Below are 56,380 nucleotides of genomic sequence, written 5' to 3'. Positions count from 1 at the left end.
GAGGAACTGGTCGGCAACCTCCTCGACAATGCGATGAAATGGGCAAGGAGCACTGTTGCCGTATCCGTCACGCCGGCCGCAGCCGGCCTGTTCGAGCTATCGATCGAGGATGACGGTCCCGGCATCCCCGAGGACAAGGCCCGCGATGTCTTGAAACGCGGCCGGCGCCTCGACGAGACAAAGCCGGGAACCGGGCTCGGACTTGCCATCGTTGCCGACCTCGTCAACGAGTATGGCGGGGCGCTGGCGCTGGAACGCTCCACGATGGGCGGGCTGAAGGCGGTTGTGCGCTTGCGGAGCTTGCAATGATGTACTGCCCAGGGCCAATCGACACGGCCGAATGCCTGTGTTATGGCGGCCCCTCGATTGCGCAAAAGCCGTTAAGAACGGCCAAATTTCCGACAAATATCAATAGTATGACGTCCTGACGCCCCCGATGACGCGGCCCCCAGCGCATCCCGTTCAAGAAAACCGGTTGTTGGCATGAAGATTCGCGTTGCGCTCGTTTCCGCACTGCTCGCTCTTTCCGGCTGCGGAACGCTGGGCAAGGGCAGTGGCCCGGATATCTCCATCACCAACCCGCCCGCGTCGCCTCCTTCAGGGGCCAAAGTCGCGACGACGATCATCTCGGCCATGGCCGGCGGGCTCGTCGGCGGATCGATCGGCAGCGGCCTGAACAGCACCGAGAAGCGCAAGGCGCTCGAGGCGGAATACAAGGCGCTCGAATATACGGCGAGCGGCCAGAAGGTGACCTGGAAGAGCGACAGTTCGGCTCATTCCGGCGAAGTCGTCGCGGCCCAGCCCTACCGCGTCGGCTCGCAGGATTGCCGCCAGTACACCCATACGGTGTTTACCGGCACGGCCGGCCAGACCGCGCGGGGCACCGCATGCCGCAACGCCGACGGCAGCTGGACGCCGCTGACCTGAACATTGAGCCGGGGTCGGAATCCCGTCAAAGCGTCGCAGCACCCTCATGTTGTGAGAGCAGGGCTCTCGCTCTATTGGAAGAACCATGCTGTTCTGGGTCATAGCCGCAATCCTCACGCTAGGCGCAAGCCTGACGGTGCTGCTGCCGCTGACCAGTGGCGGCAAGGACGCTCCGACCAGCAGCGACCACGACCTCGAAGTTTATCGCGACCAACTGGCCGAGCTTGAGCGTGACGCCGCGCGCGGGCTGATCCAGCCGGCGGAAGCCGAGGAGGCGCGCGCCGAAATCGCCCGCCGCATCCTTCGCCTGGGAGATGTTGGTCAAGCCAATGTCGGTCAAGCCGATGCGCCTGGCACGCGGCAGCCGTCAAAGGCGGCAAGGCTGGTGGCAACGGCTGCGGTACTGGCGGTCCCTCTGCTCAGCTGGGGCCTTTACAGCCAGCTCGGCTCGCCGGATCTGCCGTCGCAGCCGCTTGCCGAACGGCTGGCCAAGAATCCGGCCGATAGTTCGGTCGACGAGTTGGTGGCGCGCGCCGAGGCCCATCTTGCCGCCAACCCTGGCGATGGACGCGGCTGGGACGTGCTCGCCCCGATCTATCTGCGCCTGCAGCGCTTTCCCGATGCCGTGACCGCCTATCGCAATGCCATCCGCCTCGATGGCGACACGGCTGCCCGCGAGGCCGGTCTCGGCGAAGCGCTCGCCAATGCGGCCGGCGGCATCGTTTCGGCCGATGCGCAATCCGCTTTCGAACAGGCGCTAAAACTCGACCCGGGAAACGCGAAAGCCTCGTTCTATTTGGCGATGGCGCTGGCCCAGGAAAGCCGCATACCCGAGGCAACCACGGCTTGGCAGAAAATGCTCGATACCCTGCCGCAGGATTCGCCATGGCGCGGAGCTGTCCAACGGGCACTGGCCGAGGCCGCCAACCGCAGCGTCGCGTCAGGAGAGCCCGCCAAAGGCCCCGACGCCGCAGCCGTCGATGCCGCCTCGTCGATGGCGCCGCAGGACAGGCAGGCCATGATCGAAACCATGGTCGCCGGCCTCGACGAAAAATTGCGGCAAAATCCGCGCGACGAGGAAGGATGGATGCGGCTCATTCGTTCCTATGTTGTGCTGGGCAAGGCTGACCAGGCGCGCGACGCGCTGCATCGCGGTATTGCCGTGTTTGGCGCCGACAGTGAGGAAGCGAAGAAATTCGCCGCCTTCGCCGCCTCGCTCGGCCTGACGGCGACGGAGTAGGACATGACGCGCAAGCAGAAGCGATTGTCGGTGATTGTCGGAGGTCTGGCCTTCCTCGGCGCCGCCACCGGGCTGACCTTCTATGCGTTGGGCCAGAAAGCGTCCTATTTCTATATGCCCGCCGATCTGACCACCGCCAGCTTGCAGCCGGGACAGCGCATCAGGCTCGGCGGCCTCGTCGAAAAGGGCACGGTCGTGCGCGGGCAGGGCGCGACGGTTGCGTTCTCGGTCACCGACACGCACAAATCGGTCAAGGTCAGCTATACCGGCATCCTGCCCGATCTGTTCCGCGAGGAGCAGGGCGTCATCACCGAAGGCAGCTTTGGCGCCGACGGCGTTTTCGTCGCCGACAGCGTGCTGGCCAAGCATGACGAGCGCTACATGCCCAAGGAAGTCGCTGACGGGCTGAAGGCCAAGGGCGTGTGGCAAGAGAGCAAGAGCCAGTAATGGTTGAGACCGGACACTTCGCGCTCGTCCTCGCCTTTGTGCTGTCGCTGGTGCAGACGCTGGTGCCGATCATCGGCGCTCGTACCGGCAACCAGAGGCTGATGGCTGTCGGCGGTCCCGTCACGGTCACCGGCTTCGCGCTCACGGCGCTATCGTTCGCAGCACTCGCCGGCGCCTATGCAAGTTCCGATTTCTCGGTGGCGAGTGTGTGGGAAAACTCGCATTCGCTGCAGCCGCTCATCTACAAGATCACCGGAACCTGGGGCAATCACGAAGGCTCGATGCTGCTCTGGGTGCTGATCCTGACCTTCTTCGGTGCGCTGGTCGCCGTCTTCGGCTCCAATTTGCCGGCGACGCTGCGCGCCAATGTGCTGGCCGTGCAGGGGGCTATCGGCGCCACCTTCTTCCTGTTCATCCTGGCGACATCCAATCCGTTCACCCGGCTCAATCCGGCGCCGATCGAGGGCCGCGATCTCAACCCGGTCCTGCAGGATCTTGGCCTCGCCATCCATCCGCCGCTGCTCTATCTCGGCTATGTCGGTTTCTCCATCTGCTTTTCCTTCTCGGTCGCCGCCCTCATCGAAGGCCGCATCGATGCCTCCTGGGCGCGCTGGGTGCGGCCGTGGACGCTGGTCGCCTGGATGTTCCTCACCGGCGGCATCGCGATGGGCTCCTACTGGGCCTACTACGAGCTCGGCTGGGGCGGCTTCTGGTTCTGGGATCCGGTCGAAAACGCCTCCTTTATGCCGTGGCTGGCCGGCACGGCTCTTCTGCATTCGGCGATCGTCATGGAGAAGCGTTCGGCGCTCAAGATCTGGACGCTGCTGCTTGCCATCCTCACCTTCTCGCTGTCGCTGCTCGGCACCTTCCTGGTGCGCTCCGGCGTGCTGACCTCGGTGCATGCTTTCGCCACCGATCCGACCCGCGGCATCTTCATCCTGTGCATTTTGACGCTGTTCATCGGCGGCTCGCTGGCCCTGTTTGCGCTGCGCGCCTCGCGGCTGACGGCCGGCGGCCTGTTCCACCCGATCTCGCGCGAAGGCGCGCTTGTCCTCAACAATCTGTTCCTGACCACGGCCACCGCCACCGTGCTGGTCGGCACGCTCTATCCGCTCGCGGTCGAGGCGCTTTCGGCCGGCAAGATCTCGGTCGGCGCGCCGTTCTTCAACCTGACATTCGGCCCGCTGATGGTGCCGCTGCTGGTCGTGGTTCCGTTCGGGCCGCTGCTAGCCTGGAAGCGCGGCGACCTCTATGCCGTCGCTCAGCGCCTGATGGCGGCTTTCGGCGCCGCTCTCCTGGCGATGCTGGTCACGGGGCTGTTCATCGACGGCGCGTCGGTGTTCGCCGCCCTTGGTGTCGGCCTCGCCTGCTGGCTGGTCTGCGGCGCGCTCACCGACCTCGCCGTCAAGTCCGGCTTTGGCAATGCGTCGCCCGCCATCATGCTGCGCCGTTTCGCCGGCCTGCCGCGTTCGGTGTTCGGCACTGCACTTGCCCATCTCGGCCTCGGGCTGACGACGCTCGGCATTGTCGGCACGCTGTGCTTCGGCACCGAAAGGATACTGTCGATGCATGCCGGCGAGAGCGTCGAACTCTCCGGCCACGCGCTGCGTTTCGACGGCCTCTTCCCGGCGCAGGGTCCGAACTACAGCGAGCAGCGCGGCCGCTTTTCCCTAATCGGCGCCGATGGCGGCGTTTCAGCCGAAATCACCTCGGCCAAGCGCTTCTTTCCGGTGCGGCAGACGACGACGACCGAATCCGGCATCGAGACGATCGGCTTCAGCCAGCTCTATCTGTCGCTGGGCGATGATGGCACCGATGGATCCGTCGTGGTGCGCCTGTGGTGGAAGCCGCTGGTGACGCTGATCTGGGGCGGAGCTCTGGTGATGATGGCGGGAGCCGCAATGTCGCTGCTCGACCGTCGCCTGCGGGTTGGCGCACCCTCGCGCCGCCGCAAGCAGGCAGCCTCCATGCCGTCGGCAGGCGCGCCGTGAGCACCAGGTTCTCGTTGGCCTCGCTCACCCTGCTTCTGGCGCTGCTGTTTGCCGGCGCGGCGCAAGCGGTGAAACCGGACGAGGTTCTCACCGATCCGGCGCTCGAGGCGAGGGCGCGGCTACTGTCGGAAGGCCTGCGCTGCATGGTCTGCCAGAACCAGTCCATCGACGAATCCGATGCAGACCTCGCCCGCGACCTGCGCATCCTGGTGCGCCAGCGCCTGGTTGCCGGCGATACCGACCAGCAGGTGATGGACTATATCGTGTCGCGCTACGGCGAGTTCGTGCTGTTGAAGCCGCGCTTCAGCCCGCGCAACGCCTTGCTTTGGGGCACGCCGGTGCTTCTGCTTCTAGTCGGCGGCATTTTCATTGTGCTGACCACACGCTCCCGCCGCTCGTTGGCAACCAAGGCGCTGAGCGCCGAGGAACAGGCGGCGCTGGACAAGATGCTGAGCGACTAGCTCGGCCATTCCTCCAAAGGCCAGTCCCGCGACGTGTGGATGGCGCGCAGGATAACAATGCTCTGACGGCCGGCGATCAGGCGCAATTCATAGGCAATGATGTAGGGCAGGCGGCCGATGGGCTTCTCATAAGTGCCTGTTACCCGGCCAGGTCGGCCCGTCGCCATATCACCAAGGCCCCGGCCCATTTCACGGATACGGTCCGCGAGGCGTCGGGCGGCGGCAGGATTGTCCTGAGCGATAAAGGCAACTTGCTGCGTGAGATCGTCCAGCGCTTCTCGCGACCAGGTGACGAACCGCTTCACGCCTTGCCTGCGCGCCTAGCTTTCGCTGCTTCGATCACCGCGTCGACCTCCGCCATGGCGTCGTCGTGGGGCACGACGCGGCCAGCCTCTGCGTCGGCCATGCCACGTTTTATGCCTTCGATGATATCCAGCTCGCGATCGACATAGGCTGAGACCGCCTCGGCGGCGAGGAACGATTTACTACGCCTGGTATCGGTAGCGATCTGCTCCAGCTTCAGCTTGGTCTCGGACGAGACTCGAATGGTCATGGTGGTGCTTGCTGTCATTGTGAAAGCCTTGTGCTGAGTTGTGTACAACATAGGGCAGCAGGCGAGCGCAACCAAGCGATTTGTGCGTCCGCCCAACATTACAAAACTTTCATGCTTCGGAAATGGCGCGGTAATGTGCGCCTCTCTATTTCTCTTGTCCGAGGATGCTCTGCCTGAGCCGCATCCAGTGAAAAGAGGATATGAGACCCATGACTATCGCCCCCAACCCATATTCCCGCACCCGCAAGCGCCTGTTGGCGGCCGCCGCTTCGCTGGCCATTGCCGGCGGCATCGGTTTCGGCGCCGTTGCCACTGGTACAGCTCCCGTTCTGGCCGATGCCGTGCGGGTCGAAGCGCCCCAGGTGCCGGGCTTTGCCGATGTCGTCGAGCGCGTTTCGCCGGCCGTGGTCAGCGTCAAGGTCAAGGCCAAGATCGAGCCTGCCGCTGATGACGGCTCCGACCAGTCCGACGATCCGGACGGCATGAACAACCTGCCCGACAATCCTCAGCTGCGCCAGTTCTTCAAGCAATTCCGGGGCTTTGGCGATCAGAACGGCCAGGGCGGCGGCAATCGTCGCTTCAGCCACCGCGACCATAACAACGACCAGCCGCGTCCGGTAGCGCAGGGTTCGGGCTTCTTCATCTCCGATGATGGTTATCTCGTCACCAACAACCATGTCGTCGAGGAAGGCTCCGCCTTCACAGTGGTAATGAATGACGGCAAGGAGCTTGACGCCAAGCTGATCGGCACCGATCCGCGCACCGATCTGGCGGTGCTCAAGGTCGATGGCGTCGGCAAGTTCACCTATGTCGATTTCGCCGACGATTCCAAGGTTCGCGTCGGCGACTGGGTGGTGGCCGTCGGCAATCCGTTCGGCCTCGGCGGCACCGTCACCGCCGGCATCGTCTCGGCCCGTGGCCGTGATATCGGCGCCGGTCCCTACGACGACTTCATCCAGATCGACGCTTCGGTCAACCGCGGCAATTCGGGCGGCCCGACCTTCAACCTTAACGGCCAGGTCGTCGGCATCAACACCGCGATCTTCTCGCCGTCGGGCGGAAGCGTCGGCATCGCCTTCGACATTCCGGCCTCGACCGCCAAGCAGGTGGTGCAGGATCTGATGAAGAGCGGCTCGGTGCAGCGTGGCTGGCTCGGCGTCGAAATCCAGCCGGTTACATCGGACATCGCCGAATCGCTGGGCCTGAAGTCGCAGAACGGGGCTCTGGTTTCGGGCGCCCAGGACGGTGGCCCCGGCAAGAAGGCCGGCATCACCGCCGGTGACGTGATCACCCAGGTCGAAGGCAAGGACGTCGCATCGCCGAAGGAACTGGCTCGTCTGATCGGCGCCTACCCACCCGGCAAGTCGGTCGACGTCACGGTGTGGCGCGACGGCAAGAGCCAGACCATCAAGGTCGATCTCGGCACGCTGCCGTCCACCGACAAGCAGGCCTCGGCCGACCCGCAGCAGCCCGCGGCACCGGCAAAGCCCGCCGCGCTGGCCGATCTCGGCCTCACCGTCACCAAGTCGGAAAACGGCAAGGGCCTGGTGGTGACCGATGTCGATCCAGACAGCGATGCCGCCGACCGCGGCATCCAGCCCGGCGATGTCATCACCTCGGTCAATTCGACGGAGGTGAACGGCACCGAAGACGTCGCCAAGGCGATGGCCGATGCGGTCAAGTCCGGCCGCAAGGCGGTGCTGATGCAGATCACCCGCGACGATTCAAACCGCTTCGTCGCGCTGCCAGTCGCCAAAGGCTGACATCACACAGTTTCCAGTGCGGCGGTTTCAACACCCCCGAGCCGCCGCACGGGAAGCAAGGGGCCGAACGCGTTAGTCAGTCATCGTGTTCTGCCCCCGGCGGCAGCGGGCCCCCATCGCCCGCTGCCGCTCTAACATCGAAGCATGTCGCCCAAAAGTGCACGGCGGTTTTGGCAAAACGACATGCTTGAACGAAAGCTTTTGCGCTCATGGCGGCCCCTCAATCTTCCGGCGAAATCGCGTATAACGGCTCTATGAAGATTCTCGTCATAGAAGACGATCGCGAGGCGGCCGACTATATGCAGAAGGCCTTTGCCGAGGCTGGGCACACCGCCCATGTCGCCGGCGACGGCGAAACCGGCTTTGCGCTGGCCGATGCCGGCGACTATGACGTGATGGTCGTCGACCGCATGATGCCACGCCGCGACGGGCTCTCCGTCATTGCCGGCCTGCGCTCGCGCGGCAACACCACGCCGGTGCTGATCCTGTCGGCGCTGGGCGAAGTCGATGACCGCGTCACCGGTCTGCGCGCCGGCGGGGACGACTATCTGACCAAGCCCTATGCCTTTTCCGAATTGCTCGCCCGCGTCGAGGTGCTGAACCGCCGCGCCAGCGCCAGGGAGGCCGAAACCGTCTACCGGGTCGGCGATCTCGAGCTTGACCGGCTGTCCCATTCGGTCAAGCGCGCGGCGCGCGAGATCACGCTGCAGCCGCGCGAATTCCGCCTGCTCGAATATCTGATGCGCCATGCCGGCCAGGTGGTGACGCGCACCATGCTGCTCGAAAATGTCTGGGACTATCATTTCGATCCGCAGACCAACGTGATCGACGTTCACGTCTCGCGCCTGCGTGGCAAGATCGAGAAGGGTTTCGACAAGCCGATCCTGCATACGGTTCGCGGCGCCGGCTATATGCTGAAGAGCGGCTAGAGCATGATCCCAAAAAGTAGGTACCGGTTTTTGGAGAAGATCATGCTCCGACAAAGGGGTAGTTCATGATGAGATTTCAGCCAAATCTCATCATGAGCTAGAACTCGATGGCCCTTTCCCTGCCGGCCATCATGAGGACGACGGCGGCGCGGCTTTCAGCGCTTTATTTCCTGCTTTTCGCGCTATGTGCCGTGTTGCTGGTCTTCTACATGACGTCGTTGTCGGCCCGCATGCTGACCGGCCAGACCCAGCAGACCATCAATGACGAGGTGCTCGGCCTCGCCCGTGCCTATCAGAGCGGCGGCCTGCCGCGGCTGGTGCGCGTCGTCGAGCAGCGCTCGCGCCAGCCCGGCGCCAACCTCTATCTCATTGCCGACGTCAACGGCCAGATCCTCACCGGCAACGTGCAGAGCCTGGCACCGGGGGTGCTCGAGACCGATGGCTGGACGACCGAACCCTTCTCCTATCGCCGTTTCGGCGAAGGTGAGCTCGAACGGCAGCGCAACCAGGCTTCTGACCCGAATGGCGCGCAGCCCGGCGAGACCGAAATTCAGCCCGAGGGCGAGAAGGGCCACAACGCCATCGCGCTGGTGCTGCGGCTGCCCAACCAGATGATCATGCTGGTCGGCCGCGATCTCGGCGAGCCCGAGCGCTTCCGCGCCGTCGTCCGCCGCGCCCTGATGCTGGCGCTGGGCATGATGGGCCTGGGCGGGCTGCTGATCTGGTTCCTTGTCGGCCGCGCCGCGCTGAAGCGCATCGACAGCGTCTCGGAGGCAAGCCGCCGCATCATGGGCGGCGATCTCACGGGACGGCTGCCGGTGACCGGCGCCGGCGATGAGTTCGACCGCCTGTCGGAAAACCTCAACACCATGCTGGCCAGGATAGCGACGCTCAACGAAGGGCTGAAGCAGGTCTCCGACAACATCGCCCATGATTTGAAGACGCCGCTGACCAGACTGCGCAACCGCGCTGAGGCGACACTTTCGGGCAAGCACAAGACCACCGACTACCGGCAGGCGCTGGAAGGCACCATCGCCGAATCCGACCAGCTGATAAAAACCTTCAACGCCATCCTGATGATCTCCAGGCTGGAGGCCGGCTATTCCTCGGAGAGCACCAGCAAGGTCGATCTCGCCGCCGCGGTGCATGACGTTGTCGAGCTTTATGAGCCGGTGGCGGAGGAGGCTGGCGTGGTGCTCGAAACTGCCGCGGACGGGAATTTTTCCGTCAATGGCAACCGCGAGCTGATCGGCCAGGCGCTGTCGAACATCGTCGACAACGCCATCAAATACTCGACCGATGCGACGGAAAAGCCTGCTGTGCGCGTAGCCCTGCAGCGCGTCGGTCACGAAATCCGCCTTTCTGTTGCCGACAACGGCCATGGCATCCGTGATGACGCCGACCGCGCCAGGGCGACCGAGCGCTTCGTGCGGCTGGAAAAGAGCCGCTCGCAGCCGGGATCCGGTCTTGGCCTCAGCCTCGCCAAGGCGATCATGACTTTTCACAATGGCCGGCTTGAACTTCTGCCTGCCAATCCCGGATTGTCCGTTATCATGAGCTTCCCGGCGCGGGAGGACCATTGATGGCGGTGAGGATGGCTGCGAAACGGATCGAGACCGAATGGCGCCTGCAACTGGCGGCGCAGCTCGCGCCGCTGGATGAGACCCGCGCCCGGCGTGAACTGTCGGAGATCGCTGGCGATGCCAAGGACGAGAACCTGCCGCGGCTGGCGAAATTCCTAGGAGGCAAGGGCGCGGCCCAGGAGTTTCTCGCTGCCGTCTTCGATCTCTCGCCTTTCCTCCGCGATGTCGCGCGCCGCCGGCCGCAAATCCTCGACGCGCTGTTCGATGGCAGTGTCGAGGCTCGGCTGCTCGCCATCGCCGAAGCGATCGGCAAGGCCGCCTTTTCCGAGACCGTTTCCGAATCCAGCCTGATGATGGAACTCAGGCAGTGGAAGGGTGAAGCTCACTTCCTGATCGCACTTGCAGACCTCTCTGGCGAGGCCGATGCCGCGCTGACGGTAAGGCGCCTCAGCAATCTCGCCGATGCCTGCACCTGCGCGGCGGTCGACTTCCTGCTGCGCGAGGCGCACAGCCAAGGCAAGGTCAAATTGCCCGATCCCGAAAATCCGTCACGGCAATCCGGCTGGATCGTGCTCGGCATGGGCAAGCTTGGCGCGCATGAACTGAATTTCTCCTCCGACATCGACCTCGTCGTCTTCTTCGATCCGGATGCGCCGGCGATCGTCGATCCGCTCGACGCCACAGAGCTGTTTGCGCGCCTGACCCGCAGGCTGGTCCGCATCCTGCAGGACCGCACCGGGCACGGCTATGTCTTCCGCACCGATTTGAGGCTTCGTCCCGATCCAGGCTCGACGCCGCTGGCGATCCCGGTCGAGGCAGCACTTCGCTACTATGAGGCGCGCGGCCAGAACTGGGAGCGCGCCGCCATGATCAAGGCGCGTCCCGTGGCCGGCGATCTCGATGCCGGGGACGCGTTCCTGCGAGAATTGCAGCCCTATGTCTGGCGCAAATACATGGACTATGCGGCGATCGCCGACGTTCATTCGATCAAGCGCCAGATCCATGCCCACAAGGGTCATGGCGAGATCGCGGTCAAAGGACACAACGTCAAGCTCGGCCGCGGCGGCATTCGCGAAATCGAGTTCTTCGTCCAGACCCAGCAACTGATCGCCGGCGGCCGTTTTCCGGAGCTGCGCGGCCGCGAGACGGTGCCGATGCTGGGTGCGCTGGCGGCGCGCAACTGGATCACCGCCGATGCACGCGACGCGCTCACGCAGCAATATTGGTTTCTGCGCCGCGTCGAACACGCCATCCAGATGGTCGCCGACGAGCAGACGCATATTCTGCCGGACGATTACGAGGGGCTCGACCGCATCGCCCATATGCTGGGCTTTGCCGATGCCGCCAGATTTGCCGAAACCTTTCGCGCGGCTTTGCATGAGGTCGAGCGCCATTACGCCGCGCTGTTCGAGACCGCGCCTGAATTGTCGGCCGGCGTCGGCAATCTGGTCTTCACAGGCGATGTCGACGATCCCGACACGCTGCAGACCTTGCACGGCCTTGGCTTCCAGCGGCCAAGCGACATCTGCCGCGTGATTCGAGGCTGGCATTTCGGCCGCTACCGCGCCACCCAGTCGGCGGAAGCGCGCGAGCGGCTGACCGAACTGACGCCGGCGCTGCTCAAAGCCTTCGGCCAGACGCGCCGGGCCGACGAGGCGCTGGTTCGCTTCGACGAATTCCTCGCCGGCCTGCCCGCCGGCATCCAGCTGTTTTCGCTGCTGCAGTCGAATCCCGCCCTGCTGAAGCTTATGGCGACGATCATGGGCGCCGCGCCTCGGCTGGCGGCAATCATCACAAGGCGCCCGCATGTCTTCGACGGTCTGCTCGACCCGGCGCTGCTCGCCGAACTGCCCAACCGAGCCTATCTCTCAGCGCGGTTGGCCGCTTTCATCGAAGGCGACCGGGCTTATGAGGACGTGCTCGACCGTTTGCGCATCTTTGCCTCCGAGCAGAAATTCCTGATCGGTGTCAGGCTGCTCGCCGGCTCGATCGACCCGGCGCGCGCCGGCCGCGCCTTTTCCGATCTCGCCGACCTCACCATCGACGCCGCATTGCAGGCGGTGACCACCGAATTCGCGCTGCGTCATGGCCGCATCGCCGGCGGCACCGTGTCGCTGCTCGGCATGGGCAAACTCGGCAGCCGCGAGCTCACCGCCGGCTCCGATGTCGACCTCATTCTGCTCTACGACCACGACGCGAATGCCGACGAGTCCGACGGCGACAAGCCGCTCGCACCATCGCACTACTATACCAGGATGACGCAGCGGCTGATCGCGGCTGTCTCGGCGCCGACCGCCGAAGGCGTTCTCTACGAGCTCGATTTGCGCTTGCGGCCATCCGGCAACAAGGGGCCGGTGGCCACCCACATCGATGCCTTCAAGAAATACCAGCGCCAGGAGGCCTGGACCTGGGAGCACATGGCGCTGGCCCGGGGGCGCGCCATCGGCGGCGACGCGGCCCTTTGCGCCGAGGTCGAGGCCGAGGTGGCGGCACTTCTGGCCTTGCCGCGCGACGCCGCCAAGGTGAGGGCGGAGGCATCCGAGATGCGCGCGCTGATCGAGAAGGAAAAATCGCCGCGCGATCTCTGGGACATCAAGCTCATCTCCGGCGGCCTCATCGACCTCGAATTCATCGCGCAGGTGGCGGTTATAACCGGGCAGGTCGAAGCCGGCCGCAGGGTGACCGCGACCGGCGAAATCCTGGCGCATCTGTCGCCGGATTTAGCCGAGGCCGACGTCAGGCAGCAGCTTTGCGAAGCCTACCAGCTCTATCTGGCGCTGACCCAGATGACGCGGGTTTGCCTCACCGGCGCATTCGAACGCGATGACGTTCCGCCGGGACTGTCGGATCTGCTTCTGGCGGTGACTGACCTGCCGGATTTCGGTGTGCTGGAAGCACACCTCAAGGAGACGTCGCAAAAGGTCAGAAAGGATTTCGACCTTTTGCTTCGTACGAAACGGTTGTGAGGGCGTGAAGCGCTGGCGGCTGTTTCGGATCGCATCGGGGGTGACGATGCAACAGGAGAATACCCATGAGAAAGACAACCGGACTTGCCCTTGCCTTCGTCGCGCTTGCCGGCGCCGTTGGCACCACCGCCTATGCCGAGAACAATGCCAGCGCCAGAATGCGCGAGGGCGCGATGATGCGCCTCGACAAGGCGATGAAGGATTCCAACGGCACCATCAGCTTCGACCAGTTTTCCGACGCCATGAACGCGCGGCTGAAGAAGCTGGTCGCCGACAATGGCGGCAAGCTGACCGTTGCCCAGCTCGCCGACGCGCTGGAAAAGGCGCGGTTCGAGGAAATGGCAAAGCGTATCGTCGCCCGCTACGACACCAAGGGCGACGGCACGCTGACCACGGACGACATCACCGGGCGTGAGAAGAAGGTGTTCGCCATGCTCGACCGCAACAATGACGGCAAGATCGAGCGCAACGAACTACCAAAGAACGGCCGCATGGGCCGCCACCACCAATGGGACGGCGGCGACGACAGCATGGAGTGAGTGGTGATTGTGGCTCCGGCGGCGAAGCCGCCGGAGTCCTTACATGACCGCGCCTACTCAGTCCTTGAACGCAGCGGAGAGCACCGCTGGCATTGGCGGGCCGTCAGGCCGCCGCCTTCACCGCCGGTTGCGCCTTCTTCACCGGGATGCGCACCGACACGATCGTGCCGACGCCTTCGGTCGAGCGGATTTTCAGCGCTCCTCCTTGCAACTCGGCCAGCGAGCGCGAGATGGCAAGGCCGAGGCCGGAACCGGCGTGGTTCTTCGAAAACTGGTTCTGCACCTGTTCGAAGGGGCGGCCAAGCTTGCTCAGTGCCTCCTTCGGAATGCCGCAGCCATTGTCCTCGATGGTCAGCACCAGCGCGCCTGACGTGTTGCGGGCGCGCACCGAGATATGGCCGCCCTGGCCGGTGAACTTCACCGCATTCGACAGCAGATTGATGGCGATCTGCTTGATCGCCCGGCGGTCGGCGAACAGCGTCATCGTATCAGCGATGCGGGTTTCGACCGTGATCGATTTCTCCGCCGCCTGCAGCGAGATCACCCGCACCGTCTCGCGGATCAGCGGGCAGAGATCGATTTCCTCGCGGTCCACCGAGAATTGGCCGGCTTCGATCTTCGACATATCGAGTATGTCGTTGATGACGCCGAGCAGATATTTGCCGCTGCCGTTGATGTCGTTGGCATATTCCTCGTAGCGCGGCGAACCGAGCGGCCCGAACAGGCCTTGTTCCATCAGTTCGGAGAACCCGATGATGGCGTTGAGCGGCGTGCGCAGCTCGTGCGACATGTTGGCTAGGAATTCGGATTTGGCCCGATTGGCGGCCTCGGCGCGCTCGGTTTCCTTCATATATTCGCGGTTGAGCTCGACCAGTTCCTTGGCGCGCTCTTCCTCGGCCCGGCGGGCGAGGCTGAGGTCGTGGATGGTCGCCATCAGCCGGCGCTCGCTGTCGACCAGCTTTTCCTGGTGCAGCTTGATCTGGGTGATGTCGGAGCCGACGGAGACCGTGCCGCCGTCCCGGGTCCTCAGTTCGTTGACCTGCAGCCAGCGGCCGTCGGAGAGCTGCCGCTCGAAGGTTGCGCCCCCTTGCGGCCCGTTGGTGTTGGCCAGCCGCCGTTCAGAGGCGAAGGCCAGCATGCGCTCTTCAAGCACGGCGCGCGCAGCGCCCGGCATGACGTCGCGGTCCGACAGGCCGTTGTCCTTCTGGTATTTGGAATTGCACATGATCAGGCGCTGGGCGGCATCCCACAGCACGAAGGATTCGTTGATGTTTTCGATCGCGGTCCGCAGGCGCAGGTCGGCCGCCTCCGAGCGCAGCGCCAGATGCCGCTGCTCGGTGACGTCGACGGCAATGCCGATCAGCTGGATCTCAGGCGCTTCCGGGTCGATCACCTGGGCCCTGGCGCGCATCCACACCCACTGGCCGTCGGCGTGACGCATCCGGAACACCTGGTCGATATGGTCGATCTCGCGCTCGACGATTTTGTTGGCCAGCTCGAACAGGTCGCCGTCCTCGGGGTGGATGATGTCGTCGACCTCGCCGAACGACAGCATCGAGTTGCAGGGCTCGTAGCCCAGCATGTCGTACATCGAGCGCGACCAGTACATCTTGCCGCGCACCATGTCCCAGTCCCACAGGCCGCAGCGACCGCGAACCAGCGCCATGTCGATGCGCTGATGGGCTTCGAGATAGATGCGGTCGGCTGTCTGGGCGCGCGATGCCTGGCCGAAATAGGCGTAGAGGATGATGATCAGCACGCCGGCTGTCAGCACAAACAGCGTGACGTTGAGCGAGACGGTCTTGCGCCAGTTGTCGAACGCCGCTTCCTGCGGCACCAGCACGGCCGCGGCGTTCTTGCGGTCCCGGGTCAGGCTCACCGCCGCGTACCAGTCCTGGCCGCCGATGCTGACATCCATGACCCCGGCGCGGTCGCCGAACATGAACAGCGGCTGGCCGTCCAGCACCAGGCTGTCCAGCGATCGCCCTTGCCAGCCGGTCGACAGCGGCGACACGGCAATGATCTTGAAGGCGCTGTCGGTGATCACAAGCACATGGCTTCTGCCCATGGCGCCCTGGCGGCTCGTGCTTTCCAGAAGATCAATTGCACCGCTGGATGCCGCGGTCGGGTCGGCCGAGATTGCGTTCGCCATCTGGCCGGCGGCGAGACCTAGCACCGCCTTGCCGTCGCGCTCGGCCTCGTCGCGCTCGTTCATCAGCGACAGCACGCGCAGTGCGGCGATGACGATCAGGAAGATGATGATGAGAGCCGGTATCGAACGGCGCAGAAGGGGTTCGGCAGCCAGGAGCCGCCGGTAGGCTGGTTCAGCGATGAGCCGCGTATTGCCGGCGAGGCCGTCGCCTCGCGCCTTGCGCCGCTCAAAAGCCGTCCCTTCGGGCGCGCCCCACGCGTCCGCCTTGGCCATAAATGGCACTCCCCGAATTTCCGTACGCTTGACGATCCGGCAACACCGCACATCCGAATCGTCTGTAAAGAATCAAAGGTGATTCGCCTTGTCCAGAGGCGCGGCCGAAAAACATTAAAAATTGATTGAAATAACGCAGGATCTTCCCTTCTCCCCCTGTGGGAGAAGGTGTCGCCGAAGGCGACGGATGAGGGGTGTTCCAGGGAACGCCGACGTTTCACTCCGCTGGAACACCCCTCATCCGTCTCGGCTTTAAAGCGCCGATCCACCTTCTCCCACAGGGGGAGAAGGGAAGAGGCGCTCAAGCCAGCGTTCGCTCCACAATGTCCCGCAAATCCGCCGACAGGTTCTCGGCACCGGCGATGGCCAGCAGCGCTTCCCTGGCCTTGGCTTGCCTGCCCGGCTCCAGCGAGCGCCACGAGCGCAGCGCTGTCGCCAGCCTGGCCGCCACTTGCGGATTGCGTTTTTCAACCTCGAGTACGGTCTGGGTAAAAAACCGGTACCCTTCGCCATCGGCGCGGTGGAAGCCGGTCTGGTTGGCGCTGGCGAATGTGCCGACCAGCGAGCGCACCCGGTTCGGATTGGCCATCGAGAAAGCTGCGTGACCAGTCAGCTCGCGTACCGTGTCGACTGTCCGGCGTCCCGGCACGCTGGCCTGGATCTGGAACCATTTGTCCATGACCAGCGGATCGGCGCCATAACGCGCCTCGAAATCGGCCAGCGCCTTGATCGCCTCCGGCGAACCGTCATGGCGGTGCGCAAGGACGGTCAGCGCTGCGGCGCGGTCGGTCATGTTGGTCGCGGTTTCGAAATGCCGGGCGGCGAGCGCAGCACCTTTCGGCAGCAGCGAGAGGTAGTCGAGCAGGATGTTGCGCAGCGCGCGGCGTCCCGCACTTGCCGCGTCGGGGCTGAACGGCCCGTCGCCGGCGAGGCGGCCGTATAGGTCGGTGAACGTTTGCTGATTGGCGCGCGCGATTGCCAGCGCCAACGCCTCGCGAGCGGCAAAGATGGCGTCGGGATCGATGTTCGTGCCGATGTCGCGGGCAATGTCGGCCTCGCCCGGAAGTGACAGCGCCAGCGCCCGGTAGGCAGGTTCCAGGGTCTCGTCGCCGGCGATCTTGCCGGCAAGTCCGGTCAGCCTGGCGGTGAAAGCCGGCTTCGCGCCGCCGAGGATCTGGCGGAAGGCCGCTATCAGCGCATCGGTGAGCAGCGTGTTGAACGCCTGCCAGCGCGCGAAGGCATCGCTGTCATGGCCGGCGAGGAAGAACTGGTCGTCGGCCTTCTGCTCGACCGAAAGTGTGATCGGCGCCGAAAAGCCGCGATTGAGCGACACCGCCGGCCGCTCGGCGACGCCTGAGAAGCGCACCATATGTCGGCGCTTGCGGATATGGATGACACCGTCTTCGACGGTGGCGCCTTCGACGCCGCCATAGGCGACCGGTTCGCCGCCGGCGCCGACCAAGCCGAAGGCGAGCGGAATGTGCATCAGGCGCTTGCGGCTCTCCGACGGTGTCGGCGGCACCGACTGCTCGATCTCGAGGGTAAACTCGCGCGTCGCCGGATTGTGCGTCGAACTGACGGTCAGGTTCGGGGTGCCCGCCTGGTGATACCAGAGCGCGAACTGAGACAGGTCGCGCCCGGAGGCGTCCTCGAACACCTTCAGGAAGTCCTCGATCGTCGCGGCCTCGCCATCATGGCGCTCGAAATAGAGGTCCATGCCGGCGCGGAAAGCCTCGGCCCCGAGAATCGTGCGGATCATGCGCACGACTTCCGAGCCTTTTTCGTAGACCGTCGCCGTGTAGAAATTGTTGATCTCGCGGTAGCGGCGCGGCCGTACCGGATGCGCCAGCGGTCCCTGGTCCTCGGGGAACTGGTGCGCCCTGAGCGTGCGCACTTCGGCGATGCGCTTGACCGCACGCGAGCGCTGGTCGGCGGAGAATTCATGGTCGCGAAAGACCGTCAGCCCTTCCTTAAGGCAGAGCTGGAACCAGTCGCGGCAGGTGATCCTGTTGCCGGTCCAGTTGTGGAAATACTCATGCGCGATGATCGCCTCGATATTGGCGAAATCGGCATCGGTGGCGGTTTCCCGGTCGGCCAGCACATACTTGTCGTTGAACATATTGAGGCCCTTGTTCTCCATGGCCCCCATGTTGAAGTCGGAAACGGCGACGATGTTGAAGACGTCGAGGTCGTATTCGCGGCCGAAGGCCTGCTCGTCCCATTGCATCGAGCGCTTCAGCGCGTCCATGGCGTAGCCGGCAAGCCCCTCCTTGCCTGGCTCGACATAGATGCCGAGTTCGACCTCGCGCCCGGACATGGTGACGAAACTGTCCGCAACCTTGCCGAGATTGCCGGCCACGAGCGCAAACAGATAGGACGGCTTGGGGAAGGGGTCGTCCCAGACTGCAAAGTGCCAGCCGTCGGCAAGCGCGCCGCTTTCGACCGGATTGCCGTTGGAAAGCAACAGCGGCGCTTCGTCCAACCTTGCCTCGATACGCACGGTATAGACCGACAGGATGTCGGGGCGGTCGAGGAAATAGGTGATGCGGCGAAAGCCCTCGGCCTCGCATTGCGTGCAATAGACATTGCTGGAGCGGTAGAGGCCCATCAGCGCCTCATTGCTGGCCGGCGCGATCTCGGTCTCGAGCAGCAGCTGGAAACGGGGCGGCGGCCTCAAAATGGTCAGCTGGTCCGGCGTGGCGAGATACTCGGCCGGGGCAAGCTCGCGACCGTCGATGGCAATGCGCTTGAGCACCAGGCCGTCGCCGTCCAGCACCAGCGACGTCCAGGCGGCGGCGCCATCGCGGCGTTCGATCGTCAGCACTGCGGTGACACGCGTTGCGTCTGGCGAAAGGCGGAAGGTGAGGCCGGTTTGCAGGATGGAAAAGTCGTTGGGGCGGTAGTCTTCGAGCTTGAAGACCTGGCCGGTATCGGTTCGCATTCCCTTGGGTTTCCCTGTCGCTATCGGAGCCGCTGACGTGTCCTGGCCCATTAATCTAAAGTTGCGCGCTCTTTACACGAAACGGCCACTCGACAAAACTGCGCCAATGCCTATTTCGGGGCGTTCCCCTTCCGCCATCATCGTGAGGCCTTGATGACCGTCGTCACACCGAAATTCGGCATGGGTGCCTCTGTGCTGCGTCCTACGATACATATCTGGGCAACGATTCGGGAAGCGGCGGAGGCGTGACTTTAGGGCCGAGAGACGAGGCGGCAGGGAAACTGTCCGATCATCCAGGGCGTGTTCTCACCGGGATCATGCTCAAGGTCATGTCGGTGGCGGTCTTTGTCGGCATGCAAACCTGCATCAAGGCCGCCGGCACTTTGCCGGCCGGCCAGATCGTCTTCTTCCGCTCCTTCTTCGCCATCTTCCCGATCATCGCCTTCCTGGCCTTCAAGAGAAAACTGGGCACGGCGTTCGCCACCAAACGCCCGCTGAACCACATTGCGCGCGGTGTCGTCGGCGTTTGCGCCATGGGGCTCGGCTTCTTTGCGCTGACCCGGCTGCCGCTGCCTGAGGCGATCACGCTGAACTATGCCCAGCCTTTGCTGGTGGTGGTGTTCTCCTCGCTATTCCTCGGCGAAGCCATTCGCGTCTATCGCTGGAGCGCGGTTGCGGTCGGTCTGGTCGGCGTGCTGATCATCTCCTGGCCGGAGCTGACGCTGCTCACGTCGGGCGTCGCGCTCGGCGACCAGGAGGTGCTGGGCGTCATCGCTGCTCTTGTTTCTGCAGCAATCTCCGCCAATGCCATCCTGCTCGTGCGCAATCTTGTCCAGACTGAACGAACAGCGACCATCGTGTTGTGGTTCTCGGCGACGGCGAGTGTCATGGCGCTGCTTACGCTGCCCTTCGGCTGGCAGGCGCTGACACCGCCGCAGGCCGGTCTGCTGGTCGCAGCGGGCTTCTGTGGCGGGCTGGCGCAGATTTTGATGACGGCGGCGTACCGCCATGCCGAAGCTTCGGTGGTGGCGCCGTTCGAATACACCTCGATGATCCTCGGCGTCGTCGTCGGCTATTTCGCCTTTGGCGATATCGCCACCATCAACACGCTCGCCGGCGGTGTGATCGTCGTTGCCGCCGGCATCTTCATCATCTGGCGCGAGCGCCAACTCGGCCTGGAACGCACCCGAACGCGCAAGGCAGCGCCACCACAGGGGTGAGGAGGTCCGCGGGGTTGGCTCAGTTAGCTTCCGCACGTTCCTTCGCCAGCCGCACCAGCACCGCTCGCGTCTGCTCGTCGGCCGGGAAGAAAGACTCGATCGCCAGTTCCGACAGCGTCACGTCAAGCGGCGTGCCGAAGACGGTGATGGTGCTGATGAAGGACAGCACCTGGTCGCCATGCGCCAGCCGCAGCGGATGGACGATGCCGTTGGGCTCGACCGGCACCGGCCGCGCACCCTTGAGCCCGGACGGATAGGTTCGCAATTCGCGCTCCAGCTCGACCAGGACGGGATCGCCGGCGGCATCGTTCTGGTGTTTCAGCCGCTCCAGCAGATGCGCCCGCCATTCCGCGAGATTGACGATGCGCGGTGCGATGCCGTTCGGGTGCAGGCTGAGGCGCAGCACATTGACCGGCGGCTGGAGCAGCGACGGCTCGGCAACATCGGCCAGAAACGGGCCGATGGCGGCATTGGCGGAAATCAGGTTCCAGTACCGGTCGACGGCGAGGGCGGGGAACGGCTCATGCCCTTTGAGCACGCTCTCGACCGCGGCAAGCGCCGGCGCCAGCGTCGTATCTGTGAGTGGCCGCTCGCTGAAGCTCGGGGCAAAGCCGGCAGCCAGCAACAGCTGATTACGCTGCCGCAGCGGAATCTCAAGCTGCTCGGCCAGATGCAGCACCATCTCGCGCGATGGCGCGGCGCGGCCGCTTTCGACGAAGGAGAGATGACGCTGGGAAATCTCAGCCTCCATTGCGAGATCAAGCTGGCTCATGCGCCGGCGCGTGCGCCATTCGCGGATCAGGCTGCCGGCGGAGGTTTGGACTGTTGTCATGGGAGGATGAGTAGGCCGGGGCGGGCGGTATTTCAATTACCTGGGAGGTCATTGGCGCGGTTCTCCCTTCTCCCCCTGTGGGAGAAGGTGGCCGAGCGAAGCTCGGTCGGATGAGGGGTGTTCCAGGGAACGCCAACGTCTCACTCCGCTGGAACACCCCTCATCCGTCTCGGCGCTGCGCGCCGATCCACCTTCCCCCACAAGGGTGGAAGGAAGAGGCGCGCCTCACCCCACCTCCCGCAACTTCGCCTTGACCTCGAGAAAATCCCGCCACGCCAGTTTCTTGTGCGCCGGCGTCCGCAAAAGATAGGCCGGGTGGAGCGTCGGCATGGCCGGAATGGCAGTGCCCGACACCGTCGTGTGCACCTGCCAATTGCCGCGCAGGCGCAGAATGCCCTCGGTCGTGTTGAGCAGGGTTTTGGCCGAAGGGCCGCCGAGATTGACCAGCACCTTCGGATTGACCAGCTCGATCTGCCGCTCGATGAAGGGGCGGCAGATTTCGGTCTCGTGCGGCGTCGGCGTTCGGTTGCCGGGTGGCCGCCAGGGAATGACGTTGGCGATATAGACCGAAGTCCGGTCAAGCCCGATCGCAGCCAGCATGCGGTCGAGCAGCCGGCCCGAGCGGCCGACGAAGGGCAGGCCCTCAATATCCTCGTCGCGGCCGGGCGCCTCGCCGACCAACATCACCAAACCTTCCGGATTGCCGTCGGCAAAGACCAGGTTCTTGGCGGTGAATTTGAGGTTGCAGCCATCGAACGACGCCATGTGCTGGCGCAGTTCGTCGAGCGTCGAGGCACTTGCCGCCATTTGCCGGGCCAGGGCCGCCTGTGCCTCGTCGGGCACCGTCGCCATGGCCGGAACGGAACGCGCCGGCGCGTCCGGCACCCGGCTTGCGTCCAGCCCGGGGCTGGCGGCGGCTTGTTCCGGAAACTTGTTTTCGCGAGGCGGCGCGGCAGGCGCCGTTGTGCGCTCGGGGCGCTTCGGTGCTGCCCCGGCAAACCGGTTCACCGGCGCGTCCTCCAACGCTTCGTCGACACCGGCAGAGGCGTAGAAGGCGAGCAACTCGGCCAGGTCGGATCGGTTGTTGGGGGAGGCGGCAGTCATGCCGGGCACATTCGTCCGCCGAGAGACGATTTGCAAGGTTGGGCGGTTAGTAATCTCCCCCTCAAGGAGGGAGATTACGCGCTCGTCGGCTTTCGCCAATCACGAAGGGCATTTTGTGGCGATTTTCACGGCGTCTGCCGCTTACCCCGTCGGTATCCGCGGATCCTGCACCAGATAGAACGTCCAGCGCGGCGTGTAGTCGGTGATCAGAAACTCGAAGCGTCCCCTCTTCAGCGGGTCGATCTGTCCACTCTTGAACAAGAGCCGGTCATAGGGTTCGAAATCGCGGTCGAAATCGGCGTACGCGCTCGACAGGATGTTGTCGGGCGTCTTGTTGCGCTGGTCGAAGGACAGGCCGTCGCCGAACACGCTCGGCTGGTTGAGTATCTCCTGCAGCTCGAACTGGAATTCAACCCAGGCCTGGCCGCTGTTGTTGAGCACCTCGACACGCATGTACAGGATGCCGTTGGCGAATTCGCCGTTGGTGCTGAACGGCTGGATCGGTTTGGTGGTGCGGATGGTGAGCGTCACCGGCGTCGACGAATTCAGCTCCTCGGAGATGACCAACGGATCTTCCTTGGTGCCGGTGCCCGAGGCGCCGGTGATGTGGAAACCGCCAAGCTCGTCGGAAAAGGAATAGGCGCCGGTCGCCCACACCTTTACCGGCTCGGCCTGAGCGCGAACCGGCGTAAGCATTGAAAGGGCGAGAAGGATCGCTCGGCAGGTCCGGCCGGGCGGAAGGGGGAAGCGCGTCAATGAATAGCCGGACGGCGTGCGCATGGAAATAAGTATGGCCGATAAGAGAGCCGTCGAACAATTAAAATATGGGACGCTGAGCGCGGTCGCGCGCAAAACGCTTGCGGCAGAGTTGTCATCCGCGACTTTTTGTCGAAATCGGCATTGTCACGTCAGCGCCGGTTTCCTGTCGCGGATTGATGCGCTATGCAGCGCAGGAGCCAGCAAAATGCCCGGAAACGGTCGGCCAGTGCGGAGGGGTTGATGAGCGAGATCGAGCGCGAGAGCATGGAATTCGACGTGGTCATCGTCGGGGCCGGCCCGGCGGGCCTTGCCGCAGCGATCCGTCTCAAGCAGGTCAATCCCGAGCTTTCCGTCGTGGTGTTGGAAAAGGGCGGCGAGGTTGGTGCCCACATTCTGTCAGGCGCCGTCGTCGATCCCATAGGCATCGACCGCCTGTTGCCGGGCTGGCGCGAGGAAGATGGCCACCCCTTCAAGACGCCGGTTACGGTCGACGATTTCCTGGTGCTCGGCCCCGCCGGCTCGTTCCGTCTGCCCAATATCCTGATGCCGCCGCTGATGAACAATCACGGCAACTACATCGTCTCGCTCGGCAATGTCTGCCGCTGGCTGGCAACCAAGGCTGAAGCGCTAGGCGTCGAAATCTATCCGGGCTTTGCTGCCGCCAGCCTCGTCTACAACGATGCCGGCGCGGTCACGGGCGTCATCACCGGCGACATGGGCGTCGAAAAAGACGGCACACATGGCCCGGGCTTTGCGCCGGGCATGGCGCTGATGGGCAAATACGTGCTGATCGGCGAGGGCGCGCGCGGTTCGCTGTCCAAGCAGCTGATCGCAAAATACAAACTGTCCGACGGCCGTGAGCCCGGCAAGTACGGCATCGGCCTCAAGGAGCTGTGGCAGGTCAAGCCCGAGAACCACCGGCCGGGCCTGGTGCAGCACTCCTTCGGCTGGCCGCTCGACCTGAAGACAGGCGGCGGCTCCTTCCTCTACCACCTCGAGGACAACCAGGTCGCGGTCGGCTTCGTCCTGCACCTCAACTACAAGAACCCCTGGCTGTCGCCCTTCGAGGAATTCCAACGGTTCAAGACGCATCCGGCGATATCGCGCACCTTCGAGGGCGCCAAGCGCATCGGCTATGGCGCGCGCGCCATTACCGAAGGCGGCTGGCAGTCGGTGCCGAAACTCTCCTTCCCCGGCGGCGTGCTGATGGGGTGTGCGGCGGGCTTCGTCAACGTGCCGCGCATTAAGGGTTCGCACAATGCGGTGCTGTCCGGCATGCTGGCGGCCGAGCATGTCGCGCAAGCGATCGGCGCCGGCCGTGCCAATGACGAGCTGTCTTCTTATGAGGACGCCTGGCGCGCGACCGATATCGGCAAGGATTTGAAGAAGGTCCGCAACGTCAAGCCGCTCTGGTCGCGCTTCGGCACCATCATCGGCGTCGGCCTCGGCGGTCTCGACATGTGGCTGAACACGCTGTTCGGCTTCTCGCCCTTCGGCACGCTGAAACATGGCAAGGCCGACTATGCCACGCTTGAGCCTGCGGCCAAGCACAAGAAGATCGCCTATCCCAAAGCGGACGGCGTGCTGACCTTCGACCGCCTGTCCTCGGTGTTCCTGTCCAACACCAATCACGAGGAAAACGAGCCGGTGCATCTCATCGTCGGCGACATGGAGTTGCAGAAGCGTTCCGAGCATGATGTCTTTGCCGGGCCTTCGACCCGCTATTGCCCGGCCGGTGTTTACGAATGGGTCGACAAGGACGGCAACGCCGCCGCCGATCCGTCTGACAAGGATGTGCGTTTCGTCATCAACGCGCAGAACTGCGTGCACTGCAAGACCTGCGACATCAAGGATCCCAACCAGAACATCAACTGGGTGCCGCCACAAGGCGGCGAAGGCCCGGTCTATCAGGGCATGTGAGCCTCACCGACCGGGGCCGTCTCAACCAGCAAAAATGGCGGCGATGGCCGGGTTTACCAAGGCATGTAAGGCGCTCGGCGCCAAAGATTGTTGAAACCGTCGTCTGCTTGTGGTCTCATTGCCGCGTCCATGGGGAAAATGGCATGCGCGTGTTGGTCTTGTTTTGCGTCGCCGTCATAAGCGCGGCCTGCGGCGTCGTCGGGACGGCGTCGGCGGGGGTGAAAACCGTCGTCAAGACGCGAACCTATGACATCACCGGCACGACAGGTGCCGGTCTGGTTATCGCCATGAACCGCAGGGGCCCCAAGCACGGTTTCATGACCCACGCCATCGCGCAGACAAGCTACACCGCCGACTGGAGCCTGGACGTGGGTCAGGTCAACGGCGTCTGCCGCCTGCGCCAGGCCAATGGAACGCTCAACATCGCCTACACCTACCCGCGCGTCGCCTCGGCCGTCACGCCGGCGCTGCGCAAACGCTGGAACCGGTTTTTCACAGGCGTTCTCGCTCATGAAGGAACCCATGGCCGTATCGCCGGGCAGATGATGCAGGCTGCCGAGCGGTCGGTTCGCGGCCTGAAATTTGCCAACGATCCGCAATGCAACAAAACGCGCGTCGAAGCCACGCGGCGCTTGCAAGCCACTTCCAAGCTCTATGAGGCAAAACAGATCGCGTTCGACGCGCGCGAGCACAGTGAAGGCGGCCATGTCGAGCGCATCATCGAGGCCTTGGTAGGCTTGTGAAACCGTAAGCCCCGTGGCGTACGATCTAGCCGCCCATGCTGGGCTGGATCAGCGACACAGTCGCGGTAGAATCCTCGTCGACCGGCTTGGTCTCGTCGCGCATCAATGAAAATTCCACCATCACCGGCAGATGGTCGGAGCCGGTCTCTTCCATCTGCGTCGACGACAGGATGGTCACCCCGCCCTTCGAAAACACCTGGTCGATCGGCAGGCCCGCATAGCGCCGCAGGAAATCGGGCAGGGTCCGGTGGATCCAGGTCGGTCCGGCCGACGGCATCACGGTCAGTCCGCCGAGCGAGGCAACGCGCCGTACCGCGGCGCTCCACGGCACGGCGTTGCAGTCGCCGGCCATGATCGCCGTCTCGCCGAGCGAGGTGAGCGTCTCGGTCAACTCGCCGATCTGCCAGTATTGTTCCTTCGGCCACGGCCAGCTCAAATGGATCGCCGCGACATCGACCGGAGTGCCGCCGAAATCGACGGTGGCGGCCGCCATCGCGCCGCGCGGTTCGCAATGCGGCTCGGTGCCGGCCGCAAAAGGTCGCCGGGACAAAAGCGCCACGCCCCACACGCCGTCGGGATGGGCGCACAGGATGCGATAGGGATAGGCGTTCTGGATATAGCCGAGTTCGGTCGCCCACATGGCCGATACTTCGTCGAGCGTGATCACGTCTGGGTTGGTCCTGGCGATCAGCGAAAGAACCTTCTTGGGTGTCGGATTGTTGAAACGCAGGTTCAGCTGCAGCAGCCGGTAGACCGGTTCGTTGCCGGGCGCGGCGTCATTGGCGGCCTGCACCGGCCACAGGCGCGGCAAGGTGCTCAACGTGCTGGCGAAGGCGGCCACGGCCAGCAGCAGGCCCACGCCCGCCTGCAGGCGAAACGAGGTGGCGAGCAGCGGCAGCGCAATCAGCCCCATCAGCACGGCAAAATGGATGCGGAAATGGGCGAAGGAATCGAAGGCCGGATGCAGTGCGCCAAAGAACCCGGCTACAAGCACGGCCGAGAGGCCGAGCATTGCCAGGAACGCCATTGAAGCCATCATCTTTCGCACGCGTGCCATCAGACCGGGTTTTGCCCATAGACCGGGTAATACATTGCCGAGGTATCAGGCCTTTATCGGCTGAAATGCGGCCCAATCAAGATGACGAAACGCCTCGCGGCAAACATTTACGGCAAGCCGGTCTACTGAAAGGCCGTCTCCGAAAAGCTTCTCAGCTTGCGCGAATGCAACCGTTCCATCGGCATTTCCGCCAGCTTCTCCATCGCCTTGATGCCGATGGTCAGATGCTGCGCCACTTGCCGCTTGTAGAATTCGGTCGCCATGCCGGGCAGCTTCAACTCGCCATGCAGCGGCTTGTCGGAGACGCAAAGCAGCGTGCCGTAGGGCACGCGGAAGCGGAAGCCATTGGCGGCGATCGTGGCCGATTCCATATCGAGCGCGATGGCGCGCGACTGCGACAGCCGCTGCACCGGTCCGCGCTGGTCGCGCAGTTCCCAGTTGCGGTTGTCGATGGTGGCGACGGTGCCGGTGCGCATGATGCGCTTGAGATCGTAGCCGGAAAGTCCGGTGACTTCGGCGACCGCCTCCTGCAGCGCCACTTGGATCTCGGCCAGCGGCGGTATCGGCACCCACACCGGCAGGTCATCGTCCAGCACATGGTCTTCCCGGACATAGGCATGCGCCAGCACATAGTCGCCCAGCGCCTGAGTGTTGCGCAGGCCGGCGCAATGGCCGAGCATCAGCCATGCATGTGGCCGCAGCACCGCGACATGGTCGGTGATCGTCTTGGCGTTGGACGGGCCGACGCCGATGTTGACCATGGTGATGCCGCCATGGTTCGGCTTCTTCAGATGATAGGCTGGCATCTGAGGCAGGCGCGGCGCCGCCACGCCTTCGCTGGGTGCGTTTTGCCCTGCCTTGGTGATGACATTGCCCGGTTCGACGAATTCGGTATAGCCGTGGCCGCCTTCAGCCATCTGGGCCCGCGCGCGGGCGACGAACTCGTCGATGTAGAACTGGTAGTTGGTGAACAGCACGAAGTTCTGGAAATGCTGCGGGCTGGTCGCCGTGTAGTGCGTCATGCGGTGCAGCGAATAGTCGATGCGCTGCGCCGTGAACGGCGCCAGCGGCCTTGGTTCGCCGAACGCGACCTCGAAGGTGCCGTTGGCGATCTGGTCGTCGGTGCCGTCAAGATCCGGCACGTCGAACAGGTCGCGGATCGGCCGTTTGATGCGGTCGGCGGCGGCGCCATCGACATGGGTTCCTTCAAGGAACGCGAAATGCAGCGGGATCGGCGTGGTCGATTCCGAAACCGTTACCGGCACGCCGTGATTGCGCATGATCAGGCGAAGCTGCTCTACGAGATAGCGTTCGAACAGCACCGGCTGGGTGATGGTGGTCGAGAAATGCCCGGGGGTCGGCATGTGGCCGTAGGCCTGGCGCGAGTCGATCTGGGTGAACGAATTGGTGGTGACGCCGATCTCCGGGTAGAAGGCGCGGTAGCGCTTGCTTTCGTCGCCGCCGGCGGCAAGCGTGGCAAAGGAGTCGCGCAGAAACTTGGTGTTGCGGTCGTAGAGCACCTGCAAGGCGGCCACGGCCTTTTTGGCGTCGTCGAAGCTCTGCTTGCCGAAAGGCTCCGGCATGACGACCGATTCGATAGCTTGTGGGTAGATTCGCTTTTCCATGGCTCAATATAGAGACTTGAGGCCGCACTTGGGAGGGGAGGGTGGCCGCCAAGTGGTCGATTTATTCGTCCACGCCCAAGGTGTGCTGAGATTCAGGTAAGGCTGAGCCGGAGTCGAGGACGGGCGCGAAGCGACCAAACTGGTTGGCTTCGAGAACCGGAGCGGAGCGTACTCGAAGCATGTGAGCACCAAGGCCGCCACTTGCAGGCCGGCATCACCTTAATACCGGCACACCTTACCCGCGCTGCAGACTGACCAGCAAGACAAAGCCGACGCCATGCTTCTTCGTCGCCGGCGCGTCGATCGTCGTGTCGGCATTGGCCCGCATCATTGGCATGGCCAGGACCGGCGCCGACAGCACGACCAGGACGAGCGCCGCCCGCGGCAGGAGCCGAAGGGTCTGGAGGGCGTTGATGGCGATGCGGTTCATGGCTTTTGCTTTTCTGTTTGGATCTATGTCTTTGTCGTCTCAGGGGCGAAAATGGTTCATGCAATCGAATTGGCAGGAACTGGCTGCATCCCAGGAACGGGCCGGACGGCCGGATTCGGCCACGAGGATGGCGAAGAGCATCCCGAACAGGCTCATCAACAGGCAGACGATGGTGAAGCGGCGAGCGAGCATTTGCGGAGTGTCTCCTTGAACACGCCATCAAAATGCCCTGATGCGACTGAACCGGCGCTGATGCCGACGTTCATCTGCGGTTCAAAGTGATTGACGATGTTTTAGGGAGAGCATCGGTTCGGGTTTGCGCCGCCGCAAACGGCACGGTCGTCGCTATGGCGCGGACCGTCCTGCAAAAGAAAACGGGGCCTGTGAAGGCCCCGTTGGTCAACTCAAAGCAGCAAGATCAGAGCTTGTGCCAGACTTAGCTTTTATTTTACGGAATGTGTTGGACGCATAGCTAGAACGCGGGTTCGGGCCAGTGATTTGGTGCGGATTAAAGGCATCGTCGTATAGGTGGACATTAGGTACTAAGTGAACCCCACGGGGGGGCCGGGGCTACTCCTCTCTAACATTAGCGGATACGAATTTTTCTGAGAAATGGTCGCAGCCTGGGGAACCCCTGAGGTCCCTTCGGAGAACAGACAGATGGCCGAGCATTGGTTCAGCCCCAAGGTCCCCGTGAGGACCCTTGAGGGGCATCGCTACAACGTCGGGAGCGTGGAGGCTGCAGCCGAGGTTCTCATGACGTGGACCAAGCGTGGCCCTCGGTGGACCGAAGCTGTCTCGGCGTGTGTCGCGGCACTGGCCGACGAGGCACCTCCGGATAGCGTCAGGGTACCCTTTGAGGCTGCTGCTCGTGAGGAAGGGAAACTCCTGCCGGTCATCACGGAATGAAACGCTTCGTCGGTCTCGTCGGCATAGTCGCCATAATGTTCGGCTGGGCCTACATAGGGCTTACATGGCGAGGGCCGAAGCCAGCGGCGGTCTTCTATGTCTACGTTCCCGCCGTTGTCTGCTTCATTGTAGGCACGGCTCTTTGGGAACTCTGGCGGAAGAAATGAAACCGAAGGAGAGAGTGATGGTCGTATGGGAAACGCTGGTGATGGCAGCGATAGGGGCAGTCCTGGGCTACATGGCCTTCGGAACCTACTGGCACGGGGCACTGTTCGGGTTCTTGGCGTTCGCCATCATGGCCACGGGGAACCGTGTGGTCCACGAAATGGAGCAGGAGCGGCTTAAGCGCAGGTGATCGCAGGTTGGGGAAAACTCGAAATAACTGTGATGGTGTCACTTGCGACTCTTGTCATCGAGTCACTTGTGGCCCTACACCAGAGCTAGAGCAGTAGAAACCGAGCCAATGAAACTCGATTCCATACCGAGTAGAGGCATCGATCACTGCGCTAGTCGGAGGGGGACGCCGGGCGTCCAAACCTCAGCGTCTCCCACCGGCACCCTTATCCGTAACGGAAATTCCCGCACCGGATTGGTTACCTCTGCCTACAAACGTATTGCTCGTCAATGCACCATACGCATGTTGTCAACAGGCAGATGTGCATCACGCACGCTCTCAGAAACAAACAGGCCGCAGGAAACCGATGGATAAGGAAAGCGCGTTTTATCTCATAGAGCGTTTGCGAGAGAGTGGCGGGTACGAAGCGGCAGCGGCGGCGGTTATCGCAGCGTTTCTCGCCTACATGACTTTCGGATCGCTATGGGGTGCGGGGCTCTTTGGGTTCCTCGCTTTTATGATCAGCGCCGTCGGTTCCAATGTTGTCATAGAAATACGCAAGGCTTGGATCGACATCGGGAACAACCAATAGGAAACGCAGGCTGACACGAGGCCCTGAAATCTAGTGCTGATCAGTCAGGGTTTCTCACGCGCAGCCTTCTCGGCGTTCCTCTGCCTAGCTGCATCGTTTTTTGCGAACCGCTCAGGGCCGATCTCCGCAACTAATTCTTGAAGCTGTTTCTTTTCAATAATCGCCCATTGAACAATGGAGTTGGCGAGACGGAACAAAATTGCCACCGTCGTCGCGTCGTCCGTCCCGTACAGACGGGATGCATGTAAGGCCTCGTTGCCGGTCATCCTGACCACGTCCATGGCAACAGCAATCTGTTTGGGAACGCCCTGCTTTTCCAGTTCATAAACCGCATCGTTGAAGGTGTCTTTCTGGGCGACAAACTTGCAAAGGCCTTCGATGCACATGCGAAGCAAAGCCGCCGCCGCCCTGGGACTAGCACCAGCAACCGCTGCGGCCTCCTCAAAATCCTTCTGAAGCTGTGGAGGGAGGTCTTGGGGGATTGGGTGATCGCCCGATTGGCTCGGGTATACCAGAGTTCCTTCGAACCAGAGCGCACGACCTCCACATGCCACGCATTGCGAAATTCCTAAATCTGCGATCTGCTCTTCGAGAGACGTAAATTTTCCCCCGAGTTGCTTGAAGGACTTCCCGTACGGGATCGTCCACATCTGTGCGGCGACCACTGGACACCGTGGGCACTTGAACTGAGTCTTCCTGAACTCCGGTTTGTGATCTCTCTGTGTGACAGTGTCTCTAAGTCCGCTCGTGATTTCGATGGTCTCGGTGCCGGGTAACGTAGCCATTGAGTCCTCACTTTGTGATTACTCTGCCCTTTTGCAGATGTGCAGGCAAATCCGCGCATAGTAGGCAGCGTTAGAACCTGCGGTGGTCCCTTGACGGGAGCGCGTCGACTGCCCAACTGTATCGGTGACGGCAGACAGCCGAGGCGTGTGGGGGTCACCGGGTGGCTGTTTAAAAACCCAAAAACCCCGCTTGCTGGTCTTTATGCGCGATGTTCGGCTCATCAAGAGACACGCGCAGGATAGAGGAGAACCCCGGATGACGGTGTTCCTCACTATTGAAGCCAGCCAGCCGAATGGGGCGACCTATCGCTTGGCCTTCGGGTGCAAATGCACCTTGGCTTCGTGGATGGCTTTTCTCGGACGGTTGTTCTGATGAAGGAGGGGTGCCCTGGAAACGGGGTGCCCCTTTTCAGCGACTCGATGCCTTCGAAGTTGCGACTGATGCCCTTTCACAGTTAGTGGTGAAAGGCTGAGACTTGCTATAATGCTGTTTTCTAAGGAACCTAAGGGGAGTAAATGTGTCTTACAGGGCGAACGCGGTTAAGGTGTTTATAGCTTCACCTAGTGATGTTGCAGCAGAGCGCCAAATAATTCGCAGTGTTATAGACGAATGGAATGCGACACATTCTGAAGACCGGGGGATCGTTCTGATGCCCATCGGATGGGAAAGCCATTCTTCCCCAGCTATGGGCGATAGGCCACAGGCAATAATTAGCAAGCAAATCCTGAAGGGTTGCGACCTGCTAATTGCCGTGTTCTGGACAAAGTTTGGAACGCCAACGGGGAAAGCGGAGAGCGGAACAGCCGAAGAGATCGAAGAGCATCTAGCAGATGGGAAGCCAGCGCTACTATACTTCTCCTCGGAGCCCGTTGTTCCTAACAGCATCGATCTTGACCAATACAAAGCGTTGAAGGCCTTTGAGAAGGAGAAAATGGGTCGGGGCTTGATCCAGAGGTACGACAGCAAAACTGAATTTCGGGAGACGCTGGTTAGACAGCTAGCCCAGACTATTATTCGCGATTTCGGCAAAGCCGATAAATCAGAAGAAGGAGATTTACTCGCGTTAGGTATGGTGCCACCTCGGCCCCTTATAGAGATCAGCGAAGCGGGGAGTGAACTGCTTCTTGAGGCAGCCAAGGATAAGAGCGGCATAATTATGCGGCTCCAGACGCTTGGTGGCAGTCACGTTCAGACTAACGGGCGGGATTTCGTTCAATCAAATGACACTAGGGCGACTGCTAAGTGGCGAGGAGCAGTGGATGAGCTTGCACGTCTCGCCCTCATTGAAGATCGCGGAGGAAAAGGAGAAGTGTTCTTTGTGACTGACGCCGGGTATCGGGCGGCGGATAGATTTGTCCAAGGAACATAAATTCCCTCCTGCAAATTCCCAGTACGTGAAATTCTCTGGGAGACGAGGAATAGAAAATCGAAATACCGTTGGAAGGGGCACCTTGGAAAAATGGCTGACACCGGCGGCAATAATCCTCGCGGCCCGTCATACTGGTCGTGGGAACCAGCAAGCAGTTCACGGTCCTAGGAGGGCAGCGTCGTTACCTATAACCGGCTGACCGGCACACCGCCTATAAGTGTCAAATCATGTGAGTGGCGCAGCTTCAATGTCCCTGATGAGCCGAACACAAGAGAACATCAGTTAACAAAAGTTGCCTGGGATAACACGAGGTTCACACCAAACCGGGAGTTCTAGGTGACCTCTCAGATGCGGCTTGGCACGGGCGACTGCGGCAGACATGGTCATGGTCAGTTGGGTAAATCCATCGCACATTTCCTCCATGTGAAGCCTTTCAACATGCCGGGATCGCAAGAAGCCTCCCCCGTGCGTCGGGTGCGTTAAGATTGGACGAAGACACGTTTGTGCCCGGCATTTCGAATACTCTAGAGTGGTGTCCGTTGGGCAAATGATTCGAAATAAGTGGCGGGCGAGCGATGCACATTGAACGAGTGGTGGTTCAGAATTACCGCTGTTTACGCAGCGCGGATGTCGCGCTCAATGCTAGTCTTAACATTCTCGTCGGCGACAATGAGTGCGGAAAATCTACATTGTTGGAGGCAATCCACCTTGCCCTGACCGGTCAATTGGGCGGGCGGCCGATCGCGACAGAGGTACACCCCTATCTGTTCAACGCTGAGGCAGTGACCGAATTCATCGAGGCTTATCGCAATAAACAACGCGTACCGCCTCCAGCAATTCTTATTGAGATTTATCTCGCCTATGAGCCGCAACTGTCGGCTCTTAAGGGCACCAACAACAGCCGCAGGGAGGACACCTCAGGTGTTAAGATAGGTATCGAACTCAACCAAGATTTTTCAGAGGAGTTCGAAGCCTATGTGGCCGATCCGAAAGCCATGCGAACATTGCCCATCGAATACTACATTGTTCGCTGGCGACATTTTGGAGATACGGATGTCATAGCCCGAACGATCCCATTCAAGTCGAGCTTCGTTGACGCCAGCACAATACGCAATAACACTTCTGCCAATCGATACGTTATCGACATCCTGAAGGAAGGGCTCAGCGCCCGCGACCAAGTCGACTTGGCACTATCCTATCGTATGATGAAGGACAGGTTTCTCAGCGAGGAGCGCGTTGCAAAGATAAATGCCGAGCTTGCCAAGATGACGGGCCGCATCACCGACAAGACGCTTACCGTGTCCTTGGACACTTCGGCACGTGCAAGCTGGGAAGTGGGGGTCACACCGCACTTGGACGACATTCCTATCACTCTGGTCGGCAAGGGCGAGCAGAATTCCGTCAAGGTCAAGCTAGCGTTGGAGTCGTCGGGGGAATCCCATTTGGTGCTGATCGAAGAGGCCGAGAACCATCTCTCGTTCTCTCGACTCAATGAGCTAATCGGCCACATCAGTGCAAACCGCAACGACCGCCAGCTAATCATCACAACACACAGCAGCTTCGTCCTCAATAAACTTGGGTTAGAGGCCGTCCTACTCTTCAACCGGGGTCTGTCAATAACGCTCAGGGACCTGAGCCCTGAAACCCAAGGCTACTTCCTGAAGTTACCGGGCTACGACACCCTCCGCCTGATCTTGGCCCGACGAGCGATCCTAGTGGAAGGCCCCTCAGACGAGTTGATTGTGCAGCGGGCGTTCCAAATGCTGCACGGACGTTTGCCCTTGGAAGCGGGCGTCGACGTTATCTCCGTCAACTCTCTGGCCTTTAAACGGTTCTTGGAGATTGCCGACCTACTCGACCGCGAAGTTGACGTCGTTACCGACAACGACGGGGATGTAATCCGGCTGGAGCAGAAGTACGCAGACTATGTTGCCAACCCGCGCGTCCGAGTCCGTTTCGACCGTGACATCAACTATCCGACCCTAGAACCGCAACTCCTGAAAGCTAACGGTCGCATGGTGGTGAACGCTATTCTAGGGACAGCCTACCCCGATGACAACTCGCTCCTGGAGTACATGAAAGCCAACAAGACCGAATGGGCTCTACGCTTCTTTGAGACGCGCATAAGGTGGGATGTGCCGGGGTACATTCGCGATGCGATTGCCTAACCGTGTAATTGTTGCCGCAGCTGGCGGAGGAAAGACCACGAGGATCGTGGAAGAGGCACTCGCCGAGCGGGACAAGCGCGTCGCGATTCTCACGTACACCAACAACAACCTTAGTGAGCTAGTCCGCAAGCTCTACGAATTGAATGGTTCTATTCCCGGCCACATCGAAGTGCAGTCTTGGTTTCGTTTCCTATTGCGGGAAATGACACGTCCTTATCGCGCTGCCTTGCATCCTCACCGGATCGATGGCTTGGCATGGTCACCGGGGCGTTCCGACATCTATGCCAGCGCGACGAACGTTGGACGCTTCTATTTTTCTAGTCAGCGCGCGATCTACTCGGACAAAATTGCGCGGTTTGCTTGTCTTTGCGACGAGAAAACTCAGGGCGCGGTATTACGTCGGCTACGGGACCGCTTCGATCACATCTTTGTCGACGAGGTGCAGGATCTGGCGGGCTGGGATTTGGACGTCCTCGAACTAATCCTAAAGGCCGGTATTCGACTCACGGTAGTGGGCGACCATCGACAGGCGACATTCCAAACCAACTTCGCCAATCGTCACGGAGGCTTCGCAGGGCCGAACATAGTGAAGAAATTCGTCGAATGGGAGAGCCAGAAGCTTGCAGAGATAACTTACTCACTCGACAGTCACAGGTGCCAGCAGCCCATTGTCGACTTGGCAGACAGGTTCTTCCCGAACGAGCCAAAGACAGTCTCTCGCAACGATCGCCGGACCGGACACGACGGCGTCTTCGCGCTTTCGAGAGCTTTGGCCCCAGCCTACCTCGCTCGATACCAACCCCAGGTCTTACGCTTGAACCGGTCGACGGACTGCGGAGACGCCAGCGCTCTCAACTTCGGTGAAGCGAAAGGGCTCACTTTCGACCGCGTGTTGATCTTTCCCCATAAAGCCGGGGCGGAATGGCTCCAGTCCGGAGACTTCGCCACGGTACAAGGCTCGGCCTCCAAGTTGTACGTGGGCATAACCCGAGCCCGCCACAGCGTCACCTTCGTGACAGATGGCCCCTGCCGTGTTGAGGGGATCACTACGCTGCTTGGCCTTGACGAATGAGTTCTCCTCCCGCCAGATGACCCGACGCACGTCCGCTATTTCTGAAAGCAAGCTGCCTCATCGGAATGCCCGTTCGCGGAAGCGTCGCGGGGAAACATGTTGGTGTCGTTGCGTGGTCGCGTGGGGCCGACCCAGCACTTGGCGAATACGGAGAACCGACTACGCGCTTTGTTGGCGGTGACGTGCCGGACATGGAGTGACGGGCATGCCTTGGCTCCGAGGCATTCATACCTTCGCCTTCCGCCAACCGGCCCACCACGCTTCCCATTGGGAGCAGAACCACCGCTCCCCTCGTGCGGGGTTAACGCGAGTAGCCGAGTAGTATGCTTGACCCGGCATGTGGTAGATGTGTTCGCCCCTTTCGTTGATGTTGCCCTTGATGTCGCAGCCCGCTTTGTGGACCGTCGTATTGCTAGATGAAGTTCGGCGGTAGTGAACGCGTGGGAGCGCTGGCACATCATTTGTTGCAACATAAGCGACCGACGTAATCCCCAGCAGCGCCAGAACCACCGTAAGGCGAGCAGCAAGAAGCGAGCGCCACAATGGCCTTTGCCTTCTCTTCCACTTGTTGTGAATTGCTTTGCCCATTCCCCTTCCCCAGCGGAAGAATGCGATTGTTGCTCGCCAAAGTCCAGACGATGCGGGCGGTCACACTGGGTAGGACGCTATCGAGAAACGAACATCTTCTCTTCCTTGGCAGCATCCTCGAATGCGTTGCGGGCTGCTTGTTGGAGGCAACTGATCGGCCAGAGCGGCTATGCAGACCCGCACGCAAGGTTCCATTTAGGGCCGCGCTTGGTCCGCTTGAGGGCTTAGTACGAGGTTGGGCTATCGACCGCCAACTTTCGACGCGAATTAGCTTCGCTTGCGGAGACTTTTCACCATCGGGATGTCTCCGTAGGAATCTATTTTTTTCATCTTCGATTTGTGAAAAATGGGCATCGGCAATTAAGCCAAGCTTTGGAAGCCGAGACCATGACCAACTTCAAAATCGTATTTTTTGGAAAACACGGACAAGCTATCGAGCAGCGGGTCGTCGCTTGCGAAAGCCACTGGGACGCCTGTCAGTGGGGGTGGAAGCACATGCCATCGAGGGCGCATGACTTCCACGCTGAGGAAGCCTCTTTCGAGGAGCAAGCCCAAACGTCTGAAGCGGAGGAGGACGCTCTCATCCTGAGGGCGTTTCACATACTCAGAAAGCGTGCAGGGATGACGCGGCCATTGCCTCGTAGAGATTGATTACCACCACGCGCCAGTAGCGTGTCGAAAACGCATCGGACTACAGACAGCCCGCGCTCCCTCCGCCATCTTCAAACCGGATTTGAGATACGAGAGAAGGGCGAAAGGAACGCGGGTCATCTGTTTTATTCGGCGGTGGCAATCTCCAACGCGTTCTTATGTTCCGACAGGTCGGCATCGAGCAGAGCGTCGGCGGTGGCCGTCATGTCGATCTCAAGGCCGCTGAGAGACGGAAAGAATGAGTCCAGTTCCGTTTGAGTTACCTTTGGCGCCCCAGCGATCAAACTGCGCTGCGGCTTTGTCTCAGTGGTATAGGGCAGCCCCGTTGCGGGATCGTGGGTGCCCTTTTGGACACCAAGCTGGACCTCTGCCCATTCCATGCGACCAGCGCGTTCGGCAGCTGCGGCAAGCGCGGCATGGCCGGGGCGGTCTGCCCCGTGGGATCGTGTCCGAACGTCAACTTTGCGGACGGCCTCGCGGACCAACTGGAGGGCCTCGCGTTCGTGCTTAAGCTGGCGCTCGAGTTCCTGCCGCTGGGCGACCAGCGAGGCATTCTCTTCGGTCAGCCTGGAGACCTCGGCGTTGAGCCTGCTGATCTCTGTGGAGTTGTCGAGGGATTCGAGTTGGGCGAGGAGTTCCTCGCGGGTGATTGGTTTCTTGGCCATGGTGGCGGTTCCTTTCGATGTCAGAATTGAAGTAGGGCGAGCAATGTCGCGGTTAGGGTAGTGACCGCGTATGCGGTGGCGATGTAGCCGAGCATGGGTTCACCCTCACTCAGTCGGCATCGGGCAGCGACTGCCACCAGATGTCATACGCGTTCGCCAGACGGGCGGGGTCCAATCGCCCGGTCACCACATCTGAGACGATGCGCCGGGCCAAACTGTCGTCCGTCCTTGTGGCCGCATAGAGCATGGAACTCCAACGCTCGCTGCCGATCTGCTCGGCTGCAATCGGGGTTGCCTCCATCACGGTTGTCTCGACAAGGCTTGATGCTGTGGCCTCGTCCAATCCGGTGGCCTCAGAGAGACGGACCAACGTGTCGTTGAAGTCGCCCGTTTCAACCATTGCATCGACACCAGCCTCAAAGGCCTCAGGCGTGAAGCACTCGGCAATCTGGTCGAGGGTTTCGGACGGTGATGGTTCGCGGTCGTCCGTCTCGATCTCAAGCTCCAGCTGGAGAGCCTCAAGGTCCTCGTCTGACAGTTCATCGATGTCGATGTGTTCAAGGCGATCGTCCCCAGCGGGAATGGCCCGATGGTCGAGCGAGGCGTGGTCGGTCGAGGGGGCACTGGGGGTGCCATGGGGTCCCAATAGGCCAAGCTGTTCGGCAATGTCGGCATCGACGTAGGTGTTCATGCCGGGGACAAACACTTTACCTTCGGGGGAGGGACCGGCAGCGGAGCCGCTCGCGTAGTTGGGGTTACTCGTGGGGGACCAGCCTGACCTGTCGTCCATGGGGTTGGGCATACGCATGGTTTCGGAGGCGGTGTGGTCGTAGTAGTTGGACATAGCGGGGTTTTCCTAAAGGAGGTGCGCGGCCTTGAGGGCCATTCGGGTGTAGTCGAGGAGGGTCATGGATTGACCGTCGTTGGTGGCGACAGCGGAGGACCAGAAGCCCTTGCCGTAGGTTTGTTGAGCGTGGCGAACGAAGTCGCGGCCAAGGTGCCGGTGGGCTGCCCCTGAGGCCTTCTTGACCAGCGTGGTCGTGCCGATGGTCTTGCGGAAGTCCCCCAGGAGGGCACCCGCACGGGTCTCAAGGAACCGGTTGCGGTTCTCCCAAAGGCCCCCGGCCTGACCGGAATGGAAGTAGACATGCATCCAACCGATGAGCGCCAGCGCGTGAATGACCGCTTCGGTATAGGTGCGGCGATCCTTGTGCTGCCAGTTGGCGAGGAGACCCTTGGCCTTGGCGATCTGGGGGAGCTTTGGGTGGAGGTCTGCTACACTCAGGCAGAAGGACGGCGGGAGGACCATACGGTTCTCAAGGCCCCTGAGGTCCGTCGCGACACGCGCGGCAAACTTGGGGTCCGTCTGCATGTACAGGTCAGTCGCCTTCTTGAAGATGGCCAGTTCATTGCGGGAAGGAAGACGGGCCAACGGATCACCCCGCTTGCTGGCGGCATCCCTGTGAGGACCGCAGTAACGGGAGACCCCGGAACGTTTGCGGGTGCAGCCGGGGCAGTCGCAAGGTTTGGTCTCGTTGGTGACTTGGCGGCAGCGAAGTTGCCGAGCGTTGAAAACAGATTGAGCACCCACGCGCCAATCGCGGGGGCGTCCCGAGGTGACGGGAGATGCCATGGGGTTTCCTTGGGGTTACTGGAATGCGCCGTAGTTCTTGAGACCGGACGTGGCGACGTCCAAGAACGTGGTCATGGGATTCATTTGCTGCTTATTGAGTGCGTCCTGCGCCCCAAGCTGGTCAGCCTTGCCCTGCATGATGTAGTTGGCTTGTGCGCCCTCCCGCTGGTCCTTGGCGTTGGCGATGGACAAGGCGGATTGACGGGACTGTTCGGCCAGCCTGAGGCCAGCGGTGTTGCCATTCATGCCAGCGCCCGAGGCGATAGCGGTTGACTTGGCGCGGTCGCCCTCAAGGGTGGCCTGATAGCCTTCTTTGTTGGCGGCATTGGCCTTGATAACGAATTCGTGTTCGTTGGAAACCTGAGCCAGGTTGTAGCGCTGTTGGATGTTTTTGGAGTTGGCAGCGGCGGCAGATGCCTGACCCGCAGCATTAGCGATCCCGGCAGCAATGCCGAGAGAGAGCCCAAGATCGCAAATGGCGACCTCCTATGTGGTTGGGTGTGGAGAGCCTCTTTCGGGGAGGCGGTATAGGAAGGTAGTCGAAGATCGAGCTTCGAGCCGAGCTTATGAGGAACTCAAGTTCAACCCGAGTTCACTGGTGCTGAACTCAAGGTGTATCTTGAGAGATAACTCTACTGGTAAAATCTCAAGGGAGAGACCTTAGGGCAACTCTAGTTCCTTGAGGGTATCCTTAGGTATCTTAAGTTCCCCCCTATAGTCCCCCCAACATGGGCGACTTGGGAGGGAGGATTTTTTGTCTTCACCTGCGGTTACGCGGCGAGTCTTTCGGTTCCAACGTTGGCGATGCCTTCAAAGGGACGGAACTTGATCCGTACTGCTGAGCGGTCCTGAGTGTCCACGACATCGTGGTCTGCCCAATAGGCCAAGGTTAGGTCTCGCTTGTAGACCGGGGTTCCTGCCCGTTCGACGTGGATAAGGGTCTCGGGCGGGTAGCCAAAGGTGTCCCTGAGGATGCGGCAGAGGGGACCGAGCGGGTCCTTGTAGGTCCGACGACCGTAAGCCTTGTCGGATGTGTCGATGCGTGTGCCTGATGCCGGGTGGTAGGCGGTATAGGAACCATGGAGTTCAATGGTGGTGGTGTGAAGAGACATGGAATGGCTTTCTTCCTGTGTGCGGTGGTGACCACAACAGGGGTTGGGTAGGTGCGGGTGGTGTAGGACAGCGGGCGTGGGTCGATTGCCCCTGAAACAAGGCCACCGCACACACAAACGGAGCGAGGGGAGCCGGTGGCGAGGAGGCTTCCTTTTCCTGTGTGCGGTGGTGGACTAAAACACGCGTGGCAAGGGCGGGTGACGTAGGACACCGGACAGGTGGACGAGCGCGCCGGAAGCCAATGCACCGCATACAGGTTGCGAGGCAGTTAGACGGACTTGCCGTCCCGGAAGGCCTTGAGTTCATCGACCGAATAGCGGCGGGTGAACCAGTCGGGCATAAGGTCTTGGGTGTCCTTAGGGCGCTGGGTGCCAGCGGTTACGGTCTCGGTGATCTGCTCATAGTCCAGATAGATGGTGTCCGAAGGGAGCCACCCGAGGAGCCGGAAGGACCAAAGAGTCCCGAGGATTTCCTTGAGCGCATCAACAGAGATGCGGTGGTTGCATCGGACCCTTTCCATGTCCTTCTGGCTGCACCCTTCCGGCACCATTCCGCCGACATGGGCAAGACGACGGGTGGCGCGGGTAATGCGGATGGGTAGGGGAGACGTGCGGCCCCAATGGCGACCATGGGTTGGGAACGTGGCAGCTAGTGAGGGCTTGTTGGGAGTGGCGCGCATGGCGTCGATAGTCGCGGCGATGTCCGCAGCGGCGGTGTAGGGCATGGCTTCCTAGATGTTGTTGATTTGTAGCGTTGTGGCGCTAGATGTAGACGAGATGCCCTTGGCGAACAGAAGGGACCACCAAGGGAAAAACAGAGAGCAGACGTGAGTACACGCTCGTGCTGGCGTTCCTATGTACAGTATGAGGGGGATTCACGGATGAGGCGCGAGGGCTCTCCGTATGGCAACCCATTAGCAGTCGCTAATACCGAGCTTCTCTCTCTGTATGGGTGCCTAATCGCCGAGAACCTCAAGAATCTGAACAACATCAACATCTTAGTCTACCTCAGCCCGGCTCCCCGCTACCGTCGAAAACGAGGGCATGGCTGTTTCCGCTCCTCATGGTGACGAGTGCCCGCTTGAGGGTCTTGCTGTCGCTCTCAAGGTCGATGCGCTGCAAGAGGTTGGAGATGAGCCTTTGAGCTTCCTTCCGGTCCTCCTGAGCCATCCGCCTGATCTCCTCCTGATCCATTTCAAAGTCCACGACAGCCGCCGCGCTCTCACGGTACCGCGCGTCATTCTCGCGAATGGCTACGATCTCCCGACGCTTGGCTTCGATCTGGCGGGTGAGTTCATCGGCCTTCCCCGAGAAAGCCTTGCGGGTCTCGGCGGTTTCAGCGTCGAGGGCACCAGCAAGGGCGTTCTCGCGCTTGGCCTCAAGGGCACCTATGGTTTCCTCAAGTTCCCCTGACAGATCGGGAGCCGTCTGGTCCTGTGGTATAGGAACAGCCAGGAACCCAATGCGATCAATCAACTCCCGTTCAAATTGGTCATAGCGCCAGTTGGGCGCGGTGCATTCCGTGCGCTTGAACGTCTTCCCCGTACATGTGAAATAGCCCCACGACATCCCGCCCTTCCTAGAGGACGTGAGGACCATCGGGGAGCGGCAGTGTCCGCAGTGGACCATGCGGGAAAATAGGTTTGATGTGCGCCCCACCTGTCTACTGTGACGCCGGGCCTTGGTGCGCTGCCGAGTGGCCAGCCATTCCGTCTCACTGATCAGCGCGGGGAAGTAGCCGGGCACCTCCTCACCTTTAAGGACAAGGCACCCATACGCGGCTGGAGAACGGAGGACTTCGCCTACAACGGCTTGTGCCCATGTTTTCCCCGAGGGAGAAGGGACGCCACGAGTGTTCAGCATTTGCGTGATGGTCTGTTGTCCGTGGCCTTCCTTGGCAAGCTCGAAGATCAGCCGCGCATCGTCGACCCGTTCGTTCAGTTCGTGGGTCTCCCGGTCAATCCAGAAAGGAACCTTGGCAAGCTTGATGCGTCCAGCCTTGGCCCTGTCCGCCTTGCGGCTCCAAGCCTCTTTGACACGCTTGGATAGCTTGTCGCTGTATTCGTTCGCCGACTGCATTGAAAGGATGGACTGGACCATGTGCATGAAGTTCGCCCGGTAGCCCTCGATGGTGTGGACGCGCTGGTCATGCAAGGTGACGATGGTAATCCCGGTCTCCAGCACAGAGCCGAAGAATTTTTGGGCGTCATAATAGTTGAGCCGGGAAATGCGGTCGACGTTCTCGACTATCAGGACTGTGTCGGCGAGGATCACACCGGACTTTATGTCCGCCACCAGCTTACCGAAGGATGCCTCAAGGTTCGCCCCTTTGAACGCCGAGATACCATCGTCCACCAGTTGGCGGTCTAGCGTGAGACCATGGGTCCGGCAGAAGTCCTCTGCATTCTTTGTCTGTCTGGCGAGGCTGTCGCCGTGGGCCTGCTTCCCTGAGGACCAGCGGGCATAGGAGATCGCTTGGCGTCCCTTGAGGTCTCGCGGCTGTAGCATGGCTGGACGGTCTCCGTTCGTGTCAGGAAACCGTCCGATAGCACTATGCAGAATTAAAGTCTATGCCAGGTCTGGCTCTTGCAGATCAGCCCGCCGAGCACGCAGCCGCTCATCTTGAGCGAGGTGCCCGACAGTGTTGCCTTGCCCGAATAGGTCTTGTCGTTTGCCGGATCGGTGATGTTGCCGGCATATTTGTTGCCCCCGGCCGCCTTGAGCGAACCGATGGTCTTCCCGGCATATTTGCCGGTCTTCAGCGTGATAGAGAATGAACCGCTGCCGCCGATTACTGCTGTGTCGCCGGCTTGTGTCTTCCAATTGCCTTCGATCGGATCGGCCCAAGCCGCACCAGCCATCATCACGGCGGCCGCCAGGGCCAAGCTCACTTTGCGAAACATATCTGTCCTCCCTGGTTTAGATGGGGCAGCCGCCTCTCTGCCGCTTACGCAAACGTAAGCTAATCCAGCTCCCGGCAAAACAAAAGCGTGCCGCGACGGAAGGTTTCGCAATTTTCATGCGGGGTCGGGAGAGCGCAGCCCGTGAAAATGAAACGATCGAGGCGTTGGCTTTGGTTTGCGTGGTTAGCAGAGTGTTGATCGGCGCCTTGCAAATTTTCGTCAAATCGATCGAAAAACGGCGGGATTGCTGACTTTGTATCCTTAACGAATTTCCGCGTTTACCTCTTGTTTTAGCTTTGTTTTCTCCAAATTAAGCACGCCATTTAACGACGGATTCAAGGCTCGGCCTCATTCTCGGAAGCATCGAAAGAGCGGCTCCCCAGGGAACACCGGGGGACAGAAGAGGCCCGCTCTCGGGAGCCAGACAGGGGACTAAAATGGCACGTTTTGAAATGCTTGAAGCCGGCTTCGGCGCCATGGGGGCAACTGCCCAGGCCGACATTCTTTTCGAACTGGGCATGATGTATGCGACCGGCCGCGATTGCGAGACCGATGTCGTTGCCGCCCACAAATGGTTCAACATCGCCGCCATCAAGGGCTCGGTCCGCGCCGCGGAACTGCGCTCGGAACTGTCGGCCGCAATGTCCAAGGTCGAGATCGCCAAGGCGCTGCGCGAAGCCCGCGAATGGATGACGATGCACTGAGATCGCGAGCAGATTATCGCAGGCAGATTATCGAAAACAGGGAAGCCCCGGGATCAAGACCGCAAAGACGGTCGGAACCGGTGAAACGACAAGGCCGCGACAAGACGGCCGACCATGAAAGAACAAGAACGCGGCAGGCCGGCACGGTCCAGTCGTGCACAATGGGGACGGCGGGCAGGTTTTCGTGGCGCGGGGGCGCATGGGGACTGCTACGAGCAAAAAGCCACGACCGGCCGGAACAGGCTGGCGTGGCTTTTTGCGTTGATGAGGCCCAATCGAGCGGCGCCGATGCGCCTAGACAGGCCCAATGAAGGATGAAATTGTCCCGCCTTCGGAAAGAAGCGCGGCCAGAGCGGCTGCGCGAGTGTGGGAGGAGTTCTATCACCATGAAAAAAACGGGTATTTTGAGCGCGGCCGTATTTGGCCTGATGATGAGCGCGCCGGTTGCCTTTGCCGATGACATCACCATTTCGGTGGTCGGCCCGATGACCGGACAGCTCGCCACGATCGGCGACCAGTTCAAGCAGGGCGCAACGGCAGCCGCCGACGCGATCAACGCCGCCGGCGGTGTCAACGGCTCGATGATCAAGCTCGACATCGAGGACGACCAGTGCGATCCCAAGCAGGCGGTTTCGGTGGCCAACCGGATCGTTGCCAACAGCGTCAAGTTTATCGACGGCCATGCCTGTTCAGGTTCGAGCATCCCGGCTTCCGCCGTCTACGCCGAGGCCGGCGCGCTGATGATGAGCCCGGCCTCTTCCAATCCCGAGCTGACCGATGCCGCCGCCAAGGCCGGCTGGCCGACGATCATGCGTCTCTATACGCGTGACGACGCGCAGGGCGCCTTCATTGGCCCGTGGATCGCCAAGAAATATGCCGGCAAGAATGTCGTTATCCTGCATGACAAGAGCGCCTACGGTCAGGGCGTTGCCGATGCCGTGAAGGCGACGATGAATGCCGGTGGCCTCAAGGAGATCGACTATGAAGGCATCAATGCCGGCGAGAAGGATTATTCGGCTCTCGTCACCAAGCTGAAGGACCTCAAGGCCGACGTTGTCTATTTCGGCGGCTATCACCCGGAAGCCGGGCTTATCCTGCGTCAGTCGGCCGAGCAGAGCGTCAAGTTCCAGCTGATCATGCCGGACTCGATCGCCTCGCCGGAATTCTGGCAGGTCGCCGGCCCCGCCGGTGAAGGCACCCTGTTCGTCTTCCCGTCGGACCCGCAGGCCAAGCCGGAAGCCAAGGAGGCCATCGCCAAGATCAAGGCGGGCGGCTTCGTGCCGGAAGGCTTTACGCTGTTCTCCTACGCCGTCGTTCAGGCGTTTGCAGAGGGCGTCAAGCGCGCCGGAACGGACGATCCGGTCAAGGTAGCCGAAGCGCTGAAGAACGGCACGCCTTTCAGCACCGTGGTCGGCGACGTGACCTTTGATGAGAAGGGCGATCTGAAGAACGCCAGCTACGACATCAACCAGTGGCATGACGGCAAATACGCGCCAATCGCGCAGTAATCGTCCGCGTACTCATGGCAATGGCCGGGCTTGTCCCGGCCATTTTTCGTTCAAGCCTCGGCTATGCAGCCTCGTCAACGAAGCGCACCAGCACCGTTCCGTCGGTGACCTGCGCGCCCTCGGTGGCGATTTCCGCGATCACGCCGTCATGGCTGGCCGCGATCGTGTGCTCCATCTTCATCGCTTCCAGGATCAACAGCGGCTGGCCCTTGATCACCCTTTCGCCCTTTGCCGCGCGCACCAGCTTGACCACGCCTGGCATCGGCGCGCGCAGGCTGCCGGAAGCGGCGGCCGCCTCGTCGGTGCGCGCCAGCGGATCCGGGACGAGGAAACTGTAGCCGACCGCGCCTTCGAACACGGTGACGTGGCCTGGCCAGCGGGCAAGGCGAGGGGCGGCGCGAAGATCATGCGAATTGACGCTGTCATAGGGCGCGTCCAGCGCCACCTCGAAGCGCCCGTCCGGCCGCACTGAAACACGCGCCAGTATATCGTCCTCGCCATGGCGCAGGCGCGTGCGGCGCGCAACGCTGTGGAAATGCGCATAGCCGGCAAGCGACGACCACGGATCGTTCGACGGCGGCAAGGCACCGGCGCCCGCCGCGGCAAGGGCCGCCGCGGCAACGATCCCGCAGCTCGGCGGGGCGACCGCGGTCAGCGCTTCCTGATGCCTGCCGATCAGGCCGGTATCGACATCACCGGCCGAAAAATCGGCGTCCGCGGCAAGTGCCGCGAGAAACGCGGTGTTGACGGTCGAGCCGGCAATCTCGGTCTGCGACAACGCAGTCCCGAGCGCATCGAGTGCCGCCTGCCTGTCCTTGGCGTGGACGACCAGCTTGGCGATCATCGGATCGTAGAAGGGCGAGATCGCATCGCCGGCCCGCACGCCGGTCTCGATGCGCATGCTGGCGCCTTCGGGCGCGTTGTCGGGAAACGCCAGGTGATGCAGCGTGCCGGTCGCCGGCAGAAACCCTTTCGCCGCGTCCTCGGCATAGATGCGCGCCTCGAAGGCGTGGCCGGAAAGCGTGATTTCGCTCTGCGTCTTCGGCAGCTTTTCGCCGGCGGCTACCCGCAACTGCCACTCGACCAGGTCGGTGCCGGTGACCATTTCGGTGACGGGATGCTCGACCTGCAGGCGGGTGTTCATTTCCATGAACCAGAAACGGTCGGCCTTCAGCCCTTGCGAGGCATCGACGATGAATTCGATGGTGCCGGCGCCGGAATAGCTGATCGCCTTGGCGGCCTTGACCGCCGCTTCCGTCATCGCCTCGCGCAGCGCCGGCGTCATGCCGGGCGCCGGCGCTTCCTCGATTACCTTCTGGTGGCGGCGCTGCGCCGAGCAGTCGCGCTCGTAGAGATGCACGGCATTGCCAAAATTGTCGCCGAATACCTGGACCTCGATGTGGCGCGGCTTGTCGACATATTTTTCGACCAGCACGCGGTCGTCGCCGAACGCGGCCTTGGCCTCGCGCCGTGCGCCTGACAGCGCTTCCGAAAAATCTTCGGGATGTTCGACGCGGCGCATGCCCTTGCCGCCGCCGCCTGCGCGCGCCTTGATCAGCACGGGATAGCCGATCTCACGCGCCTTGGACGCCAGCAGCACGATCTCCTGCGCCTCGCCATGATAGCCCGGCACCACCGGCACGCCGGCCTTTTCCATCAGCCGCTTGGCCGCATCCTTCAGCCCCATGGCGCGGATCGAGGCGGCCGACGGGCCGATGAATGTGAGCCCCGCCGCCACCATCTGGTCGACGAAATCGGGGTTTTCCGAGAGGAAGCCGTAGCCGGGGTGGATTGCTTCGGCGCCGGTCGCCAGCGCCGCCGCAACAATCCTGTCGCCGCGCAGATAGCTTTCGCCGACCGGCGAGGAACCGATATGCACTGCCTCGTCGGCCATTTCGACATGCAGGGCCTTGGCATCGGCGTCGGAATAGACGGCGACGGTGCGCACACCGAGCCTGCGTGCGGTGCGGATCACACGGCAGGCGATCTCGCCGCGATTGGCGATCAGGATCTTGGCGAACATGGAGCCTCCCGGGTTTGTCTCGGGCGGCGCCGGTCTGGCAGGAATGAGCCTATTTCGAAGCCGCGATTTTGCAGCCGCCGCTCGCGATCTGAACCTTCCACTTTTTCAGGCCAACCTGACAGCTTCGCAACGCCAACTCTTCCGCGGCCTTCTGAGATGGCGCGTTCAGCCGCGCACCGCAGATGATGTAAAGATCGTCGACGCGCGAGTAGAATGTGGTCGCGTAGGCCGAGTGGCCACTCGCCGCGACATAGGCGTTGTACGACTTCGTGCAGGGCTCCTTTGGATTCAGTGACAACGGAGGCCAGAATCGGGTGTCTCCCTTGCTGCCCGCCAGCGATCCAGCCGCCCCGATACCGGGTGCCGTAAATACGAGCAGGCCGGCAAGCATCGATACAGTAATTCGTTTGATGCGTGTCGATTTCATCTTGCGCCGCCCATTTGAAAAATGCCCAAGCCGATGCTTGTCGGCCTACTTCGATGCCGCAACTTCGCAGCCCGCCCCTGTAATGACCTTGTAATGGCTGCGGGCGGACTCGCAGGATTTCATCGCCCGTTCTTCGGCAGCCTTCTGTGACGGTGCATTCAAGCCCGAGCCGCAGATGATGTACAACGAACGGATCCGGGCATAGGGCGTGGTCGCATAGGCCGAATGGCCGCCGGCGGCCACATAGGCGTTGTAAGCCATGGTGCACTGGTCTTTCGGGCTTTTCGGCAAATACGGATAGAAATGGATGTCGCCTTTGCTTCCCGCCAGCGATGCCGCGGCGCCAACGCCGGGTACCGCAAATATAAGCAAGACTGCAAGTACCGACGCAGTCGTTTTTCCCGAATATTTCGGCCTCATCTTTACCCCATCCCCGTTGCCCAATGCGGAATGAACAATAGCGTCTATTCTCCAGTGCCGCCAGCCTGCTCACCGAAAATTTATTTTGCGTAGGTGGATGAACCATCTTATCCATGCAGACTAGCATCCTTCAATGGCAGCAACGGCTTGTCGGTATAGTTGAGCTGTTGGCTCGTCGAAGCAGCAGAAAATAACTGTTTCGGGCGTTGAGTTCTGTCCGACGAAGGTACCTGCGATGCCAACGGCAATCTGCGTCGCCTCATTTTTCGGATAACGGTAGATGCCGGTGGAGATCGCCGGAAATGCCACGGTCCGGCAATCCCTGGCGGCGGCGATTTCGAGCGACCTGATATAGCAGGAGGCGAGCAGCCCGGCTTCGCCTTTTCCGCCGCCTTGCCAGACAGGTCCGACCGTGTGGATGATGTAACGTGCCGGCAGGTGATAGCCCTCGGTAAGCTTTGCTTCGCCGACCTTGCAGCCGTTCAGCATCCGGCATTCGAATTCGAGCTCCGGGCCTGCGGCGCGGTGAATGGCGCCGTCGACGCCGCCGCCGCCCAGCAGCGAGGAATTGGCGGCGTTGACGATGGCATCGACCGCAAGCCTGGTGATGTCGCCGGTGTGGACATGTATCCGTTCGCCGAACTTGCTCATCTACATCCTGAACACGCCGAACTTCGTTTCTTCGATGTCGGCGTTGAGCGCGGCCGAAAGGCTGAGCGCGAGCACTTCGCGCGTTTTCCCCGGATCGATGATGCCGTCGTCCCACAGCCGCGCCGAGGAGTAGAGCGGGTGGCCCTCATGCTCGTATTTCATCAGGATCGGCTTCTTGAATTTCGCTTCCTCGTCCGCGCTCCACTCACCGCCCTTGCGCTCGATGCCCTCGCGCTTGACCACCGCCAGCACGGTCGCCGCCTGTTCGCCGCCCATCACCGAAATGCGCGCGTTCGGCCACATCCACAGGAAGCGCGGCGAGTAGGCGCGGCCGCACATGCCGTAATTGCCGGCGCCGAACGACCCGCCGATGATCATCGTCACCTTCGGCACCTTGGCGGTGGCAACCGCCATCACCAGCTTGGCGCCGTCCTTGGCGATGCCGCCGGCCTCGTACTTTCGCCCGACCATGAAGCCGGTGATGTTCTGCAGGAAGATCAGCGGGATCTTGCGCTGGCAGCACAGTTCGATGAAATGCGCGCCCTTCACAGCACTTTCGGAAAACAGCACGCCATTGTTGGCGATGATGCCGACCGGCATGCCCTGAAGATGGGCAAAGCCGGTGACCAGCGTGGTGCCGTAATTCTGCTTGAACTCGTCGAACTCGGAGCCGTCGACGACGCGCGCGATCACCTCGCGCACATCATAGGGCTGGCGCAGATCCGTCGGCACGATGCCGTAGAGTTCCTGCGCGTCATGAAGCGGCGGCATGGGTTTCTGTAAGGTCAAGCTTACAGTCTTGCGCCGGTTGAGGTTTTTGACGATGCGCCGGCAGATGGCCAGCGCATGTTCGTCGTCCAGCGCATAGTGGTCGGCGACACCGGACAGCCTGGTGTGCACGTCGGCGCCGCCAAGCTCCTCGGCGCTGACATCTTCGCCCGTAGCCGCCTTCACCAGCGGCGGGCCGCCGAGAAAAATGGTCGCCTGGTTGCGCACCATGATCGTCTCGTCCGACATTGCCGGCACATAGGCGCCGCCCGCAGTACATGACCCCATGACGCAGGCGATCTGCGGAATGCCGGCCGCCGACATGTTGGCCTGGTTGTAGAAGATGCGGCCGAAATGCTCGCGGTCGGGAAACACCTCGTCCTGGTTGGGCAGGTTGGCGCCGCCGCTGTCGACCAGATAGACGCAAGGCAGATTGTTTTGCAGCGCGATCTCCTGCGCCCGCAAATGCTTCTTCACCGTCAGCGGATAATAGGTGCCGCCCTTCACCGTGGCGTCGTTGACCACGACCATCACCTCGGTGCCTTCGACACGGCCGACGCCGGCGATGAGGCCGGCCGAGGAAATCTCCTCGCCATACATGGACCATGCCGCGAACTGGCCGATCTCGAGGAAAGGCGAGCCGGTGTCGAGCAACTGCGCCAGCCGCTCGCGCGGCAACAGCTTGCCGCGCGAAACATGACGCTCGCGCGCCTCCTCCGAGCCACCGCGCTCGACGCTTGCCGCCTTGTCCGCAATGTCGGCAACCAGCGCCCGCATGCGCTCGGCATTGGCGAGGTAGGTTTCGGAGGAGGGCGAGATCTGGGTTTGGAGTACGGCCACATCGGTTCCTATTGCTCTGCCACGACTTGCAGCTTGCCGTCACGGCGCTCGAAAATGTACTCGGAGAGAAGATCAGGTTCGGTCTTGAAAACCTTGTCGATAAATGAGCGAGCAAACTGAACCGCATTGGGAAGCCGCTTGTCTACAACGACGATGGCATCGCGTTTTGGAATGGCTATGAAAACGCCGTTGGGGAATTGCGGTCCAAGCGTGGCCCAGAATTTTTCGGTCAGGAGGAGAGCGGGTGAGATGGCCTCATCCCCTTCGACGGTGAAGATCGATATCCCGTCGAGGATACGCTCCTGCTTGACCTTCGTAATCTGCTTGTTGATGTTTTCCAGAGCAAGCTGGCGAAGCTGTGCGAGTGAGCGGTCTCCAACATCGTCAAGCCGGACGCTGGCGAGCGAGTCCTCATTGTCGATCTGGTAAAGGATCACGACGTCACCCGCCAAGGTTTCAAACGCCGGTCCTTTGTCGGGCTCTGTGCCATCGCCTTTGAAAGCGTCGAGATGTTCGCGCGGTCGAATGTTGGCAATCAGTAGATCGGCCTGGAAGCCGCTTTCGCTATCGCTGAGCACGAGCGTGGTTAGAAAACGTTCGATTTCGGTTTCCGCCTCTCCCGCCGGCAGGTCGCGAATGCGGCCTAGCAGGTTCGTAACGTCCACCTGAAGATGAATATCCTTGCCGGTAGAACCGACCCTGGTTACGTCAAGACGCGCCGGATCGGCGGGGTTGGGAATTGCTTGCTTGACTCGGCTGTCAGCCTTCAGGCGGGAAATGACTTCAACCCGCAGTGCTGCAACGTCTCGAAATTGCGGCATATCTGAAGAGGCGGCATTCGCAAATCCCGACAATGGGATCAATGCGACGATAGTCCGTGCTAATACTCCAAGGTATTTTGGCAAACCAGGCATTGAAATCGCTCACACCCCTTCCGCCATGATCTCGCGCCCGATCAGCCAGCGTCGAATCTCGCTGGTGCCGGCGCCGATTTCGTAGAGCTTGGCGTCGCGCAACAGCCGGCCGGTCGGATACTCGTTGGTATAGCCGTTGCCGCCAAGCAGCTGGATGGCGTCGAGCGCCATCAGCGTCGCTTTTTCGGCGGCAAACAGCACGCAGCCGGCGGCATCCTTGCGTGTCGTCTGGCCGCGATCGCAGGCAGCCGCGACAGCATAAACGTAAGCGCGCGCGGCGTTCATCGTCGAATACATGTCGGCAAGTTTGCCCTGCACGAGTTGGAACTCGCCGATCGGCTGGCCGAACTGCTTGCGCTCATGCACATAGGGGATCGCCACGTCGAGACAGGCCGCCATGAGCCCGAGCGGGCCGCCGGCGAGCACGGTGCGCTCGTAGTCGAGGCCCGACATCAGCACCTCGACGCCGCGGCCCTCCTCATGCAGCACATTGTCATAGGGCACCTCGACATTGTCGAACACCAGTTCGCCGGTGTTGGAGCCGCGCATGCCGAGCTTGTCGAGCTTTGGCGATGCCGAGAAGCCGGCCATGGTCTTTTCGACGATGAAGGCGGTGATGCCGCGCGATTTCCGCTCCGGATCGGTCTTGGCGTAGACCACCAGCGTTTCGGCGTCGGGGCCGTTGGTGATCCACATTTTCGAGCCTTTGAGCACATAGCGATCGTTGCGCTTTTCGGCGCGCAGCTTGAGCGAGACGACGTCGGAGCCGGCGCCCGATTCCGACATGGCCAGCGCACCTGCCCTTTCGCCCGAGCACAATGCCGGCAGGAATTTCTCCTTCTGCGCAGGTGTCGCCCAGCGGTTGATCTGGTTGACGCAGAGGTTCGAATGGGCGCCGTAGGAAAGGCCGACCGAGCCCGAGGCGCGCGAAATCTCTTCCACCGCAATGACATGGGCGAGGTAGCCCATGCCGCTACCGCCGAAATCGGGATCGGCGGTGATTCCAAGCAGGCCGAGCGCGCCGAGTTCTTTCCACAGATGCGCGGGGAACTGGTTGCTGCGGTCGATCTCGGCGGCGATCGGCGCTATTTTCTCCTGGGCAAAGCGGCGCACCAGATCGCGCAGCGCCTCGATGTCCTCGTCATGCCCGAAGCTGAGTGTGTTCGTGTACATGCCGTTCCCTCCTGCCGCATGACCCCGAAATCAACTTTGATTTTCGGAAAGGATCATGCGCGAAATCAAAATGCTACAGCGTCATTTGCGCGTCCGAAGGGACGCGCGGCGCTGTAAGTCTTGCCGTCTATGTTCGCGCCAACCAGGCGCATTGTCATTGAAAGATATGTCGCCGTGACTTCAGCCATCGACAGCCGCTCGCCCGGCCGGAACCAGACGATGACGCCGGTCATCATCTGGATCAGCGCCATGGCAGTGAGCCCGGTGTCATCGACACTGAAGGCGCCGGCCTCCGCGCCGTCGCGCAGGATGGCGCGCAACTCCTTCTCATAGGCGGTGCGCATGCGAAGGATCTGCGTCAGCCGGTCATGTGACAGGCTGCGCAATTCCATGTTCGAGACATGGGTGGAGTGGCGGCGCTCGATGTGGAAAGCGATGTGGTTTTCGATATAGGCGGCAAGCCGCGTTGCCGGATCGGCAGCGTCGGGGCGTGCGGCGTCCCACGCTTCGATCAGCCCTTCCATATGTTCGCGCATCAGCGTGAACAGCAGGTCTTCCTTCGTCGGAAAATAGCGGTAGAGCGCGGCCGCCTGGACGCCGACCTCGGCGGCAAGCTGTCGCATCGACGTCGCCTCATAGCCGAAGCGGGCGATCAGGCTGACCGCCGCCTCGCGGACGGCCGCTTCAGTTTTTTCGCCATCGGATCCCGTTGTGCGTGCCATGATCGCCTCCCGGTATTTAGTAATAAAACGAACGTTCGATTAATTCAAGCGGCAATAAAGTGGTTCCGTCTAGACAATGATCCGAAAGTCGATGGGCGCGTCGAGGAGTTCGAATTCTTCGATCTCGACCTTCGAAACCGAAGCACCCCGTGGCCCTTGCCGGAGCCGTTCGATCATTGTGGAAACCGCAGCATCGGCACCGGCAATCGAGGCCGTCACCGTGCCGTCTCGTTCATTGCGTACCCAACCTACGAGGCCAAGCCCTATCGCTTCGCGTCGCGCCCACATCCGGTAGCCGACGCCTTGCACCTTACCATGCACGCGCGCCTGCACCGCCTTTTGCCGGTCGTTATCTCCCATGCTCAAGAACTGGCGCGGGATCGGACGAAAGCAACAGCCTTGAACGGTTGGATTGTTGTTGGATCGACGGAAGCCGGGGACCCGGCTGGTTCTGTCTTGGCCTTTGGCGGCATTGGCAGGCCGTGTCGCGACGGCAATCGGCCGGGCTAGTTTCCCCGTGCCGCGGCGAGCGCGCCGGGCAGTTCCTCGGCAAAGATATCGAGCTCATGATCGAGGCCGACGCTGACCCTTATGCAACGGTCGAGCCCTGGCGCCATCGGTTTGCGAATGAACACGTCGCGCGACAAAAGATTTTGCAGCACTTTCAGCGCGAAGGCGCCGTCCTTGCCGCAATCGATGGTGACGAAATTGGTCGCCGATGGCAGCGGCTTCAGCCCGTTCGTCTCGGCAATCCCGGCTATACGTGTGCGTCCGGCAGCGACTCGCGCCACCACGCTGTGCAGCCAGTCTTGGTCGGCCAGCGCCTCGACGCCGGCGATCTGCGCCATGCGGCTGACGCCGTAATGGTTGCGGATCTTCTCGAAATCGCGGATCACCTCAGCCTCGGCCACCGCATAGCCGCAGCGAATGCCGGCCAGCCCGTATGCCTTGGAGAAGGTGCGCATGCGGATGACGTTGGGCCGCGCGACATCGATCGGCGGCAGCGACGAGGTCGGCCCCAATTCGCCATAGGCCTCGTCGAGCACCAGCATGGTGGTTTCCGGCAAGGCTTCGATAAAGCCGATGATCTCGCTCGCTTCCCACCAGCTGCCCATCGGATTGTCCGGGTTGGAGAGATAGACCAGCGGCGCCTTTTCTCGGGTGACCGCCGCCAACAGGCCGTCAAGACTTTCCTTGTCGTTTTCGTAAGGCACCGTGACCAGCCGGCCGCCGACGCCGGCAATGTGGAAATTGAACGTCGGATAGGCGCCGAGCGAGGTGACCACCGCGTCGCCAGGCGCGACATACATGCGCGTCACCAGGCTAAGCAGCCCGTCTATGCCTTCGCCGACCACGACGTTTTCGGCGCCGATGCCGAGATGGGCGGCCGCAGCCTGCTTCAGCTCGTAATTGTCGGGATCGCAATACATCCACTGGTCACGCGCGACGCTCTCCATGCGCTCGATAACGCGCGGCGAAGGCCCGAAACTGCTCTCATTGGCGCCGATGCGAGCGCGAAACGCACGTCCGCGCTCGCGCTCCTGCGCTTCCGGTCCGACAAACGGCACCGTGGAGGGAAGCGCGCCGACAAGCGGCGTGAGGGCAGGGCGCTGGCGCATGGCAAAAGCTCACGAGAAAATGGCTCTTCTTGCTAGCGTGCCCGATAGGACGGCGCAAGTTCTGGCGAGGCGCAAGGCGGCGCCTTTGCCGATCTGCCGGTTGAGCCAGAAAACCCCTCGAGATCCGCACGGCGACCGATCAGTCCGGACGCCTCACAAGAAAAACCCGGCGGTTGCCCGCCGGGTTCGATTTTCAGCCAGGTTCTGCCTGTTAGAACGAGCGCTGGAAGCGGAGGAGACCGCCGATGCTGCTCTTCTTGTCGGCATTGGTAAAGTTGGAGAAGTTGGCGTCGTCGAACTTGCCTGCGTTGAGGTAGTCGACTTCGGCCGTGACCGTGAAGCCGGGAACAACGTCGTAGGCGATGTTCGCGGCGACGCCGAGGTTCTTCCACTCGTCATACGAGACCTGGGCATTAAACGAGGTCTTCTCGTTTATGGTGTAGGTGCCGCCACCCCAGAATGCCCAGTTGCCGCCCCACTGCTTGTAGAAACCGCGGCCACCGGCGTTGATCGCGTTGCCGTTGTGAATCAAGGTCGTGTCGTCATTCAGGTTGTCGTCGGTGCCGTAGCCGCCCATGATGAACAGCGACAGGTTCTGCATCGGGGTGATGTCCAGGCGAACCTTGCCGGCGACTTCTTCATAGTTGCTGTCATAAGCGACGACGCCGGTGATGGCGCCCCAGCCCTGCGTGTACTTCACGCCGCCGACGACATGCGGAACGTAGCTGTCGATCGTGCCGACGACGCCCGAGCCTTCTTCAAGAGAGACGACGGCCGAGAAGCCGTTGCCCGCATCGAAGTAGTACTGGACCACGTTGGTGTCGAAATCGCCGTAGGGAACGAGCGTATCCTGGAGGACGTTGCCGGCGTAGCCGATGAACGTGTCGAAGGCCGATTCGTCCTTACCGACGCGCAGGCCACCGAGCTGGATCCAGGCGAAGTTCAGCGAAACGTTCTTGTTGCCGGCAGGGTTGGAGTTGAACTCGTCTGCTTCCGTGGTCGGATCGTCTGCCGACGGGTAGCCGTTACGATTGCCGAAGTTGAAGCGGGTCTCGGTGTAGGTCTTCAAGGTGCCGAGTTCGGTTTCCTGGCCGGTCCAGGTCTTCAGCGTGAAACGGGCATTCTTGTAGAAGGTGTCCTGCTCGTCGCCATCCTTATGGTCGAAGGACCTCGCACCGTCGAACGAGCCGACGTCGCCGGCGCCGATGTCGTAGCGGACATAGCCGCCGATGCGCAGGCAGGTTTCGGTGCCGGGGATGTAGAAGTAGCCGGCGCCGTAGACGTCGCAGATCTTGACGTATTCAGCCGGTTCCGGCTCGGCGACGACGACGGCGTCGGCGGCGCGCGCACCGGAAACTGCGATCAAGGCCGCAG

Annotated in this window: 54 protein-coding genes (1 of these 54 cut by a window edge); 22 read left to right on the top strand and 32 right to left on the bottom strand. The window is 61.8% G+C overall.

The annotated features are described in order from the left end of the window. The 6 genes from NKJ64_RS22815 to NKJ64_RS22790 form a co-directional block, all read left to right on the top strand. Positions 1-309: the 3' portion of an ATP-binding protein gene (locus tag NKJ64_RS22815; protein ID WP_023821067.1), read on the top strand. The gene continues 1,110 nt to the left of window position 1, outside the view; the window shows 309 of its 1,419 coding nt (coding positions 1,111-1,419); its start codon lies off the left edge, out of view; its stop codon occupies positions 307-309. Positions 310-483: 174 nt separating this feature from the next. Next, complete coding sequence (locus tag NKJ64_RS22810) at positions 484-927, top strand: RT0821/Lpp0805 family surface protein (protein ID WP_023687241.1); 444 nt, start codon at positions 484-486, stop codon at positions 925-927. Between the two features lie 85 nt (positions 928-1,012). Then, positions 1,013-2,167, top strand: a complete 1,155-nt coding sequence (gene ccmI / locus NKJ64_RS22805; protein WP_352463403.1) for a c-type cytochrome biogenesis protein CcmI — start codon at positions 1,013-1,015, stop codon at positions 2,165-2,167. Between the two features lie 3 nt (positions 2,168-2,170). Next, positions 2,171-2,614, top strand: coding sequence for a cytochrome c maturation protein CcmE (gene ccmE, locus NKJ64_RS22800; RefSeq protein ID WP_023670179.1), 444 nt, complete (start codon positions 2,171-2,173; stop codon positions 2,612-2,614). Next, a complete protein-coding gene (locus tag NKJ64_RS22795; RefSeq protein ID WP_352463402.1) occupies positions 2,614-4,605 on the top strand; it encodes a heme lyase CcmF/NrfE family subunit in 1,992 nt (663 codons plus the stop codon). Before ccmE ends, NKJ64_RS22795 begins: the two co-directional genes overlap by 1 nt. Beyond that, positions 4,602-5,066, top strand: a complete 465-nt coding sequence (locus NKJ64_RS22790) for a cytochrome c-type biogenesis protein (RefSeq protein WP_023670181.1) — start codon at positions 4,602-4,604, stop codon at positions 5,064-5,066. The genes NKJ64_RS22795 and NKJ64_RS22790 overlap by 4 nt, the downstream gene beginning before the upstream one ends. Here the strand turns inward: NKJ64_RS22790 and NKJ64_RS22785 are convergent. Then, on the bottom strand, positions 5,063-5,371 hold the full coding sequence (locus NKJ64_RS22785; protein WP_023670182.1) for a type II toxin-antitoxin system RelE/ParE family toxin: 309 nt from the start codon (positions 5,369-5,371) through the stop codon (positions 5,063-5,065). The genes NKJ64_RS22790 and NKJ64_RS22785 overlap by 4 nt on opposite strands. After that, entirely contained in the window at positions 5,368-5,637 is a 270-nt protein-coding gene (locus tag NKJ64_RS22780) for a CopG family ribbon-helix-helix protein (RefSeq protein ID WP_023670183.1), read from the bottom strand. The genes NKJ64_RS22785 and NKJ64_RS22780 overlap by 4 nt, the downstream gene beginning before the upstream one ends. A 191-nt stretch (positions 5,638-5,828) precedes the next feature. Here NKJ64_RS22780 and NKJ64_RS22775 point away from each other — a divergent pair, with 191 nt between their 5' ends. The 5 genes from NKJ64_RS22775 to NKJ64_RS22755 all read left to right on the top strand — a co-directional run bounded on the left by NKJ64_RS22775 (position 5,829) and on the right by NKJ64_RS22755 (position 13,399). Continuing rightward, positions 5,829-7,382 carry a Do family serine endopeptidase gene (locus tag NKJ64_RS22775; protein ID WP_023670184.1) on the top strand — a complete coding sequence of 518 codons (1,554 nt, stop codon included), beginning with the start codon at positions 5,829-5,831 and terminating at the stop codon, positions 7,380-7,382. A 254-nt stretch (positions 7,383-7,636) separates the two neighbouring features. After that, a complete protein-coding gene (locus NKJ64_RS22770; protein ID WP_023670185.1) occupies positions 7,637-8,311 on the top strand; it encodes a response regulator transcription factor in 675 nt (224 codons plus the stop codon). Between the two features lie 107 nt (positions 8,312-8,418). Further along, on the top strand, positions 8,419-9,894 hold the full coding sequence (locus tag NKJ64_RS22765; protein WP_352463401.1) for a sensor histidine kinase: 1,476 nt from the start codon (positions 8,419-8,421) through the stop codon (positions 9,892-9,894). Positions 9,895-9,905: 11 nt separating this feature from the next. After that, positions 9,906-12,860 carry a bifunctional [glutamine synthetase] adenylyltransferase/[glutamine synthetase]-adenylyl-L-tyrosine phosphorylase gene (locus NKJ64_RS22760; protein WP_502902886.1) on the top strand — a complete coding sequence of 985 codons (2,955 nt, stop codon included), beginning with the start codon at positions 9,906-9,908 and terminating at the stop codon, positions 12,858-12,860. Between the two features lie 65 nt (positions 12,861-12,925). Then, entirely contained in the window at positions 12,926-13,399 is a 474-nt protein-coding gene (locus tag NKJ64_RS22755; protein WP_023705425.1) for an EF-hand domain-containing protein, read from the top strand. 103 nt (positions 13,400-13,502) lie between these two features. Here NKJ64_RS22755 and NKJ64_RS22750 read toward each other — a convergent pair whose 3' ends face one another. Together NKJ64_RS22750 and pepN are read right to left on the bottom strand one after the other, a co-directional pair. Continuing rightward, a complete protein-coding gene (locus NKJ64_RS22750; protein ID WP_023684522.1) occupies positions 13,503-15,824 on the bottom strand; it encodes a PAS domain-containing sensor histidine kinase in 2,322 nt (773 codons plus the stop codon). A gap of 301 nt (positions 15,825-16,125) precedes the next feature. Beyond that, positions 16,126-18,765, bottom strand: a complete 2,640-nt coding sequence (gene pepN / locus NKJ64_RS22745) for an aminopeptidase N (protein ID WP_352463399.1) — start codon at positions 18,763-18,765, stop codon at positions 16,126-16,128. Between the two features lie 317 nt (positions 18,766-19,082). On the opposite strand from pepN, the gene NKJ64_RS22740 reads away from it, so the two are divergent. Further along, positions 19,083-19,985, top strand: coding sequence for a DMT family transporter (locus NKJ64_RS22740; RefSeq protein ID WP_023727631.1), 903 nt, complete (start codon positions 19,083-19,085; stop codon positions 19,983-19,985). A gap of 19 nt (positions 19,986-20,004) precedes the next feature. Here the strand turns inward: NKJ64_RS22740 and NKJ64_RS22735 are convergent, their stop codons facing one another. From NKJ64_RS22735 to NKJ64_RS22725, 3 genes are all read right to left on the bottom strand, one after another. After that, on the bottom strand, positions 20,005-20,817 hold the full coding sequence (locus NKJ64_RS22735) for a helix-turn-helix domain-containing protein (RefSeq protein ID WP_023826784.1): 813 nt from the start codon (positions 20,815-20,817) through the stop codon (positions 20,005-20,007). 225 nt (positions 20,818-21,042) lie between these two features. After that, a complete protein-coding gene (locus NKJ64_RS22730) occupies positions 21,043-21,921 on the bottom strand; it encodes a uracil-DNA glycosylase (RefSeq protein WP_352463398.1) in 879 nt (292 codons plus the stop codon). Between the two features lie 141 nt (positions 21,922-22,062). Then, positions 22,063-22,617 carry a hypothetical protein gene (locus NKJ64_RS22725; RefSeq protein ID WP_352463397.1) on the bottom strand — a complete coding sequence of 185 codons (555 nt, stop codon included), beginning with the start codon at positions 22,615-22,617 and terminating at the stop codon, positions 22,063-22,065. 303 nt (positions 22,618-22,920) lie between these two features. On the opposite strand from NKJ64_RS22725, the gene NKJ64_RS22720 reads away from it, so the two are divergent. Together NKJ64_RS22720 and NKJ64_RS22715 are read left to right on the top strand one after the other, a co-directional pair. Next, complete coding sequence (locus NKJ64_RS22720) at positions 22,921-24,600, top strand: electron transfer flavoprotein-ubiquinone oxidoreductase (RefSeq protein ID WP_352463396.1); 1,680 nt, start codon at positions 22,921-22,923, stop codon at positions 24,598-24,600. Continuing rightward, on the top strand, positions 24,597-25,343 hold the full coding sequence (locus NKJ64_RS22715) for a DUF922 domain-containing protein (protein WP_488505237.1): 747 nt from the start codon (positions 24,597-24,599) through the stop codon (positions 25,341-25,343). Before NKJ64_RS22720 ends, NKJ64_RS22715 begins: the two co-directional genes overlap by 4 nt. Before the next feature lie 25 nt (positions 25,344-25,368). Here NKJ64_RS22715 and NKJ64_RS22710 read toward each other — a convergent pair whose 3' ends face one another. From NKJ64_RS22710 to NKJ64_RS22695, 4 genes are all read right to left on the bottom strand, one after another. Then, positions 25,369-26,370: an endonuclease/exonuclease/phosphatase family protein gene (locus NKJ64_RS22710; RefSeq protein ID WP_352463395.1), complete on the bottom strand. Its 1,002-nt coding sequence runs from the start codon at positions 26,368-26,370 to the stop codon at positions 25,369-25,371. 152 nt (positions 26,371-26,522) lie between these two features. Then, on the bottom strand, positions 26,523-27,983 hold the full coding sequence (locus tag NKJ64_RS22705) for an AMP nucleosidase (protein WP_023731828.1): 1,461 nt from the start codon (positions 27,981-27,983) through the stop codon (positions 26,523-26,525). A 277-nt stretch (positions 27,984-28,260) separates the two neighbouring features. After that, entirely contained in the window at positions 28,261-28,455 is a 195-nt protein-coding gene (locus tag NKJ64_RS22700; RefSeq protein WP_023670200.1) for a hypothetical protein, read from the bottom strand. A gap of 39 nt (positions 28,456-28,494) precedes the next feature. Further along, the gene (locus tag NKJ64_RS22695; RefSeq protein ID WP_023670201.1) at positions 28,495-28,647 is read right to left on the bottom strand and encodes a hypothetical protein; all 153 of its coding nucleotides are present in this window, start codon (positions 28,645-28,647) and stop codon (positions 28,495-28,497) included. A 420-nt stretch (positions 28,648-29,067) separates the two neighbouring features. Between NKJ64_RS22695 and NKJ64_RS22690 the strand changes: the two genes are divergently transcribed. The 3 genes from NKJ64_RS22690 to NKJ64_RS22680 all read left to right on the top strand — a co-directional run bounded on the left by NKJ64_RS22690 (position 29,068) and on the right by NKJ64_RS22680 (position 30,290). After that, positions 29,068-29,364, top strand: a complete 297-nt coding sequence (locus NKJ64_RS22690) for a DUF982 domain-containing protein (protein ID WP_352463394.1) — start codon at positions 29,068-29,070, stop codon at positions 29,362-29,364. Between the two features lie 184 nt (positions 29,365-29,548). Next, on the top strand, positions 29,549-29,719 hold the full coding sequence (locus NKJ64_RS22685; RefSeq protein WP_352463393.1) for a hypothetical protein: 171 nt from the start codon (positions 29,549-29,551) through the stop codon (positions 29,717-29,719). A gap of 346 nt (positions 29,720-30,065) precedes the next feature. Then, positions 30,066-30,290 (top strand): hypothetical protein, encoded by a 225-nt coding sequence (locus NKJ64_RS22680; protein ID WP_352463392.1) that lies wholly within the window; start codon positions 30,066-30,068, stop codon positions 30,288-30,290. Positions 30,291-30,334: 44 nt separating this feature from the next. Here the strand turns inward: NKJ64_RS22680 and NKJ64_RS22675 are convergent, their stop codons facing one another. Then, positions 30,335-30,940 (bottom strand): DUF4145 domain-containing protein, encoded by a 606-nt coding sequence (locus NKJ64_RS22675; RefSeq protein WP_352463391.1) that lies wholly within the window; start codon positions 30,938-30,940, stop codon positions 30,335-30,337. Positions 30,941-31,593: 653 nt separating this feature from the next. On the opposite strand from NKJ64_RS22675, the gene NKJ64_RS22670 reads away from it, so the two are divergent. The 3 genes from NKJ64_RS22670 (at position 31,594) to NKJ64_RS22660 (ending at position 35,685) form a co-directional block, all read left to right on the top strand. Further along, complete coding sequence (locus tag NKJ64_RS22670) at positions 31,594-32,445, top strand: DUF4062 domain-containing protein (RefSeq protein WP_352463390.1); 852 nt, start codon at positions 31,594-31,596, stop codon at positions 32,443-32,445. A 575-nt stretch (positions 32,446-33,020) separates the two neighbouring features. Then, positions 33,021-34,613: an ATP-dependent nuclease gene (locus NKJ64_RS22665; RefSeq protein ID WP_352463389.1), complete on the top strand. Its 1,593-nt coding sequence runs from the start codon at positions 33,021-33,023 to the stop codon at positions 34,611-34,613. A gap of 46 nt (positions 34,614-34,659) precedes the next feature. Then, positions 34,660-35,685: a UvrD-helicase domain-containing protein gene (locus tag NKJ64_RS22660; protein ID WP_352463388.1), complete on the top strand. Its 1,026-nt coding sequence runs from the start codon at positions 34,660-34,662 to the stop codon at positions 35,683-35,685. A gap of 225 nt (positions 35,686-35,910) precedes the next feature. On the opposite strand, the gene NKJ64_RS22655 is transcribed toward NKJ64_RS22660, so the two are convergent. From NKJ64_RS22655 to NKJ64_RS22615, 9 genes are all read right to left on the bottom strand, one after another. Continuing rightward, entirely contained in the window at positions 35,911-36,273 is a 363-nt protein-coding gene (locus tag NKJ64_RS22655; protein WP_352463387.1) for a sunset domain-containing protein, read from the bottom strand. Between the two features lie 776 nt (positions 36,274-37,049). Then, positions 37,050-37,589 (bottom strand): cell division protein ZapB, encoded by a 540-nt coding sequence (locus tag NKJ64_RS22650; protein WP_352463386.1) that lies wholly within the window; start codon positions 37,587-37,589, stop codon positions 37,050-37,052. 109 nt (positions 37,590-37,698) lie between these two features. Then, complete coding sequence (locus NKJ64_RS22645; RefSeq protein WP_352463385.1) at positions 37,699-38,433, bottom strand: hypothetical protein; 735 nt, start codon at positions 38,431-38,433, stop codon at positions 37,699-37,701. A gap of 12 nt (positions 38,434-38,445) precedes the next feature. Further along, entirely contained in the window at positions 38,446-39,222 is a 777-nt protein-coding gene (locus NKJ64_RS22640; protein ID WP_352463384.1) for a hypothetical protein, read from the bottom strand. Between the two features lie 15 nt (positions 39,223-39,237). After that, positions 39,238-39,468, bottom strand: a complete 231-nt coding sequence (locus NKJ64_RS22635) for a hypothetical protein (protein WP_352463383.1) — start codon at positions 39,466-39,468, stop codon at positions 39,238-39,240. Positions 39,469-39,992: 524 nt separating this feature from the next. Further along, the gene (locus tag NKJ64_RS22630) at positions 39,993-40,334 is read right to left on the bottom strand and encodes a hypothetical protein (protein WP_352463382.1); all 342 of its coding nucleotides are present in this window, start codon (positions 40,332-40,334) and stop codon (positions 39,993-39,995) included. A gap of 269 nt (positions 40,335-40,603) precedes the next feature. Continuing rightward, positions 40,604-41,059 carry a hypothetical protein gene (locus NKJ64_RS22625; RefSeq protein WP_352463381.1) on the bottom strand — a complete coding sequence of 152 codons (456 nt, stop codon included), beginning with the start codon at positions 41,057-41,059 and terminating at the stop codon, positions 40,604-40,606. Positions 41,060-41,342: 283 nt separating this feature from the next. Beyond that, positions 41,343-42,842: a recombinase family protein gene (locus NKJ64_RS22620; RefSeq protein ID WP_352463380.1), complete on the bottom strand. Its 1,500-nt coding sequence runs from the start codon at positions 42,840-42,842 to the stop codon at positions 41,343-41,345. Positions 42,843-42,895: 53 nt separating this feature from the next. After that, the gene (locus tag NKJ64_RS22615) at positions 42,896-43,237 is read right to left on the bottom strand and encodes a DUF2147 domain-containing protein (protein ID WP_352463379.1); all 342 of its coding nucleotides are present in this window, start codon (positions 43,235-43,237) and stop codon (positions 42,896-42,898) included. 437 nt (positions 43,238-43,674) lie between these two features. On the opposite strand from NKJ64_RS22615, the gene NKJ64_RS22610 reads away from it, so the two are divergent. After that, the gene (locus tag NKJ64_RS22610; RefSeq protein WP_006199745.1) at positions 43,675-43,941 is read left to right on the top strand and encodes an SEL1-like repeat protein; all 267 of its coding nucleotides are present in this window, start codon (positions 43,675-43,677) and stop codon (positions 43,939-43,941) included. A gap of 386 nt (positions 43,942-44,327) precedes the next feature. Then, complete coding sequence (locus NKJ64_RS22605; protein ID WP_023687260.1) at positions 44,328-45,449, top strand: ABC transporter substrate-binding protein; 1,122 nt, start codon at positions 44,328-44,330, stop codon at positions 45,447-45,449. A gap of 61 nt (positions 45,450-45,510) precedes the next feature. Here NKJ64_RS22605 and NKJ64_RS22600 read toward each other — a convergent pair whose 3' ends face one another. From NKJ64_RS22600 to NKJ64_RS22550, 11 genes are all read right to left on the bottom strand, one after another. Continuing rightward, entirely contained in the window at positions 45,511-47,472 is a 1,962-nt protein-coding gene (locus NKJ64_RS22600) for an acetyl/propionyl/methylcrotonyl-CoA carboxylase subunit alpha (protein WP_023816442.1), read from the bottom strand. A gap of 49 nt (positions 47,473-47,521) precedes the next feature. Continuing rightward, positions 47,522-47,899: a hypothetical protein gene (locus tag NKJ64_RS22595; RefSeq protein WP_023670206.1), complete on the bottom strand. Its 378-nt coding sequence runs from the start codon at positions 47,897-47,899 to the stop codon at positions 47,522-47,524. Positions 47,900-47,944: 45 nt separating this feature from the next. After that, entirely contained in the window at positions 47,945-48,319 is a 375-nt protein-coding gene (locus tag NKJ64_RS22590) for a hypothetical protein (RefSeq protein WP_023670207.1), read from the bottom strand. Between the two features lie 120 nt (positions 48,320-48,439). Beyond that, positions 48,440-48,970 carry an O-acetyl-ADP-ribose deacetylase gene (locus NKJ64_RS22585; RefSeq protein ID WP_352463378.1) on the bottom strand — a complete coding sequence of 177 codons (531 nt, stop codon included), beginning with the start codon at positions 48,968-48,970 and terminating at the stop codon, positions 48,440-48,442. Then, positions 48,971-50,578 (bottom strand): carboxyl transferase domain-containing protein, encoded by a 1,608-nt coding sequence (locus NKJ64_RS22580; RefSeq protein ID WP_023670209.1) that lies wholly within the window; start codon positions 50,576-50,578, stop codon positions 48,971-48,973. Between the two features lie 8 nt (positions 50,579-50,586). Beyond that, a complete protein-coding gene (locus NKJ64_RS22575; RefSeq protein WP_155922473.1) occupies positions 50,587-51,492 on the bottom strand; it encodes a hypothetical protein in 906 nt (301 codons plus the stop codon). Positions 51,493-51,501: 9 nt separating this feature from the next. Continuing rightward, positions 51,502-52,665, bottom strand: a complete 1,164-nt coding sequence (locus NKJ64_RS22570; RefSeq protein WP_023816440.1) for an isovaleryl-CoA dehydrogenase — start codon at positions 52,663-52,665, stop codon at positions 51,502-51,504. 65 nt (positions 52,666-52,730) lie between these two features. Continuing rightward, entirely contained in the window at positions 52,731-53,387 is a 657-nt protein-coding gene (locus tag NKJ64_RS22565) for a TetR/AcrR family transcriptional regulator (RefSeq protein ID WP_352463377.1), read from the bottom strand. A gap of 69 nt (positions 53,388-53,456) precedes the next feature. Beyond that, the gene (locus NKJ64_RS22560) at positions 53,457-53,747 is read right to left on the bottom strand and encodes an acylphosphatase (protein WP_023709796.1); all 291 of its coding nucleotides are present in this window, start codon (positions 53,745-53,747) and stop codon (positions 53,457-53,459) included. A 146-nt stretch (positions 53,748-53,893) separates the two neighbouring features. Continuing rightward, positions 53,894-55,006 carry a pyridoxal phosphate-dependent aminotransferase gene (locus NKJ64_RS22555; RefSeq protein WP_352463376.1) on the bottom strand — a complete coding sequence of 371 codons (1,113 nt, stop codon included), beginning with the start codon at positions 55,004-55,006 and terminating at the stop codon, positions 53,894-53,896. A 211-nt stretch (positions 55,007-55,217) separates the two neighbouring features. Continuing rightward, positions 55,218-56,380 (bottom strand): porin (locus tag NKJ64_RS22550; protein ID WP_352463375.1); only part of this gene is annotated, 1,163 nt, incomplete at its 5' end.

The organism is Mesorhizobium sp. M0062 (genome assembly GCF_040323125.1).
GTDB lineage: Bacteria > Pseudomonadota > Alphaproteobacteria > Rhizobiales > Rhizobiaceae > Mesorhizobium.
The sequence above is the reverse complement of the archived record's forward strand: the minus strand, read 5'-3'. Positions and strand labels throughout refer to the sequence as shown.

Bases quoted from the DNA above. Each gene is read 5' to 3' on its own strand.
- NKJ64_RS22640 (WP_352463384.1), bottom strand. From the start codon at position 39,222: ATGGCATCTCCCGTCACCTCGGGACGCCCCCGCGATTGGCGCGTGGGT.
- pepN (WP_352463399.1), bottom strand. From the start codon at position 18,765: ATGCGAACCGATACCGGCCAGGTCTTCAAGCTCGAAGACTACCGCCCC.
- NKJ64_RS22810 (WP_023687241.1), top strand. From the start codon at position 484: ATGAAGATTCGCGTTGCGCTCGTTTCCGCACTGCTCGCTCTTTCCGGC.
- NKJ64_RS22780 (WP_023670183.1), bottom strand. From the start codon at position 5,637: ATGACAGCAAGCACCACCATGACCATTCGAGTCTCGTCCGAGACCAAG.
- NKJ64_RS22795 (WP_352463402.1), top strand. From the start codon at position 2,614: ATGGTTGAGACCGGACACTTCGCGCTCGTCCTCGCCTTTGTGCTGTCG.
- NKJ64_RS22675 (WP_352463391.1), bottom strand. From the start codon at position 30,940: ATGTGGACGATCCCGTACGGGAAGTCCTTCAAGCAACTCGGGGGAAAA.
- NKJ64_RS22635 (WP_352463383.1), bottom strand. From the start codon at position 39,468: ATGAATGGCAACACCGCTGGCCTCAGGCTGGCCGAACAGTCCCGTCAA.
- NKJ64_RS22765 (WP_352463401.1), top strand. From the start codon at position 8,419: ATGGCCCTTTCCCTGCCGGCCATCATGAGGACGACGGCGGCGCGGCTT.
- NKJ64_RS22680 (WP_352463392.1), top strand. From the start codon at position 30,066: ATGGATAAGGAAAGCGCGTTTTATCTCATAGAGCGTTTGCGAGAGAGT.
- NKJ64_RS22590 (WP_023670207.1), bottom strand. From the start codon at position 48,319: ATGAGGCCGAAATATTCGGGAAAAACGACTGCGTCGGTACTTGCAGTC.
- NKJ64_RS22565 (WP_352463377.1), bottom strand. From the start codon at position 53,387: ATGGCACGCACAACGGGATCCGATGGCGAAAAAACTGAAGCGGCCGTC.
- NKJ64_RS22600 (WP_023816442.1), bottom strand. From the start codon at position 47,472: ATGTTCGCCAAGATCCTGATCGCCAATCGCGGCGAGATCGCCTGCCGT.
- ccmI (WP_352463403.1), top strand. From the start codon at position 1,013: ATGCTGTTCTGGGTCATAGCCGCAATCCTCACGCTAGGCGCAAGCCTG.
- NKJ64_RS22725 (WP_352463397.1), bottom strand. From the start codon at position 22,617: ATGCTTACGCCGGTTCGCGCTCAGGCCGAGCCGGTAAAGGTGTGGGCG.
- NKJ64_RS22690 (WP_352463394.1), top strand. From the start codon at position 29,068: ATGGTCGCAGCCTGGGGAACCCCTGAGGTCCCTTCGGAGAACAGACAG.
- NKJ64_RS22570 (WP_023816440.1), bottom strand. From the start codon at position 52,665: ATGTACACGAACACACTCAGCTTCGGGCATGACGAGGACATCGAGGCG.
- NKJ64_RS22735 (WP_023826784.1), bottom strand. From the start codon at position 20,817: ATGACAACAGTCCAAACCTCCGCCGGCAGCCTGATCCGCGAATGGCGC.
- NKJ64_RS22740 (WP_023727631.1), top strand. From the start codon at position 19,083: ATGCTCAAGGTCATGTCGGTGGCGGTCTTTGTCGGCATGCAAACCTGC.
- NKJ64_RS22645 (WP_352463385.1), bottom strand. From the start codon at position 38,433: ATGTCCAACTACTACGACCACACCGCCTCCGAAACCATGCGTATGCCC.
- NKJ64_RS22700 (WP_023670200.1), bottom strand. From the start codon at position 28,455: ATGAACCGCATCGCCATCAACGCCCTCCAGACCCTTCGGCTCCTGCCG.
- NKJ64_RS22555 (WP_352463376.1), bottom strand. From the start codon at position 55,006: ATGCGCCAGCGCCCTGCCCTCACGCCGCTTGTCGGCGCGCTTCCCTCC.
- NKJ64_RS22605 (WP_023687260.1), top strand. From the start codon at position 44,328: ATGAAAAAAACGGGTATTTTGAGCGCGGCCGTATTTGGCCTGATGATG.
- NKJ64_RS22655 (WP_352463387.1), bottom strand. From the start codon at position 36,273: ATGGGCAAAGCAATTCACAACAAGTGGAAGAGAAGGCAAAGGCCATTG.
- NKJ64_RS22685 (WP_352463393.1), top strand. From the start codon at position 29,549: ATGGTCGTATGGGAAACGCTGGTGATGGCAGCGATAGGGGCAGTCCTG.
- NKJ64_RS22630 (WP_352463382.1), bottom strand. From the start codon at position 40,334: ATGTCTCTTCACACCACCACCATTGAACTCCATGGTTCCTATACCGCC.
- NKJ64_RS22625 (WP_352463381.1), bottom strand. From the start codon at position 41,059: ATGCCCTACACCGCCGCTGCGGACATCGCCGCGACTATCGACGCCATG.
- NKJ64_RS22755 (WP_023705425.1), top strand. From the start codon at position 12,926: ATGAGAAAGACAACCGGACTTGCCCTTGCCTTCGTCGCGCTTGCCGGC.
- NKJ64_RS22770 (WP_023670185.1), top strand. From the start codon at position 7,637: ATGAAGATTCTCGTCATAGAAGACGATCGCGAGGCGGCCGACTATATG.
- NKJ64_RS22560 (WP_023709796.1), bottom strand. From the start codon at position 53,747: ATGGGAGATAACGACCGGCAAAAGGCGGTGCAGGCGCGCGTGCATGGT.
- NKJ64_RS22720 (WP_352463396.1), top strand. From the start codon at position 22,921: ATGAGCGAGATCGAGCGCGAGAGCATGGAATTCGACGTGGTCATCGTC.
- NKJ64_RS22760 (WP_502902886.1), top strand. From the start codon at position 9,906: ATGGCTGCGAAACGGATCGAGACCGAATGGCGCCTGCAACTGGCGGCG.
- NKJ64_RS22620 (WP_352463380.1), bottom strand. From the start codon at position 42,842: ATGCTACAGCCGCGAGACCTCAAGGGACGCCAAGCGATCTCCTATGCC.
- NKJ64_RS22615 (WP_352463379.1), bottom strand. From the start codon at position 43,237: ATGTTTCGCAAAGTGAGCTTGGCCCTGGCGGCCGCCGTGATGATGGCT.
- NKJ64_RS22695 (WP_023670201.1), bottom strand. From the start codon at position 28,647: ATGCTCGCTCGCCGCTTCACCATCGTCTGCCTGTTGATGAGCCTGTTC.
- NKJ64_RS22575 (WP_155922473.1), bottom strand. From the start codon at position 51,492: ATGCCTGGTTTGCCAAAATACCTTGGAGTATTAGCACGGACTATCGTC.
- NKJ64_RS22595 (WP_023670206.1), bottom strand. From the start codon at position 47,899: ATGAAATCGACACGCATCAAACGAATTACTGTATCGATGCTTGCCGGC.
- NKJ64_RS22650 (WP_352463386.1), bottom strand. From the start codon at position 37,589: ATGGCCAAGAAACCAATCACCCGCGAGGAACTCCTCGCCCAACTCGAA.
- NKJ64_RS22665 (WP_352463389.1), top strand. From the start codon at position 33,021: ATGCACATTGAACGAGTGGTGGTTCAGAATTACCGCTGTTTACGCAGC.
- NKJ64_RS22710 (WP_352463395.1), bottom strand. From the start codon at position 26,370: ATGGCGTTCCTGGCAATGCTCGGCCTCTCGGCCGTGCTTGTAGCCGGG.
- NKJ64_RS22705 (WP_023731828.1), bottom strand. From the start codon at position 27,983: ATGCCGGAGCCTTTCGGCAAGCAGAGCTTCGACGACGCCAAAAAGGCC.
- NKJ64_RS22730 (WP_352463398.1), bottom strand. From the start codon at position 21,921: ATGACTGCCGCCTCCCCCAACAACCGATCCGACCTGGCCGAGTTGCTC.
- NKJ64_RS22585 (WP_352463378.1), bottom strand. From the start codon at position 48,970: ATGAGCAAGTTCGGCGAACGGATACATGTCCACACCGGCGACATCACC.
- ccmE (WP_023670179.1), top strand. From the start codon at position 2,171: ATGACGCGCAAGCAGAAGCGATTGTCGGTGATTGTCGGAGGTCTGGCC.
- NKJ64_RS22750 (WP_023684522.1), bottom strand. From the start codon at position 15,824: ATGGCCAAGGCGGACGCGTGGGGCGCGCCCGAAGGGACGGCTTTTGAG.
- NKJ64_RS22610 (WP_006199745.1), top strand. From the start codon at position 43,675: ATGGCACGTTTTGAAATGCTTGAAGCCGGCTTCGGCGCCATGGGGGCA.
- NKJ64_RS22775 (WP_023670184.1), top strand. From the start codon at position 5,829: ATGACTATCGCCCCCAACCCATATTCCCGCACCCGCAAGCGCCTGTTG.